The organism is Thauera sp. (assembly GCF_047601425.1).
Classification (GTDB): Bacteria; Pseudomonadota; Gammaproteobacteria; order Burkholderiales; family Rhodocyclaceae; genus Thauera.
The window spans coordinates 1-54,293 of sequence record NZ_JASGJL010000001.1; the positions used below are offsets into that span (position 1 = coordinate 1).

Annotated in this window: 58 protein-coding genes (1 of these 58 running past the window's edge); 25 read left to right on the forward strand and 33 right to left on the reverse strand. The window is 65.9% G+C overall.

Going from position 1 to position 54,293, the window contains the following annotated elements:
- The 23 genes from QM748_RS00005 to QM748_RS00115 all read right to left on the reverse strand — a co-directional run.
- On the reverse strand, positions 1–302 hold a 302-nt coding region (locus QM748_RS00005), incomplete at its 3' end, for an XF1762 family protein (protein ID WP_415245057.1).
- Positions 292–1,050, reverse strand: a complete 759-nt coding sequence (locus QM748_RS00010; RefSeq protein WP_415245058.1) for a Nin-like protein — start codon at positions 1,048–1,050, stop codon at positions 292–294. The genes QM748_RS00010 and QM748_RS00005, both read right to left, overlap by 11 nt.
- 233 nt (positions 1,051–1,283) lie before the next feature.
- Complete coding sequence (locus QM748_RS00015) at positions 1,284–1,637, reverse strand: DUF3085 domain-containing protein (protein WP_415245059.1); 354 nt, start codon at positions 1,635–1,637, stop codon at positions 1,284–1,286.
- A gap of 81 nt (positions 1,638–1,718) precedes the next feature.
- Positions 1,719–1,937: a hypothetical protein gene (locus QM748_RS00020; RefSeq protein WP_415245060.1), complete on the reverse strand. Its 219-nt coding sequence runs from the start codon at positions 1,935–1,937 to the stop codon at positions 1,719–1,721.
- Entirely contained in the window at positions 1,934–2,746 is an 813-nt protein-coding gene (locus tag QM748_RS00025) for a GTPase (protein ID WP_415245061.1), read from the reverse strand. The genes QM748_RS00020 and QM748_RS00025 overlap by 4 nt, the downstream gene beginning before the upstream one ends.
- Before the next feature lie 282 nt (positions 2,747–3,028).
- The gene (locus tag QM748_RS00030; protein WP_415245062.1) at positions 3,029–3,307 is read right to left on the reverse strand and encodes a uridylate kinase; all 279 of its coding nucleotides are present in this window, start codon (positions 3,305–3,307) and stop codon (positions 3,029–3,031) included.
- A gap of 95 nt (positions 3,308–3,402) precedes the next feature.
- Positions 3,403–4,140, reverse strand: coding sequence for an ABC transporter substrate-binding protein (locus QM748_RS00035; RefSeq protein ID WP_415245063.1), 738 nt, complete (start codon positions 4,138–4,140; stop codon positions 3,403–3,405).
- Between the two features lie 79 nt (positions 4,141–4,219).
- Positions 4,220–4,906: a hypothetical protein gene (locus tag QM748_RS00040; RefSeq protein ID WP_415245064.1), complete on the reverse strand. Its 687-nt coding sequence runs from the start codon at positions 4,904–4,906 to the stop codon at positions 4,220–4,222.
- A 144-nt stretch (positions 4,907–5,050) separates the two neighbouring features.
- Positions 5,051–5,443: a hypothetical protein gene (locus QM748_RS00045; RefSeq protein WP_003290188.1), complete on the reverse strand. Its 393-nt coding sequence runs from the start codon at positions 5,441–5,443 to the stop codon at positions 5,051–5,053.
- Between the two features lie 21 nt (positions 5,444–5,464).
- Positions 5,465–5,689, reverse strand: a complete 225-nt coding sequence (locus tag QM748_RS00050; protein ID WP_058489327.1) for a hypothetical protein — start codon at positions 5,687–5,689, stop codon at positions 5,465–5,467.
- Between the two features lie 331 nt (positions 5,690–6,020).
- Positions 6,021–6,578: a hypothetical protein gene (locus QM748_RS00055; RefSeq protein WP_415245065.1), complete on the reverse strand. Its 558-nt coding sequence runs from the start codon at positions 6,576–6,578 to the stop codon at positions 6,021–6,023.
- A 245-nt stretch (positions 6,579–6,823) separates the two neighbouring features.
- A complete protein-coding gene (locus QM748_RS00060; RefSeq protein WP_415245066.1) occupies positions 6,824–8,440 on the reverse strand; it encodes a DNA cytosine methyltransferase in 1,617 nt (538 codons plus the stop codon).
- A 532-nt stretch (positions 8,441–8,972) separates the two neighbouring features.
- A complete protein-coding gene (locus QM748_RS00065) occupies positions 8,973–10,985 on the reverse strand; it encodes a DNA topoisomerase III (RefSeq protein WP_415245067.1) in 2,013 nt (670 codons plus the stop codon).
- Between the two features lie 273 nt (positions 10,986–11,258).
- Positions 11,259–11,711: a single-stranded DNA-binding protein gene (locus QM748_RS00070; RefSeq protein WP_415245068.1), complete on the reverse strand. Its 453-nt coding sequence runs from the start codon at positions 11,709–11,711 to the stop codon at positions 11,259–11,261.
- A 73-nt stretch (positions 11,712–11,784) separates the two neighbouring features.
- Entirely contained in the window at positions 11,785–12,312 is a 528-nt protein-coding gene (locus tag QM748_RS00075) for a DUF3158 family protein (RefSeq protein ID WP_415245069.1), read from the reverse strand.
- Entirely contained in the window at positions 12,309–13,091 is a 783-nt protein-coding gene (locus QM748_RS00080) for a PFL_4669 family integrating conjugative element protein (RefSeq protein WP_415245070.1), read from the reverse strand. The genes QM748_RS00075 and QM748_RS00080 overlap by 4 nt, the downstream gene beginning before the upstream one ends.
- A gap of 448 nt (positions 13,092–13,539) precedes the next feature.
- The gene (locus tag QM748_RS00085) at positions 13,540–14,808 is read right to left on the reverse strand and encodes an STY4528 family pathogenicity island replication protein (protein WP_415245071.1); all 1,269 of its coding nucleotides are present in this window, start codon (positions 14,806–14,808) and stop codon (positions 13,540–13,542) included.
- A gap of 3 nt (positions 14,809–14,811) precedes the next feature.
- On the reverse strand, positions 14,812–15,372 hold the full coding sequence (locus QM748_RS00090; RefSeq protein ID WP_021205172.1) for a DUF2857 domain-containing protein: 561 nt from the start codon (positions 15,370–15,372) through the stop codon (positions 14,812–14,814).
- 15 nt (positions 15,373–15,387) lie between these two features.
- Positions 15,388–17,022: a ParB family protein gene (locus QM748_RS00095; RefSeq protein WP_415245072.1), complete on the reverse strand. Its 1,635-nt coding sequence runs from the start codon at positions 17,020–17,022 to the stop codon at positions 15,388–15,390.
- Complete coding sequence (locus QM748_RS00100) at positions 17,015–17,263, reverse strand: type II toxin-antitoxin system HicA family toxin (RefSeq protein WP_392410636.1); 249 nt, start codon at positions 17,261–17,263, stop codon at positions 17,015–17,017. Before QM748_RS00100 ends, QM748_RS00095 begins: the two co-directional genes overlap by 8 nt.
- A complete protein-coding gene (locus QM748_RS00105; RefSeq protein ID WP_415245073.1) occupies positions 17,247–18,122 on the reverse strand; it encodes a ParA family protein in 876 nt (291 codons plus the stop codon). The genes QM748_RS00100 and QM748_RS00105 overlap by 17 nt, the downstream gene beginning before the upstream one ends.
- Positions 18,123–18,164: 42 nt before the next feature.
- Positions 18,165–18,377, reverse strand: coding sequence for an AlpA family transcriptional regulator (locus tag QM748_RS00110; protein ID WP_415245074.1), 213 nt, complete (start codon positions 18,375–18,377; stop codon positions 18,165–18,167).
- 118 nt (positions 18,378–18,495) lie between these two features.
- On the reverse strand, positions 18,496–19,242 hold the full coding sequence (locus tag QM748_RS00115; RefSeq protein ID WP_415245075.1) for a hypothetical protein: 747 nt from the start codon (positions 19,240–19,242) through the stop codon (positions 18,496–18,498).
- Between the two features lie 1,188 nt (positions 19,243–20,430).
- Between QM748_RS00115 and QM748_RS00120 the strand changes: the two genes are divergently transcribed.
- The 7 genes from QM748_RS00120 to QM748_RS00150 all read left to right on the forward strand — a co-directional run bounded on the left by QM748_RS00120 (position 20,431) and on the right by QM748_RS00150 (position 28,145).
- Positions 20,431–21,021 (forward strand): anthranilate synthase component II, encoded by a 591-nt coding sequence (locus QM748_RS00120; RefSeq protein WP_415245076.1) that lies wholly within the window; start codon positions 20,431–20,433, stop codon positions 21,019–21,021.
- Between the two features lie 14 nt (positions 21,022–21,035).
- Entirely contained in the window at positions 21,036–22,079 is a 1,044-nt protein-coding gene (gene trpD, locus QM748_RS00125; RefSeq protein WP_415245077.1) for an anthranilate phosphoribosyltransferase, read from the forward strand.
- On the forward strand, positions 22,079–22,876 hold the full coding sequence (gene trpC / locus QM748_RS00130) for an indole-3-glycerol phosphate synthase TrpC (protein ID WP_415245078.1): 798 nt from the start codon (positions 22,079–22,081) through the stop codon (positions 22,874–22,876). Before trpD ends, trpC begins: the two co-directional genes overlap by 1 nt.
- A gap of 82 nt (positions 22,877–22,958) precedes the next feature.
- Positions 22,959–24,767, forward strand: coding sequence for a hypothetical protein (locus QM748_RS00135; protein WP_415245079.1), 1,809 nt, complete (start codon positions 22,959–22,961; stop codon positions 24,765–24,767).
- 253 nt (positions 24,768–25,020) lie between these two features.
- Entirely contained in the window at positions 25,021–27,129 is a 2,109-nt protein-coding gene (locus QM748_RS00140) for a translocation/assembly module TamB domain-containing protein (RefSeq protein ID WP_415247982.1), read from the forward strand.
- Between the two features lie 37 nt (positions 27,130–27,166).
- Positions 27,167–27,730: a peptide-methionine (S)-S-oxide reductase MsrA gene (gene msrA / locus QM748_RS00145; protein ID WP_415245080.1), complete on the forward strand. Its 564-nt coding sequence runs from the start codon at positions 27,167–27,169 to the stop codon at positions 27,728–27,730.
- A 70-nt stretch (positions 27,731–27,800) separates the two neighbouring features.
- Entirely contained in the window at positions 27,801–28,145 is a 345-nt protein-coding gene (locus QM748_RS00150; RefSeq protein ID WP_004340455.1) for an FKBP-type peptidyl-prolyl cis-trans isomerase, read from the forward strand.
- An 89-nt stretch (positions 28,146–28,234) separates the two neighbouring features.
- Here QM748_RS00150 and recQ read toward each other — a convergent pair whose 3' ends face one another.
- Positions 28,235–30,091, reverse strand: coding sequence for a DNA helicase RecQ (gene recQ, locus QM748_RS00155; RefSeq protein WP_415245081.1), 1,857 nt, complete (start codon positions 30,089–30,091; stop codon positions 28,235–28,237).
- 47 nt (positions 30,092–30,138) lie between these two features.
- A complete protein-coding gene (locus tag QM748_RS00160; RefSeq protein ID WP_415247983.1) occupies positions 30,139–31,740 on the reverse strand; it encodes a Na/Pi cotransporter family protein in 1,602 nt (533 codons plus the stop codon).
- A 365-nt stretch (positions 31,741–32,105) separates the two neighbouring features.
- Here QM748_RS00160 and coxB point away from each other — a divergent pair, with 365 nt between their 5' ends.
- From coxB to QM748_RS00215, 11 genes are all read left to right on the forward strand, one after another.
- Positions 32,106–32,942 carry a cytochrome c oxidase subunit II gene (coxB, locus tag QM748_RS00165; RefSeq protein ID WP_415245082.1) on the forward strand — a complete coding sequence of 279 codons (837 nt, stop codon included), beginning with the start codon at positions 32,106–32,108 and terminating at the stop codon, positions 32,940–32,942.
- A gap of 43 nt (positions 32,943–32,985) precedes the next feature.
- Positions 32,986–34,566: a cytochrome c oxidase subunit I gene (gene ctaD / locus QM748_RS00170; RefSeq protein ID WP_415245083.1), complete on the forward strand. Its 1,581-nt coding sequence runs from the start codon at positions 32,986–32,988 to the stop codon at positions 34,564–34,566.
- Positions 34,567–34,605: 39 nt separating this feature from the next.
- Positions 34,606–34,722: a cytochrome oxidase small assembly protein gene (locus tag QM748_RS00175; RefSeq protein WP_415245084.1), complete on the forward strand. Its 117-nt coding sequence runs from the start codon at positions 34,606–34,608 to the stop codon at positions 34,720–34,722.
- Positions 34,719–35,342, forward strand: coding sequence for a cytochrome c oxidase assembly protein (locus tag QM748_RS00180; RefSeq protein ID WP_415245085.1), 624 nt, complete (start codon positions 34,719–34,721; stop codon positions 35,340–35,342). Before QM748_RS00175 ends, QM748_RS00180 begins: the two co-directional genes overlap by 4 nt.
- 3 nt (positions 35,343–35,345) lie before the next feature.
- Complete coding sequence (locus QM748_RS00185) at positions 35,346–35,570, forward strand: DUF2970 domain-containing protein (RefSeq protein ID WP_415245086.1); 225 nt, start codon at positions 35,346–35,348, stop codon at positions 35,568–35,570.
- A 36-nt stretch (positions 35,571–35,606) separates the two neighbouring features.
- Positions 35,607–36,482, forward strand: a complete 876-nt coding sequence (locus tag QM748_RS00190; RefSeq protein ID WP_415245087.1) for a cytochrome c oxidase subunit 3 — start codon at positions 35,607–35,609, stop codon at positions 36,480–36,482.
- Between the two features lie 19 nt (positions 36,483–36,501).
- Entirely contained in the window at positions 36,502–37,335 is an 834-nt protein-coding gene (locus QM748_RS00195) for an SURF1 family protein (RefSeq protein ID WP_415245088.1), read from the forward strand.
- The gene (locus tag QM748_RS00200; RefSeq protein ID WP_415245089.1) at positions 37,304–37,969 is read left to right on the forward strand and encodes a hypothetical protein; all 666 of its coding nucleotides are present in this window, start codon (positions 37,304–37,306) and stop codon (positions 37,967–37,969) included. Before QM748_RS00195 ends, QM748_RS00200 begins: the two co-directional genes overlap by 32 nt.
- Positions 37,966–39,030 carry a COX15/CtaA family protein gene (locus QM748_RS00205; RefSeq protein WP_415245090.1) on the forward strand — a complete coding sequence of 355 codons (1,065 nt, stop codon included), beginning with the start codon at positions 37,966–37,968 and terminating at the stop codon, positions 39,028–39,030. Before QM748_RS00200 ends, QM748_RS00205 begins: the two co-directional genes overlap by 4 nt.
- Positions 39,027–39,923, forward strand: a complete 897-nt coding sequence (gene cyoE / locus QM748_RS00210; RefSeq protein WP_415245091.1) for a heme o synthase — start codon at positions 39,027–39,029, stop codon at positions 39,921–39,923. The genes QM748_RS00205 and cyoE overlap by 4 nt, the downstream gene beginning before the upstream one ends.
- A gap of 97 nt (positions 39,924–40,020) precedes the next feature.
- Positions 40,021–40,623 (forward strand): SCO family protein, encoded by a 603-nt coding sequence (locus QM748_RS00215; RefSeq protein WP_415245092.1) that lies wholly within the window; start codon positions 40,021–40,023, stop codon positions 40,621–40,623.
- A gap of 92 nt (positions 40,624–40,715) precedes the next feature.
- Here QM748_RS00215 and rpoH read toward each other — a convergent pair whose 3' ends face one another.
- Together rpoH and QM748_RS00225 are read right to left on the reverse strand one after the other, a co-directional pair.
- Positions 40,716–41,567, reverse strand: coding sequence for an RNA polymerase sigma factor RpoH (gene rpoH, locus QM748_RS00220; RefSeq protein WP_415245093.1), 852 nt, complete (start codon positions 41,565–41,567; stop codon positions 40,716–40,718).
- Positions 41,568–41,702: 135 nt separating this feature from the next.
- Positions 41,703–42,971: an OprD family porin gene (locus tag QM748_RS00225; protein WP_415245094.1), complete on the reverse strand. Its 1,269-nt coding sequence runs from the start codon at positions 42,969–42,971 to the stop codon at positions 41,703–41,705.
- Positions 42,972–43,121: 150 nt separating this feature from the next.
- Here QM748_RS00225 and QM748_RS00230 point away from each other — a divergent pair, with 150 nt between their 5' ends.
- A complete protein-coding gene (locus QM748_RS00230) occupies positions 43,122–44,441 on the forward strand; it encodes a DUF4160 domain-containing protein (protein WP_415245095.1) in 1,320 nt (439 codons plus the stop codon).
- A gap of 88 nt (positions 44,442–44,529) precedes the next feature.
- On the opposite strand, the gene QM748_RS00235 is transcribed toward QM748_RS00230, so the two are convergent.
- The 3 genes from QM748_RS00235 to QM748_RS00245 all read right to left on the reverse strand — a co-directional run bounded on the left by QM748_RS00235 (position 44,530) and on the right by QM748_RS00245 (position 46,489).
- Positions 44,530–45,636 (reverse strand): porin, encoded by a 1,107-nt coding sequence (locus QM748_RS00235; protein ID WP_415245096.1) that lies wholly within the window; start codon positions 45,634–45,636, stop codon positions 44,530–44,532.
- Between the two features lie 173 nt (positions 45,637–45,809).
- On the reverse strand, positions 45,810–46,211 hold the full coding sequence (locus QM748_RS00240; protein WP_415245097.1) for a type II toxin-antitoxin system VapC family toxin: 402 nt from the start codon (positions 46,209–46,211) through the stop codon (positions 45,810–45,812).
- A complete protein-coding gene (locus tag QM748_RS00245; RefSeq protein WP_415245098.1) occupies positions 46,208–46,489 on the reverse strand; it encodes a type II toxin-antitoxin system Phd/YefM family antitoxin in 282 nt (93 codons plus the stop codon). Before QM748_RS00245 ends, QM748_RS00240 begins: the two co-directional genes overlap by 4 nt.
- A gap of 62 nt (positions 46,490–46,551) precedes the next feature.
- On the opposite strand from QM748_RS00245, the gene QM748_RS00250 reads away from it, so the two are divergent.
- From QM748_RS00250 to QM748_RS00265, 4 genes are all read left to right on the forward strand, one after another.
- Positions 46,552–47,715 carry a porin gene (locus tag QM748_RS00250; RefSeq protein WP_415245099.1) on the forward strand — a complete coding sequence of 388 codons (1,164 nt, stop codon included), beginning with the start codon at positions 46,552–46,554 and terminating at the stop codon, positions 47,713–47,715.
- 439 nt (positions 47,716–48,154) lie between these two features.
- Positions 48,155–48,547, forward strand: coding sequence for a type VII toxin-antitoxin system MntA family adenylyltransferase antitoxin (gene mntA, locus QM748_RS00255; RefSeq protein WP_415245100.1), 393 nt, complete (start codon positions 48,155–48,157; stop codon positions 48,545–48,547).
- Positions 48,535–48,957 (forward strand): type VII toxin-antitoxin system HepT family RNase toxin, encoded by a 423-nt coding sequence (gene hepT, locus QM748_RS00260; RefSeq protein WP_415245101.1) that lies wholly within the window; start codon positions 48,535–48,537, stop codon positions 48,955–48,957. Before mntA ends, hepT begins: the two co-directional genes overlap by 13 nt.
- Before the next feature lie 84 nt (positions 48,958–49,041).
- Positions 49,042–49,839 carry a symmetrical bis(5'-nucleosyl)-tetraphosphatase gene (locus QM748_RS00265; RefSeq protein ID WP_415245102.1) on the forward strand — a complete coding sequence of 266 codons (798 nt, stop codon included), beginning with the start codon at positions 49,042–49,044 and terminating at the stop codon, positions 49,837–49,839.
- Here QM748_RS00265 and QM748_RS00270 read toward each other — a convergent pair whose 3' ends face one another.
- Positions 49,840–50,580: a lysophospholipid acyltransferase family protein gene (locus QM748_RS00270; RefSeq protein ID WP_415247984.1), complete on the reverse strand. Its 741-nt coding sequence runs from the start codon at positions 50,578–50,580 to the stop codon at positions 49,840–49,842.
- 134 nt (positions 50,581–50,714) lie between these two features.
- A complete protein-coding gene (locus QM748_RS00275; protein WP_415245103.1) occupies positions 50,715–51,482 on the reverse strand; it encodes a GNAT family N-acetyltransferase in 768 nt (255 codons plus the stop codon).
- A 190-nt stretch (positions 51,483–51,672) separates the two neighbouring features.
- Here QM748_RS00275 and QM748_RS00280 point away from each other — a divergent pair, with 190 nt between their 5' ends.
- Positions 51,673–52,608, forward strand: a complete 936-nt coding sequence (locus QM748_RS00280; RefSeq protein ID WP_415245104.1) for a carbohydrate kinase family protein — start codon at positions 51,673–51,675, stop codon at positions 52,606–52,608.
- Positions 52,602–53,075: a glycine zipper 2TM domain-containing protein gene (locus tag QM748_RS00285; RefSeq protein WP_415245105.1), complete on the forward strand. Its 474-nt coding sequence runs from the start codon at positions 52,602–52,604 to the stop codon at positions 53,073–53,075. The genes QM748_RS00280 and QM748_RS00285 overlap by 7 nt, the downstream gene beginning before the upstream one ends.
- A 26-nt stretch (positions 53,076–53,101) precedes the next feature.
- Here the strand turns inward: QM748_RS00285 and QM748_RS00290 are convergent, their stop codons facing one another.
- Positions 53,102–54,293, reverse strand: partial view of a DUF3426 domain-containing protein gene (locus QM748_RS00290; protein WP_415245106.1) — the 3' portion only. 47 nt of this gene lie beyond the right edge of the window; only the last 1,192 of its 1,239 coding nucleotides appear in the window; its start codon lies off the right edge, out of view; the stop codon is at positions 53,102–53,104.

Consider the following 54,293-nt stretch of genomic DNA (forward strand, 5'->3'; position numbering starts at 1 on the left):
GCCTTCCAGGCCGCGCCGTAGAGCTTGCTGCCGCGTTCGGTGCGCCATCGGTGCAGAGCCGGGATGACTTCGAGGGTCCGGCCATCGTCCAGGTGGCGGGCGACCGGGCGACCGACGATGGCCACGCCGCAGATGCCGTCCCTGCCGGACAGCGTGACCGCCAAGGCGAACTTCGCGCTCTGACCTGGCGGGTGGCGGTGATGGTGCTCCTGTCCGCGAAGGCATTCGCACAGCGCAAGGACACCGGCAGCAGTTGCAGCGATGGCAAGGTCGATGGCCTGCAGATGTCCGTCAATTGCCACAGAGCAGGCGATCATTCCTCGGTGCGTTCAACAGGTCACCCTGGTCGGCGGCGAAGCGTGCCAGGTCGGCGTAGCTGGGGCCGTCGGAGCGGAACCGGGCGCCGCTGGGCTTGCTCGCCAAGTTCAGCGACTCCATGCGAATCCACCACACGGCGGCCTCGGGCCGGGCCTTGATGAGGGCCAGGCGCTGCCGGCGCCGGTTCAGGAAACACAGGTCGCAGTTGCCTTCGAGCGTGCGCCCATTCACCGTCAGCAGGTCGAGGTCGAACGGCTGCGCCTGCCAGAAGGCGCCCACGTCGCGCACGGTGACGCCGGCGTCCGCCAGCGGCATGCACATGGTCTCGTGGGTCGATTCGGTGGAATGGCCGCGCGCGCGAATCTTGGCGACGCGGCGCTGCTCGTCGGCGCGGATGCCGATCATCTGGTCCCAGTCCGTCCAGCCCAGATGCCGCAAGTAGCGGTGCATCGGGCGAATCTTCAGGCTGGTCGTGCAGCCGCGCGCGACGGGATAAGGGGTAGGTACTGGCGCTTGCGGATCGAGCACCTCGAACGGCTCGCCCTGGCGGCTGGCCCGGTCGAAGTCCAGCAGCGTGAAGCCCGGCTCGATGGACAGGTATTCCAGCCAGTGGATCGGCACCTGCCAGTGCTCGGCGCAGTCGCGCACGAAGCGCAAGGTCGCTTCCACTTCCTTGCCGGTGTTGGCGAAGCAGACCACGGTGTCGGCAGGCAGGCCGCCATTGGCCTGCAACACACGCGCCAGAGCATGTAAGCGCTGGTGCGCCCGCCCGAGAAGCTGATGCAGGTCGGTTGGGTGATCTTGAACGGGTCGTGCATGCGGTCGTCTCCGTGGGCATGTCGGCGGGCATGCCGACGAGGCGGGCCAAGGCGGCCGGAGACGAATGCGCACACGCAGCAACGGCCGCGGTGTGGAGAAAAGAAAGCCCCCATGAAGGGGGCCGTGAGGGGACGGGAGTAGCCACGCTACGCCGATGGCACCACCTCCAACGACAGGTGCGTCGTGGTGGCGGACAGCAGCAGATCGTCCGTGCCGTGCAGGATGCGCGCGAAGACGCCTTCCTTCGGATCGAAGAACTCGCCGAAGTCGTCGCCGCCCAGCTCGGCGCGCGCCAGCTTCCACCAGTCGTCAAACGGGTCGGTATCCGGGTTGCAGCCGACGGCATAGGCCAGCAGCTTCACGCGGCCATCGGGACGGCGCTCTCCCTGCTCGGCGAGGAAGTACACGCCCTGGTCCTTGGCGAGGACGACGCGGCATTGGTTGGCGACGGCCTCGGCCAGCACGGGGCGCAGGTCGCAGCCTTTGAATCGCAGTGACATGGTTGAAATCTCCTGAAGAAAAAGGCCCTCCACCCGAACGGATGGAAGGCCTGCGGGGCAAGTCGCCGGTAGGCTGCGGACTCAGCCGTAGTGCTGCCGGGCTTTCTGCCACGGGACGAAGCGCGCATCCCGACCGACTGCGACCGGAATCTCTGCGTCCAAGGCCTCTTCGAGCGAGAAGCGTGTCGCCTGGTCGAACTGGACCCAGCCGAACTCGTTGGACCAGAAACCGGCGCTGTCGCTGGTGGCCGACTCGTTGGGCGAATACACCACCCAGCAGTCATTTGCCTCGGACGTCATGCCGCAACCGCCTGGCGTCGCCGGGTGGCCTTGGCGTCGATCACGCTCACGTCGATCAGGCGCCAGCGCCCGTCGTCGATAAGCCGCTCCAACACTTCACCGAGCATGTCGAAATACACCTCGTCGTGCCGATCGACCAGTTCGCCGTCGCGATGCAGTTCCACCACGTAGGTGTCGCCTGCGCGGTCGTACAGGATCGTCACCCGGCCCTCGAACTTCGCGGTCGAGACCGTGAAGCTGATCGCCGGCGGCGTTTCGATGATCTTGGACGGCTTCGGATCGACCCAGGTGAAGTCGCGGGCACCCGCATCGACCAGCATGTGGGTGATGCGCCGGAACCCATCGGGTGCCGGCATTTCCTCCAGTTGCTGGATGAGCTGCCCCAGTTCCATGCACTGCGGCTCGGGGATGGGCAGCTTGGCAGGCGCGGAACCGAGGATGTGCCTCGTGACGGTGTAGGGAACGCCGTCCGAAGTTTTCTCGGTGATCACTTCCGGGGTGTCCGCGCGCAGGCCATCGAAACGACGGCGGGCATACGGTTGAACATGCACCTTGGCACCTTCGCTGGGAACGGTGGACACCAGGTGGGGATCGAGCACCGCGAATTCGCTGGGCTTGAGCTTGACGACGATGGCGTCGTCGTTGGCCGCGACCACCTTGCCGTCGAAAGGCTGGGGATCGAACGCGAATCCCAGTGACGAGGGTTGCGGCAGGCCGTCGTACACGCGGTAGCTGTAGGTGCGCACGTTGCGGGGCACATGGCCTGCGACAAGCGAAGGCATCAGAGTTTTGATGAGAGAGCGATCCATGGGAATCTCCTTGAAGAAGAACAAGGGATTCCCCGCCCGCAAGGGAGAGGTCCCTTGTGGGTGGATGGACGCGGCGCGTCCGTAGGAAGAAACGACCAGCGCGGTTTCCCGCGCGTGCAGCCTTGAAGGTCTCGGCTGCCTGGGCATGTGTCGGCAACGCCGACGAACATGTGGCAAGGATGGCCCTGGACCGGGCTACCCACCCGCATGAAACGGCACTGCGCCGCACCCGGTTTCCGGCGCTGCGGGCAAGAAAAAGCCCCTCGAAAGGGGCTGGTTGGGTCAGGCTTCGTACACGAAGTAGTGCTCGCGCTGACGCGGGAAGAAGACATGCTTCCACGCGTCGCCGCTGGTGTTACCACCGTCGAACACGACCATTTCGTAGTCGTCGATGTCGGTGTCTGCCAGGTCGGCGCTGGCGATATGGCGCATGTGCAGCGTGCCGTGCGTGCGCTCGAATACCAGGATCTGGCCGATGGCGTCGTCCTGGCCCATGGCGGTGACGCAGGCCCCGAGTTGGTGCTCGAAGTCGGGTGCGCGCGAAATGAGATCGGGGAACATGAGGTTGCTCCTATGAAAATGGACCAGCCCGACTCCTGGCGGGGAGACGGGCTGGCATGGGGGACAAAGAGGAAGGCTGGCGCGTCGCGCGGCTGCTAGGACTCGGCCAGTGGCAGGCCCAGCAGCGCAGGTGCGTCGGCGTCGAGGATCAGGATGCGCACATCGGCCTGGCCAGCCAGGTCAAGGATGTTTGCCAAGTCGTCCGGCATGCCCTTGTTCCGATGCTCCTGCCGAAGCTGCTCGGCGGTGATGTTCTCGGCGTGCTCCAGGTTCTGGTCCGTCCAGGGCGTGGAGATCAGCTTGACGCCGATCGCCGGGCTGTACGGCACCCGGAAGGCGATGAACAGCATGGCCTCCGGCGTGGCGATGTCCGCCAGGTCGGCGAGGTAGTGCCAGGTATCGACCGTGATGTGCTCACGGCTGATCTCCCAGCACCGGCTGTAGTAGCCGGTCTCGAAAGTCAGGCGCTGCACCACCTCCCGCGCGGCCTCGGCCGAATAGGCATCACCGACGTGGACTGGGCGGCCGTCGAAGTCCTCGCCATGGATGGCATAGACCACGGCTCCGATCACGCCTTCGCCGCTGACGCCTTCACCGGCATCGCATTCAGCCAGTACGTCGGCGCTCACGCCTTCGGGGCCATTGCAGACCACGGCGAAATCGCTGGCGACGATGCAGGACGATGAAACCAGTTCCTCGTCGGAGAGGTGCTCTTGGCTCGCGTGGATGCTTCGCCAGACATGCGGGCTTCCGTCCTCGTAGCTGATGGACAGCGTGCGGACGATTTTCAGATTCCAGTAGCCACGGAGAAAGGGATTGGGTTTCTGGGACATGGGAACTCTCCAGATTGAATAATGGAGCCAATTCCCGCCACCGGGAATTGGACCCGGTGGGTTGAAAATGGAAAATGCGTCAGGCGGCGCTGATCGTTGGCATCTGGGCCAGTTGGTCGGCGACGCGACGGCGCACGTTCAGGCGGAACTGCTCGTCGTTGATGCCTGCGAGCAGGTTGGCGGCCTCCAGAGCGATCAATGCCGAGGCCTCTTCGATGTCGGCGGCCAGGATCGTCTTGCGCAGTTGGTCGCCGAGTTGGAGCGCCTGCGAGGACGTTCTGAAGACCTGCACCTCGCGGCTCAGGTAGCAGCCGTCGCCGCCGAACTCGAACAGCCTCGGCTTGCTGCAATACCAGCAGCCCTCGAACTGGATGGCGCTCAGGTGATGGCCGTCATCGAAGCAGGAGGCGATCAGAAGCAAGGCTTCCAGGTCGGCGCTGTCCTCGAACTTGTGGTGTTCGATCAAGTTCTCCAGCTCCGCGTCCTGCTCGGCACCGAAGTGCGCGGCCAGCCGTTCGAGCAGAGGCGGAATCGCCAGTTCTTCGTCGTCGGGCATGGGGATGCCGAGTTGTGTGGCCAGGCCTTCCAGGCCGTCCAGCACATCCGTCCAGCGTGGATCATTGGTCTCGGCGATCTGAGCGATGTAGGCCTGCCCGTTGCCGGGATGGCCATCGTCCAGCGCGAAGGCGCCGAACAGCGCCTTGATGACGGGGGTAACACGCTCCAGCACGAGAACGCCCGTGCCTTCGTAGTAGTTGTTCGCCATGGTGGCTCCTTTCGAGAAAGCGGAGCCAGCCCATGCGGACGATGGCATCCGCAGGGTGATGAAGAAGAAATTGAGGGACATGGCCTTGTGGGCGCATGTCCCTCTCGGGGGGGAACGAAAAGCAGTGGTGCGCCGGCGACCGGCTCACCAGCCGTTGTAGTTCACCAGCAGGTCGGCGATGACCTTGCGGCGTTGCAGATCGAGACCGTCGAAGTCCGACAGTCCGTTGAAGTGGCAGCGCTTGAGCATGGCACCGCCCTCGCGCGCGTTGTAGAAGCTGACCATGGCGGACAGGAACATGCGTTCCCCGCTGCTCAGGACGCCGAGGGCATCGTTGAGCTGCAGCATGTTGGGACGCAGATCCCACTTGCTCTTGGCCTGGTTCAGACCTTCGCGGGTGCCGTCGCCGAACCATTCGGGGCCAGCGATCTCGACACCGCGCTTCCAGGCCTCGAAAAAGGCTTGGGGCGCGGCAGCGAAATGCTGCTCTTCCCGCATGATCTGATCGACGACTTCCCGCGGAAGAAGTTGGTTCATGACGTGATTCCTCCAGTTGGATCAGGGAATGGCGAGCTGGGACCAGCCGCCTCTTTCGAGGGCACGTTGAGCCGCGGCATAGCTGCGGAAGTACTCGCGGGATTCCCGCGAAACGGGGCCTTCGGTATCGCGCGTGCCGATGTAGTGGCCGGCGGCGCTTTGCAGGACTTCGAGCGGCAGGAACTTGCCGCAGTAGGTCGAGGCCAATTGCCCGAAGGTTTGGCCGAAAGAGGCTTGCTGGGACATGGACGGGCTCCTTGGAAAAGCGGGGCCTCGTCCCTCACGGGATGGCAGCTCCCGCACGCGGTTGATAAAAAGCATCAGCGTCACGAGGACGCGCGTCCGCGGAATTGATGCGATGCGGACTGGCGGGCAACGCGGGAGAGACCCGCGGCAGCCTGGAACCCTGGCTGCTGGCATGTGCTGACGAATCAGCGAACATGCGGGCAGCTTCGTGCGCGGGCCGTGCCGCGTCAGTTGGAAAACGGCATCCGGCCCAGCCCCGATTGATGGGCACGGGGAAAAGAAAAAGCCCCGCACGAGTGCAGGGCTGTCAGGAGGGTGCGATGGTGCTGGGTCAGTCGGCCTTGTCGCCCAGCACATGCTGCTTCCACAGGTCGAATGCCTGCTCGGGCGCAAGCTCGGCGAGGATGACGATGGGCCGGGCCTGCCGAGCGCGCAGCGAAGCGAAGTACGCCTTGCGGTCGGCGATGGCCTTGAGCTTGATGCCCTTGATGAACAGCAATTTGCCGTCCTTGATGAACAGCACCTTGTTGCCGATGTCGCGGTTGAACGCGGCTCGCACCTTGCGTTCCGCGTGCATGGCGTCAGCCAGCTCATCGACCAGGAAGTCGAGCGTCATGTCGATGTAGTGAGGGTCTTCGCCCTCCTGGCCGAGGTCGAGCGGCGCAGGCGGCAGGCCCTTGGCGAAGGCTTCGGCCTGCGCCAGCAGCGGCGCCTTGCCGTTGAGCGCGTGGAGGAAAGTCGAGCCGCCGTGGCCGTCGTTGCGGGCCTCGGCGATGGGAGCGCCGTCGAACACGACGGTGGCGCTGAAGCACATCGTTTCCTCGCTAGCGAAGTCGGCCACTTTGAGGTTCTTCAGCGTGATGCGGTCTTGCTTGGTGATGTTGTCCATGGGAAGTCCTGAAATCGACCGGGTGGCGACATGCCCCTGACGGGACGTGGCAGCCATCCCGTGGGTTGGAGGAAAAAGAGGCATCGATGCCCCGGTGGGCAGCGTTCGCCGGTGAGATGCCGAGGCGAACTGGCGGGTGGCGCGGGTGGAACCCGCGGCAGCCTTGACACCCTGGCTGCGGGCTGCTGCCGATACGTCGGCAATGCAGGGGGGAGAATGGCGCAGCCCGCAGGCTGCGTCGCCGATCAATCCGAAGCGGTCGAGCCCGCCTTGTGCAGGCACTGCACGAGCCGCTGCCCCAGCCATGCCATGCACGGGACTGCCATGGAGTTGCCGATGGCTTTGTAGCGCGGCGCATCCGCGGCGGGCTTGCCGCGGTACGGGATCAGCGTGTAGTCGTCGGGCATGCCTTGCAGCCGCTCGCACTCCACGGGCATCAACCGCCGCACCCGCCAATGCGACCAGTCGCCGGGGCCAGGGTCGTTCCAGTCGTAGCGGAAATGCGCCTCGAAGTCGGGGGCCAGCACATGGGGCTTGTCCGCGCCGCCGCCGCTGGTGCGCAGTGCGGCCGCTACGCTGCCGCCCAGCTCGGCGGCAAGACCCTGCTCACGGCCGCGCAGGGACACGCAGGCCACCATCGGCACCCCGTAGCCCGGCTTGCCGTTGGACAGGACGGTGCAAGCCACCTGTCCATGGCCCGACTCGAAGCGCACTTCACCGCGGTTGTTCTGCGCGAAGGCGATGGCGGGCACGACACCCGCGTTCGCATGGCTGCTGCGATGGCCGCCAGCGCGCAGCGTCGGCGTCAGGTCGAGCGTGGCATCCGCGCCGCTGCCCTGGGCGGTGAAGGCGATGATCGGAACGCCCTTGCCGGTGCCGTCCTCGCTGCTGCCCTTGCCGTTGTTGGCGGTGTCGAGGGTGTGGGCGATGCTGCCGGCGACCGACTGCACCATGAACGTCTCGGTGCGGATGTCGTGCTTGGGGCCTGCGGCCATCAGGCATGCGGCCACATCGACGGGGCCGGTGCCGCCGCTGAACCCGAACGTCGTGGTGACCTTGCCGTAGGGCTGCTTCAGTCCTGCGAATCCTGCAAGTCCTGCGCATGCGCCTGCTGCTTCAGCACCCGGTCCAGCATCGCGGGCAGCTTCTTGCCACGGCGCGCGGCCCGCACAAGAATCCCCGAGCAGGCCTGCGCGCTCAAAAAGTACTTCGGCGGGATCGAGGTCATCTCCACCACTTGCCACAAGAAACACGCGCTTGCGGCGTTGGGCGACACCGAAATATTGAGCGTCGAGCACGCGCCAGGCGATGCGGCGGCGGGGTCCAGACACACAACCAGCGTGCGCCCACCGATCCCCTGGCGGCTGGAGCGCACGGCTTTCTCCGGCCAGTGCCCCCAGGAAATGCCCGAAGGCATTGCTGCGGTCGTTGAGGACGCCGGGGACGTTTTCCCAGACGAGCGTGGCCGCCGGGCGGCGGTCTTGTTGGCGGGTTTGGTCGATGGCATTGGCAAGCTCCACATAGGCAAGGGAAAGGGCTCCGCGCGGGTCATCCAGCCCACGGCGCGCACCGGCCACGCTGAACGACTGGCACGGCGTGCCGCCGACCAGGATGTCGGGCGCCGGCACGGTGCCGGCGCGCACCTGGCCGGCGATCGCGGTCATGTCGCCCAGGTTGGGCACGCGGGGATAGCGGTGGGCGAGCACGGCGCTCGGGAACGGCTCGATTTCGGCGAACCACGCGGCTTCGAGGCCGAGGGGTTGCCAGGCGAGGCTCACGGCCTCGATGCCGCTGCACACGCTGCCGTACAGCAGTGGCGCGGCCTGGGGCGCACCGCGTGGGGTGCGAGGTTGCGGGTTCATGTCGGGTCTCCTGTTCGTGTGGCCCAGGGCGGGCCGGGACGTTGATCGGCAGGAGAAAGGCGCCGAAGGCCTTGCGGCCTTCGGCTCGGGAGGACGGAACCACCCGTGGGCTGATTGGCAGGCCCGGTCGTCGCTAGAACCGTCTGCTCATCAAGCAATCGCACCCGGCGCATGTCGTGGTTGGCGCCGGCATCTTCTGGCGCACATCCGCGCACAAAAGGAGCCCAGTTTTTCGCCGTTGGGCACGGCATCGAATACCGCTGACCACAAAGGGTCTCCGGGTGGCTCGCGCAGCCTGGCAAGCCATCGGGGGACCCTTCGCAGAGGCGGAAAAATGCAGATCAGCAGAACGCGCCGGGAAACCCCGGACATGGTTCGCGGAGAAGCTACCTTCAGGCCCCGCGGCCGGGGACGGCCGGGCGGGACGCGCACACGGACAGGAGAAGGCGTTGCGCGCTGGGCGTCCCGCAGGGCGTGCGGGACATGGGCCACGCCGCCGATGGCGGGCACGGCTCTCGGGGAACGGGGTCGGTCAAGAGCCTTTGCGGCCGCTACTGCGCGGGCGCGAGGCACCGCGCTTGGACGCGCCGGAATCGACCGGCAGCGTGCCTTTGCAGTCGGGGTAGCGACTGCACGACCAGAAGGGGCCGGTCTTGCCGGTGCGCTGGCGCGTCGGTGCGCCGCACTGCGGGCAAGCAGGCCCCTGGGGAACCTTGATGGACAGCGAGGTGCTGCCGTACTGCGCGATCAGTTGCGAAATCCATGCGGCCTGCTTGCCGATGAACACGTCCAGGGTGAGTTGTCCGGCCTCGATCATGTCGAGCGCCTGTTCCCACACGGCGGTGGTTCCGGGGTCGGCAATCGCCGCGGGCACAGCGTCGATCAGCGTGAATGCCGCATCCGATGCGCGAATGGAGCGTCCTTTCTTCACGAGATAGCCCCGCGTCAGCAGGCCGGTGATGATGTTGGCGCGCGTGGCTTCGGTGCCAATGCCCGTCGTGTCCTTCAACTTCTGCTTCAGGCGCGGGTCGGTCACGAAGCGCGCCACGCCTTTCATCGACTTGACCAGTTCGCCCTGGGTGTAGGGCTTCGGAGGCAGCGTCTTGAGCGCCTTGACTTCGGCCTCGGCCACTTGGCATGCCAGGCCCTCGCGCAGCGCGGGGAGTACCTGGCTGCGCGCGGTGGTTTCCCCGTCCTCGTCCGCTTGCGGCTCGGCCAGCACCAGGCGCCAGCCCTTGACGACCACCTGCTTTCCGGTGGCCACCAGCTTCTGCTGGCCGCAGGACAGCTCGGCGACAGTGCGGTCGAACTCGTGGTGAGGGAGGAACTGCGCGAGGTAATGCGCGCGAATCAGGCGGTACACCGCCAGCTCCTTCTCGCTCATCGCAGAGAGATTCGCGGGTTCGAGCGTCGGGATGATGCCGTGGTGGGCCGTCACCTTGCCGTCGTTCCAGGCGCGCGAGCGCTGCGAGCGGTCGAGCTGGCCCATGATCGGGCGCAGCGAGGGGTCGGTCTTGAGCAGGCTGTCCAGAACAGTCGGCACCTCGGCGAACATGCTTTCGGGCAGGTAGCCCGAATCGGAACGCGGGTACGTGGTGGCTTTATGGGTCTCATACAGGGCCTGGGCGATCTCCAGCGTCTCCTGCACATCCAGTCCAAGCTGCTTGGAACAAACCTCCTGAAGCGTTCCCAGGTCGAACAGCAGCGGCGGACCTTCGCGCACGCGCTCGGTCTCGACCAATACGACCTGGGCGCTGCCCGCAGCGCGGATCTGCTGCGCGGCCTGCTGGGCGATAGGCTGCTGCAGGCAGCGGCCGGCGTCGTCGGTGCAGCCATCTGGCGGAACCCACTGCGCGCTGAAAGCCTGACCGCCCGCGGACAGGGACACGTCGATGGCCCAGAACGGCACCGACTTGAAGGCCGCGATCTCGCGGTCGCGGTCCACGACGAGCTTCAAGGTCGGCGTCTGGACGCGACCGACGGACAGCACGCCATCGTAGCCGGCCTGACGCCCGAGCACCGTGAACAACCGGCTGAGGTTCATGCCCACGAGCCAGTCGGCGCGTGAGCGCGCAAGCGCCGAGTAGTACATCGGCAGCGTGTCGGATGAGGGCCGCAACTTGCCGAGCGCGGTGCGGATCGACGCATCGTTGAGCGCCGACAGCCATAGCCGCTCGATGGGGCCGCGGTAGCCGCACAGGTCGATGATCTCGCGGGCGATCAGCTCGCCCTCACGGTCGGCATCGGTGGCGATGACCAGATGGGTCGCCTTCGCCAGAAGCGCCTTGACGATCTTGAATTGCGTGGCGGTCTTGGGTTTGACCTCGACCCGCCACTGCTGCGGAACAATGGGCAACTGCTCCAGCGACCAGCGCTTGAGCGCCGCGTCATAGACCTCGGGAGCTGCCGCTTCTACGAGATGGCCGATGCACCAGGTAACGGTGACGCCGGAGCCGCTGAGACAGCCTTCACCGCGCTGCGTCGCGCCGAGAATCCGGCCAATGTCTTTGCCCTGGGAGGGCTTCTCGCACAAAAACAGCCGCATGTCCGTCCATCCGAATTCCGTGGTTCATTGAGTTGCTGGAATCGAGGATGCCGAGCACCACCTGGGGCAGCAGCAAACAAGCCGCATGCGGTGGCGACCACTTTCACGGGATGGAATGGCGGGGACGGGAGCGGCGTGCGGCCGAGAGGGTGCGGTTCGGGAGCCGCGGTTTTCGGGAGCGCGTGGAAGCCGGTGGACGTTGATGGAGCTATCCCCTGGGGATAGCTCGCGAGGACATGGGGCGACGAACGTCGGCCGTCGCCCCATGCCGGGTCACTTCCTGCGCTTCGGCTCCTTCGGTGCGGTCGGTTCCTGGGCGGCCTGGGGCTTCGGCTGCGTGTCCTGCACGGTCTCCTGCTGCCTGGGGCTGAGGGCCACGGACTCGATGCGGAACGGCAGGATGCCGACGCTGCGCGCGTTGATCTGCCAGGTCTCGCGCGGCTGATCCTCGTTGTCCGTCCAGGGTTCGCGCTCCATGCGGCCGACGACCAGCACGCGCATGCCCTTCTGGTAGAGGTCCTTCCAGTGCGCGGCGTCGCGGTGCCAGATTTCCACCGGCGCCCAGAAGCCGCCGCGATCCTCGAAGGTGCCATCCTTCTTGGGAATGGGGTTGTCGAAATAGACGTTCAGGCGCAGAAGGCGGCTGGGCTCATCGTTGCCGTTGGGGAACTCCCGGTACTCGGGGGGCGAACCGATGTTGCCCTCGCCAGAAAAATGCGTGCTCATGTTGCAATCTCCGTGGTGGTTGAAATACCCGCACCTGGTCGGCGGCGGGCGCGTGCTGGGATGCCTGGCGCGATCACCGATCACGCATGGCGGGTGGCGTGGACTTGAGCCGGCGCAGGTAGGCGTCTTCCGCCTCGGCGGCCTTGCTGGCGCACTCCTGGGCCTGCCTGCCCAAGGTGTGCAACAGGCTGATCTGCATGTTCAGCGTGATGCGCTGAAGCTCGATCGCGTGCAGGTCGGCCAGCAGGTTGACCGGCGTGCTGGTGCTCGCCATCAGCTCCTGCCACAGGGCGACGCCCATGGCTGACCTGTCGTGCTTGCGCCAGCGCAGAAACGTCGTGCCTGCGCCAGTGGTCTGCTGGGCCAGCTCGATGGGCAGCAGGTGGAAGGGATGCCCGACGGCCTGTGGCAGCACCTGTCGCTGCGCCAAGCCAATCAACTCGTCGCGCATGGCGAAGCACTGGCTGGCCCAGGCCTCCAAGTCCCCTTTACCCTTAAAAGGCCTTAAAAGGCCTTTTTGAGAGCCTGCGTGTTCCAGTCGCATGAAGGCGGTCTGTTGCAGCGGGTGGAAGTAGCGGGTTTCGCGATTCGGGTCGCTCATGCCTGCTCGTCCTCGCCGGCCGTCGTTTCGGGAGCCTCGGTGGCGGCGGCTTCGTCACTGGCGGATGGTGCTGCGGCAGGACCGTCACCGCGCTGCTGCAGGCTACGGCGCACGATGGGCGGCGCGAACTTCGAGCGGCGCGCGCCTTCCAGCACGTCCTGCGGCAGCTCGCCGAACTTCTCCAGTGCTGCCCGCGCTGCGGCATTCTTCGCGGCGAAGTCGTCGCGGGTGCAGCCCGAGTAGCGGTACTGCTGCGCCAGGCTGAAAAGACTGCGCAGCGCATGCGCACCTTCGTTGAGCCAGCGTTCGAGCGTCGAGCGGTCGATCAGCGCGGTGTGGTGCGCGAGGATCAGCTTGCGGGCGATGTCGTCGTAGTCGGCGAGCAGGTACACGGCGGCAAAGCCGAGCTGCGCATTGACGAACAGCGGCAGCTTGACGGGCTGCACGTTGAGGTTTTCGCCCAGGGTGAGTGCCGGCGGCACGCTCGCGAGAGCCTGGTCCACCTGTTCGCGCAGCGATTGCAGCGTGGCCTTGGTCTGGTCGAGCTTGTCCTCGATGCGCAGCATCCAGAAGTCGCTGTACGGGTCGTCCTGCTCCGAGCCGCGCCGCATCTTGTTCATCTGGGCGATGTAGCCGTTCAGGCCGACGATGCCCGGTCGCCCCTCGGCGGCGGCGCGGCCGTGCCAGATGCGCGAGGCGTGGTGCGTGTGCAGCGTCAGCGACATCGCGCTGCGCAGGGAGCCGAGATTCAGTTGCAGGGGTTCGTTGGTGGTTGCCATGGTGTCCGCTCGTTGTTGGAAAAGAGCGGACAGCTTCGGCAGGTGGCGGAAGGCAGTCAGTCAACAAACCGAAACCCGCCCGTCCCCGGTTCAGGGCGCGGCGGTCGAATGCGTCGCGAGCTATCCCCTGGGGATAGCGCCATGGAGCACCAAGGAACGCTGCACGCCTGGATCAGCGTGGACAGGGCCGATCCCGCGGCAGGCGATCGAGGCCTGGCGTGCAGCGGTTCGACGTCGTAGCTGTCAGTGGAACTATCCCCAGGGGATAGTTCCATGGAGCGCCAAGGAACGCTGCGCGCCCGGATCAAGCGCGGACAAGGCCGATCCCGCCGCAGGCGATCGGGGCTTGGTGTGCAGCGGTTCGACGTGTAGCCGTCAGTGGAACTATCCCCTGGGGATAGCTCTACTGGAAGCCACTGGCATCCACTTCACCGCCTTGCAGGCCCGCTCACTTGCTGGCGAGCAGGTTGCGCAGCCGCTCGATGTGCTGCCTGGCGACTTCTGGCGGCACCGGCTTGCCCTGCGGCTGGGATGGTGGCGGTGCTGGTGGTGGCTGCTCATTCGGCGGAGCGTGTGCCGATGGCGCGTCTTTCTTGGCCCAGGCGTTGAATTCGCCATGGATGGCCCGCTGGATGATGCCGAACAGATACCCCGCAGGATTGCGGATGCTGTGGCTGCTGCATCGTGCGGCCCATTCGTCCAGCACGGCCTGCCTCAGCGCGGCATCGACCTGCTGCAATGCCACCCGCGCACCTGTTTGCTGCTCTGCCTTCAGTTCCGCGAAGCGTTTGGGCCATTGCAGGTCGCCCAGCGCGCGCGCCTGCGCCTGTGCTTGCGCGGTAGTACGTACTTCATTAATACGACTACTACGTACTGTACGGGCCTGCTTCGGATTCCGAAGAGAGGCGTCTGGCGCGGGTTTCGACCCTGCTTCGGATTCCGAAGTGGGGTCATCGGGATTCCGAAGAAGGCTCGTCGTCCCTTCTTCGGATTCGTGTGTGGCATCCTCCTGTGGATAACCTTCGTGCGCCCCGACGCCCTGGCTGGCGAGGCGCTCGGCCAGGACTTGCAGCCTCGACGGCAGGGTGCGCCCGGCCAGCATCGGGTCTTCGCCAATTTCCTTGAGGGTGTGCAGGCCCACGATCTGCACGGCTTTGGCCGAATGGCCGAGCGCCTGGCTGACGAGTTGCAAGTAGTCTGGGTCGAGCTGCATCGCTTCAAAGGGGGTCAGCGGCTCGTCGTGCAGGACATAGAGGTTGCCGAGGATGCGGCCGGTCTTGGCGTCGCGCCGTCGCCGCACCAGGCTTAGCCATCGGGTCAGCCGCAGCAGCGTCAGGGCTCGCGCCACGGTTTCGTGCGAGGCCTGCCCGGCGCAGGGCATCGAGGCCAGCCAGGGCCGCAACTGCTCATAGGTGGGGAATGCGGTCACGCCGTCGTCGTTGAGCATCAGCCGGAACACCTGCCAGGCGTTGCGCTCCAGCGGCGTCAGGCGGCGGTCGTGGAACAGCCGCCGCGGTACGGTCTCATGCCGGTTGCCGCTGAAGAGGAACGCATCGCCGGACGCGGCCGGTGTCGCAGGTGACGGCGCAGGTATAGGCATGCGCGCGGGGGTGGGCGTGGGTGGGCTGGGCCTGGGCGCAAGGTCTTTCAGCGCCGCGTCGAACAGGTCAGCGAGTGCGACGGGGCCATGGCGTGGTGCGGTGTCGTCCACGGCCATGGCTCAACCCAATCCCTGATCGACCCACGACTTGATCGCGGCCCAGACCACCGACAGCGGTAAATCCATGCCTTCGGCGAGGTCCATGGCCGCGTCGAGAATCGAGGTCTCGTCCTCCAGGTCCACATTCCTGCTGCTGGTGATGGCTTTCCAGCGCCGCCACAGTTCGACGTCCTGCTTCTCGTCCAGGACAGGGTGACGCCCCTTGCGCTTGGGCAGGCCCAGCACCTCACGGCGCAGGGCGACTTCCTGATGGGTCAAGCCGTAGAAGCGACTGACCATCTCCGTGCTGGCCCCCAGGCGCAACATGCGATCGACGGTCGCTATTTCCTTCTCCACGTCCTGCGCCTGCGAGAGCAGACGCCGAAGCACCTCGCGGTTCACGGACACGGAACACCACGAGACATTGGCGTTGGCCAGCACGCTCACCATGGCGGGATGCTTGAGCGCATCCAGCTCGGCCTCGCTGAAGCCCATCGCCTTGCAGCGGCGCAGTTGGCCGTTGCGCAGGTCGTAGAGCGCCTGGGCGATGACAGCTTGATTGAGCGGGTGCGGGGCGGACATGCTGGTCTCCTTCCTTCATGCCCCAGGGCCTGCGGCACCGGATTCCAGGTCCAGCAGGCGGCGGGCCAGGCGCAGCAATCGGAACAGCTTGACCAGCGCGGTGTCGCTCAAGCGGCGTGTCGCATCGCCTTGGCCGTGCAGCAGCGCCGGCAGCTCGGCGGCAAGCTGCCCGCCGTCCAGATCGGCATCGGTGAAGCTCTGGCCTGCCAGGCTCGCCAGCAATGCCAGCACGGCGCGGCCCTGCGGTGATGGGGGCTGCGCGCTGGGATGGCATGCGAAGCCAACACCGTCCGCGCGTTCCTCGATGCACTTATCGAGTCCTGCCTCGCCCGCGATCTCGCGTGCGAACTGCGCGATGTGGATGCGCAGGCGATCGGGCGTGTCCAGGCCCGCGTCGATGTGCCAGACGTCGGAAATCGGGTAGAGGCCGCCCGCCTGGACGGGAATGGACTGCAAGACATTGGCCGAGAAATCGGGCAGCGCATCCCCCAGCTCGTCGGCGACCATCCGCTGAATGGATTGCAGCCGCTCCGTCGTCGGTGCAGGCGAAACGATGTGCCCCTGCAGCAGATCACCAGGAGCAGCCGCGGGGCCTCGTGCGGGTAAGTCGTCCGTTCCCGAGCCGCCTTCGCGGTCGCGCGACCCAGGCGTGGCCGCCGGCGTCGGGGTCGATGGTGCTGGTGCGGCGGGCGGGCGTGCCATGGTGCCCGGCGCAGGCAGCGCGGGCGGTGCCGATGGCGGGGTCGGATCGCTGACCAGGGCGCGATGGCGGCTTTCGGATTCGGTGAGGTCGAGCGCCAGCACGTCGTAGTCGATGCCGAGCAGTTCGGACATCTGGCCGATCAGCTCGTCCTGCACGCGCTGGGGGACGAACTCGTCGGCCTGCGTGTCGAACTGCGACAGCACCTCCTGAAAGAAGTCGTCGAAGTCCTGTACCAGCGTGCGGCCCTTGGCGTAGCGCTCCCACGCGAGCATGCAGGCCTTGCGCATGACCGACAGGCGTTCGACCTGGTGGCGGCCGAGGCCGCCATAGAGCACGGCGGGGATCGCCGGCAGGAGGTAACGCACCGCGTCGTTCATCCGGCTGATGTGCGACTGCTGGACCGGAAAGCCATCGGCGGCGAGGCGGCGGGCCAGCTCGGACTGGCTCAGCGCGGCGCCGCTTTCCTGCTCGTAGAACTCGCGCGCCTTCTCGACGCCGAGGGCGCGCTCGATGAACGTGAGCCCCCCGCGCAATTCGTTCTCGGCCAGGTGGCCGGTCAGCATGACGACTTCGCCGCGGCTGGGCCACGGCCGGAACAGGCACGATATGCGGAAGAACCGCTCGTCCTTGGTCTCCGACCACAGTTCGCGCAGGATCGCCAGGCGCGTGTTGCCGCCGTTGCGGATGATGTAGTGGTCCTCGCCCGGGCGCCGGGTGATCGCCGGCGCCGCGTCCAGGCCGCGCTCACGGATGGACGCCTTGATGTCCTCGTAGGCCGGGTTGCGTTTCTTCCTGGGATCGTGGTCGTAGGGGCGCAACTGGTCCAGGGTCACGACCATGGGCGTGTCGGCGATCGGGTCGCTCAAGGACGAGGTGGACGGGCCGCTGCGCTCGAACCCGGCCGCGAGCAGCTTGCCGGCCATCTGCTGAGAGGTCATTTCAGCCATGGCGGCCTCCCTGCGCTTGGGATCGGGCCTCGCGCTCGGCGCGGCGGATCTGCGCGCGGGCGTTGAGCGCCGCCCGGTGGTCGCTGGCCGTCGAACTGGTGTAGATCGCGGCGCAGCCTGCCTTGGTGAATTTGAGGTGGCCGCCTGGCGTGCGCTTGACGTGCCAGCCCTCACCGACGGCGAACTCGATCAGGGCGCGCAGCCGCTTGTGGCCTCGGGCCAGTTCATGTGCGTTCGCCATGGGGCCTCCCGGTCTCAAGAGGGAATGGCGGGCGGCCGGACACCGCGGCAAATCGGTGCTGCCATTGCGGGAACAGTTCGCCAGCGAGGCCGCGCATGGTGTCGAGCGCGGCGGGAGCGACTCTGCCCGGAGGCTGGCGGGACTCGACGCGATGCACGGGCAGGCCGCGCGTCGCGGCGCGCGGATAGGCTTCGATGGCCGGCACGTCGGTGGTCAGCACGCGGATGCCGGCGTGGTCCTGGAACAGGTCGCGCAAGGCTTGCTGGATCAGCCGGGCGTTCGCCGACACCGGGTGGACGCGGTTGATGAGGAGGTGCAGCGGCGGTGGTTCGATGCCGAGGTGCCGGTACGGCGCGATGTCCTCCAGCAACTGCATGGTGCCGCGCCGCAGTTCTCGTGCCGCGAGGATTTCCGGGGTCACGGGCGATAGCGCAACGTCGGAGGCGAGCACCGCCATCTCCAACAGCACTGATCGCGCGCCCTGGGTGTCGATCAGCACCAGGTCATAGAGGGGAGCCAGGACCGGCAGCAGGTGCCGCAGCCGCAGTCGCCCATCCGGCGCGTGCAGCAGCAAGGTGTTCAACTCGCCCCGGTGGTCGTTGGACAGCACCAGGTTCAGGCCCGTGATGATCGTGCGGGACACGAGCTGGCCGAGGTCGCGTTCGTTGAAGGCCAGCAGCTCGTAGATGCCGCCGGGCGCACGATGTTCCAGTTCGTAGTAGGACGACAAGGTGGGCTGCACGTCGAGATCGAGCAGCAGCACGCGTAGCCCCGCGTCGGCGGCGAGCCCGCCCAGGTTCGCGGCCGTGGTGGTCTTGCCGACGCCACCTTTCGTTGAAATGATGGATACAACCTGCATGGCGTTCTCCGTGTGAGGATGGAAGGTCCGTGGGAGAACGGGTCAGGCCCGGCTGTTGACGCGCTCGGCGATCCACTGGTCGATTTCGATGGAATCCCAGCCGACGGCGCGCACACCCAGGCGCAGCGCCTGCGGGAACTGGCGCTTCTTCATCAGGTTGTAGATGTGGGCACGCTTGAAGCCGGACTTCGCTTCGACTTCTTCCAGGCGCAGGATGCGGCGCTCGTTGGGTGGCAGTACAGGTGTTTGCGACATGGCGGTCACTCCTGAACGCTCAGTGGCGTTTGTTGGCGTGACCTCTATTCAATAGACATGGGTGCGGAAAGACATTGCAAATGCAATCTCCGCGATTGCACATACAAGCTGGAATCCCTCACGTGATTGCGCTACGGACGCACTTCCTAGCGTTGGCGAACTTGCCGTTCAGGGTGCGCTCCGTGATGCCCATGGTGCCGCCGTAGTGGGCGACCAATGCCGAAACAAGGGCTTCTTGCGTTTTGAAGCTGGAATAGGGCACGCCCGAGGGGGACTGACCGAGCATCAGCGTCAACATCCCGCCGATGATGTTCAGGTACGTGGTCTCCGCCCGCTCACTGATGGCGCATGGCTTGGAAGCCAGCAGTACGGCGGACTGCTTCAACAGAGCTTGATGCTGCCCTTGCAACTCCTGCATCTGATGCCGGGTGTGCTCCAGCGCAGCCTGTAGAGCCAGTCGCTCCAGCAAGATCGCCTGTCCTGTTTCCATGGTGATGAAAGGATGCGCCATGCGTTCGCCGCGGCTGAACAGGAAGCCCGGTCGATGCTCGGGATAGTGACTGCGCATCCACCGCTTCAGATCGACATGGCGAACGGTCAAATCCGGCGAACTGAGCAGCTCTGGATCATTGAGTGTGATCCCGCTCTTGCCATAGGGTAGTTCTCCGTTGAGGATGCCGTCATAGATGCGGTCCGAGTACAGTCGGCATTCGTTCCATCGAGGACAGTTCAGCGACGGAGGCAGGCAACGCGGTGACGCGATCGCGGCCAGGATCATCGGCAGGTGCCTCAGCAATCCGGCCCACCGTATGGCCGCTTCGATTGGACGATAGAACACCTTCGATCTTGAGAGGTCCTTGTGCATGCCTTCGTCTCCTTTCGGATGCGCTACATCACCGGCTCCTTCCTTGCCCTGCCAAAGGCTGCTGTGTCGTTATGGCCTGCGGTGGATGCCTTTGCCCACGAACATGGGCGGTGCAATCACTAGCTCCACCTCAGGTGGCCTTGTCTTGCTCGATGTGCAAGAATTGAGGATGCCGGCCCATCGAGCAATGACGAGATGCAAGCTCGATATTGGCGCTCACGGTGCCAGCGTCATAGGTGGCGGCAAGCCGATCAAGACTGATTCGATATCGTCTGATATCCCAGCGGTGTTACGGGACGCATTGAGCCTGCAGCCGGCGTCCAAACTCCAAATGGACACGGAAAATTCCGAGCTTGTCATGCTGGCTCGGAATCCTGATATACCGACATAGCATCTATGCCGAAGCGACGCGGCTCGTTTCAGCGCGTCATTTCACATGCCCGCATGTGTGTGAGAGCGGAATCGTCGCATCTCAAGATGCAGTTCAGTTCGATTGCGCAGACAGAGGGCGTCTTTCGACGCCTTGGCCCCGGGAGGGGGCAGACGCGAGCGACTCGTAGAGCGTTCCTTCCGCTCTTTGGCTTGGCAAGAGCCAAGGTGACCTGGTCGTTATCTCAGAAGTGGACTTTGCCTAGCATGCCCGTGGTAAAATGCCGAAGGTAATATTGGAATTCCGTTCCGGCGCACCCGGGCAGGATTCTGCTTTTTAATTCATAATTTGGTCTGTCCATGACCCGTACCGCTTCGACCAACATCGCTTTGTGGTGGCGCTTCCAATAGGAAGCGGCATGTCGTCGCGGTCTTGACCGCACCTTGCCGCCGTACCGGCAGGCAAGGTTTCAAGAAGGCTTCCCCGGCACGGCGGCTCCAAGATTTGAGGAGATTGCCCGATGCTCGTAGCCCCCCAGCCCCATCGTCGAATAGATGCACCGCGCGCCGCTTCGCCGGGCGGTGTAAAGCTGCCCGTGTTGTCTCTGCACACGGTGGCCCAGCCATGCGGGCGCAGGCGCATCCTTAGCACACCACGTTGGCGCACTCTGCGCCCTCTCTCAAGACGACCCGTTGCCACTGGATTCCGGTGCCTGCTTGCGCTTCTTCCACGGCAATCAATTGCCGATGTGTGTAATGAAGTGTGTAATTGCGGGTGTGTGTAATGAAAAATCTAAATAAAATCAAGGACTTATAGTCATGAGACTCCTGATGATCGACAACTACGACAGCTTCACCTACAACCTGGTGCAGTACTTCGGCGAGCTCGGTGTCCGGGTCGAGGTCTACCGCAACGACGAGATCACTCTCGACCAGATCGTGGCGATGAAGCCCGACCAGCTCGTGATCTCGCCCGGGCCGTGCTCGCCGGCCGAGGCCGGCATCTCGGTGCCGGCGATCAAGGCCTTTGCCGGCAAGCTGCCCATCCTCGGCGTCTGCCTCGGCCACCAGAGCATCGGCGCGGCCTTCGGCGGCCGCGTCGTGCATGCCCGGCAGCTCATGCACGGCAAGACTTCGCCGGTGCGCCACCAGGGTGCCGGCGTGTTCCGCGGCCTGCCTGATCCGCTGGTGTGTACTCGCTATCACTCGCTCGCGATTGAACGCGACAGCCTGCCCGATTGTCTGGAAGTGACCGCCTGGACCGAAGACGGTGAAATCATGGGCGTGCGCCACCGGACGCTGGACGTAGAGGGCGTGCAGTTCCACCCCGAATCGATCCTGACCGAGTGCGGGCACGAGTTGCTGCGCAATTTCCTCGACCGCAGCGCGCCCGTGGCCGCTGCCGCCTGATGACGAACGAGACGATGCCCGACATGATCACGCCCCAGCAAGCCCTGCAACGCACGATCGAACACCGCGAAATCTTCTTCGACGAAATGCTGTCGCTGATGCGCCAGATCATGGCCGGCGAGGTGTCGCCGGTCATGACCGCGGCGATCCTCACCGGCCTGCGGGTCAAGAAGGAGACCATCGGCGAGATCGCTGCCGCCGCCATCGTCATGCGCGAGATGTCGACCAAGGTCGAGGTCAAGCCGCCGCACGAGCACTTCCTCGACGTCGTCGGCACCGGCGGTGACGGTGCCAACACCTTCAACATCTCCACCACCACCATCTTCGTCGCCGCGGCGGCGGGTGCACGCGTCGCCAAGCACGGCGGGCGCGGCGTGTCGTCGAAGTCGGGCGCTGCCGACGTCATCGAAGCGCTCGGCGTCAATCTGGACCTCACCCCGGCCCAGGTCGCCGACTGCATCGAGGCCACCGGCATCGGCTTCATGTATGCGCCGGCCCACCACAGCGCGATGAAGAACGTCGCCCCGGTGCGGCGCGAGATGGGCGTGCGCACGCTGTTCAACATCCTCGGCCCGTTGACCAACCCTGCGAGCGCGCCCAACACCCTGATGGGCGTGTTCCACCCCGACCTGGTCGGCATCCAGGCGCGCGTCATGGAGCGCCTCGGCGCCAGGCACGTGCTGGTCGTGCATGGCATGGACGGCATGGACGAAGTCAGCCTCGGCGGCGCGACCCTGGTCGGCGAGCTCAAGGACGGCAAGGTCAGCGAATACGAGATCCACCCCGAGGACTTCGACATCCCGATGGCCAGTAGCCGCAACCTGCGCGTCGCCGACGCCGACGAGTCGCGCCAGGTGCTGCTCGGCGTGCTCGACAACCGGCCCGGCCCGGCCCGCGACATCGTTGTCTTCAATGCCGGCGTGGCGCTGTACACCGCCAACATCGCCGATTCGATCGGTGCCGGCATCGTCCTCGCGCGCGAAACCATCGCCAGCGGCGCGGCGCGCGCCAGGCTGGACGACTTCGTGCGTTTCACCCAGCAATGCCGGAGCGCCTGATGAGCGATATCCTCAACAAGATCTGCGCCGTCAAGGTCAAAGAAGTCGCCGCTGCCCGCGCGCTCAAGCCGCTCGAAACCATCCGCGCCGAAGCCGCAGCCCAGCCCGCCGCGCGCGATTTCGTCGGTGCCATCCGCGCCCGCCATGCCGCCGGCCGGCCGGCGGTGATCGCCGAGATCAAGAAGGCCAGCCCGTCCAAGGGCGTGATCCGCGCCGATTTCCGTCCCGCCGACATCGCCCGCTCGTACGAGCAGGCCGGCGCTGCCTGCCTGTCGGTGCTGACCGACCGCGAATTCTTCCAGGGCGCGCCCGAGTACCTGCAGGCCGCCCGCGCCGCCTGCGCGCTGCCGGCGCTGCGCAAGGATTTCCTCGTCGATGCCTGGCAGGTGTACGAAGCCCGCGCGATGGGCGCCGACGCCATCCTGCTGATCGCTGCCTGCCTCGATCTGGCGCAGATGCGCGACATGGAAACGATCGCGCATGAACTCGGCATGGCGGTGCTGGTCGAGGTACATGATGCGGAGGAGCTTGAAAGCGCCCTGCAGTTGCGGACCCCGCTGATCGGCGTCAACAACCGCAACCTGCGTACCTTCGAGGTTTCGCTGCAGGCCACGCTGGACCTGCTGCCGCGCATCGCCAGCGCGGGTGCCGACCGTATCGTCGTCACCGAATCCGGCATCCTGAAGCCCGAGGATGTCTCGCTGATGCGCGGCAAGGCAGTGGAGACCTTCCTGGTCGGCGAAGCCTTCATGCGTGTTGACGAGCCGGGCGAGGGGCTGCGCGCCCTGTTCGGCTGAGCCGTGCCGCCGCTGCCGGCGATTCATCGCCAGCCGGGGCCGTGATGCCTCCGGCCCCGTGAACCCATCAGCCTGAAAACGCATGGACAAACCGGAACAGCCTTCGACGAGCGAGCAAGCGAATCTTTCCCCGGCGCCCAGGCGCCGGCGCGGTCTGCGCGCCTGGCTGAAAGGCGGTCTGATCGCCGTGCTCGTCGCCGTTGCGCTGGTGCTGGGCGCGGTCGCCTGGCTGCTCGGCACGCGCTCGGGGCTGGACGCCGCGATCGCCCTCGGCCAGCGGGCGACGGACGGCGCGCTGCGGATCGAAGGTGCGCAGGGTCGGCTGCTGGGGCCGCTGAAGATCGACGCGCTGCATTACCACACCGAGGACCTGCGCCTGGACCTGCAGACGCTGGAGCTGGCCTGGCAGCCCGCGGCCCTGCTCGGGCGCAAGCTGGCCGTCGATCGCCTTGCCGTCGAACGCATCGATTTCGCTCAGCGCGGTGAGGAGAAGGACGAGACCGAGCGCGAGCCGCTGGCAGCGCCCGAGGACTTGCAGATTCCGCTCGAAATCGAACTGAGCCGGCTGGAGCTGGGGCGTTTCGAGCTGCACGAATGGGCGCCGGAGCCGGGTGATGCGCCGCCTGCGGCAGGCTTCTGGGTCGCCGGCCTGAGCGCTGCGCTCGGCAGCGACGGCAGGCACCACCAGGTGCGTGAACTGGCGCTCGAATTGCCGCAGGGCCGGGTCATGCTCGAAGCCGCGCTCGACGGCCTCAAGCCTTTCGCGCTGACGGGTGACATCCGTTTCGATGGCCTCATCGAAGAGCGCCCGCTCGAGGCCAGGCTTGCCGCTTCCGGCACGCTGCTCGCACCGCATGCCGAGCTCACGGCCGCTGCCGAAGGCCTGAACGCCCATGTGGTGGCGGACGCCGCGCCTTTCGAACCGATGCCGCTGCGCGCGCTGAAGCTGGAGGCGGGCGAAATCGATCCTTCGGCTTTTGTCGAAGGCTTGCCGCACGCCGCGCTTCGGCTCGAAGCCGAACTCGCGGCTGTCGCCGAGGGCGGCAGTCTGCCGGCCGAGCCGCAATCGGCCGGACCGAACCTCGCCGGGCCGAACCTGGTTGGACCGTTCCGCCTGCTGAATCGCCAGCCGGCAGCCGTGGATGCGGGCGGCATTCCCGTCACTTCCGTTTCCGGCCGGCTGGACCTGAAACCCAGCGCGATCGGTGTCGACGAGCTCGACATCCGCCTGCCGGGCGATGGCCGCATCGGCGGCCGGCTTGCCTGGCAGCCGCCGGCCGCCGGTGATGCGGGCGCGGAGACGGATCGAGCAGGGCAATCCAAGGTGGTGGACATCGGGCAGCTCGTTGCCGTGCTCGAGCTTGCCGGCATCGATACCCGTGCCCTCGATACCCGCCTGCCCAGGCAGCGCCTGGCGGGCCGCATCGACGCCGAGGCGGATGCGCAGCGCCAGCAGGCGGAGCTGGCGCTGACGCTCGGCGCAGCCAGAATCGATGCGCGAGCCGAACTGCTCGCGCAGGCGGCAGGAGAAGCTGCGGCCGGCGATCCGGCGGCCGGCGCTCCGGCGGCTGGCGGCGACGCTCCGGCCGCAGGTGAAACCGTGGCCGCTGCGCCCCCACGGCGTTTTTTGGTCAACGCCCGCCTGCGCGACGTTCGACCCGCGCGCGCTGCTCCCGGAAGCGCCGAAGGCACGCCTCAATCTCGATCTCGACGCCTCCGGCGAACTGCCGGAAGCCGGCCTGCCGCAGGCGGTACAAGTCGTCTTCCAGATTCCCGACAGCCGCCTCGAAGATCTCGCGCTCGGCGGCAAGGGCCGCTTGAGGCTGGAGGGCGAGCGTCTGCCCGAAGTGGCGCTCGATCTGAACATCGCCGGCAACTCGCTGGTGGCTGAAGGCGCCTGGGGCGCCCCCGGCGATGTGCTCAAGTTCGCCCTCGACGCCTTGAAGCTCGACGCGCTCGGCCACGGCCTGGCCGGCAAGGCCAGTGCCAGCGGACGACTGAGCGGCACGCTGGAGCTGCCGTCGGGCGAACTGCAGTTCTTCGGCGAGGCGCTGCGGCTGCCGGGCGGCGTGCGCCTGCTCGGCGTCAACGGCGTCGGCCGGCTCGATGCCGGCGCCGATGGCCCGTTCCAGCTGTCGATGGGGATGTCCGGGCTGGGGCCGACCGCAAGGGACGCCGAGGGCAGGGTACAGCCCGACTGGCTGGCCAATGCCCGCCTGTCCGCCTCGGGCACCCGGGCGCGCCACGACATCGAGCTCGATCTCGCCACGCCGGAACTGGACGGTGCCGGCGACACGCTGAAGCTGAGCCTGAAGGGCGGCTTGCAGGCGCCGACTGCGCAGCGGCCCGGCCCGCGCTGGCTGGGCGAACTGAGTGCCCTGGAGAGCGCCGGCCGCTTTGCCGCCCGGCTATTGGCGCCGGCCCGGCTCGATCTGTCGCCGGAAGCCGCCAGCATCGGCGAGGCACGGCTCGATCTGGGCGAAAAGGGCCGCCTGCACCTGCAGGAAACCGCCTGGTCGCCGCAGCGGAGCGTGGCGCGCGGGACCTTGACCGGCCTCGCCTTCGGCCCCTTGACCCGCGCCGATGGCCAGCCGAGGCGGGGGCCCGGCCCGCTGGTGCTCGGCGCCGACTGGAACCTGAGCGTCGGCACGACACTGGACGGCCAGGCGCGTCTGTTCCGTGAATCGGGTGACATCACCATCGAAGGCGAAACCCGCACCCGGCTCGGCCTGGAGACGCTGGAGGCGGTGCTGAAGGCCAGCGGCAACCGCCTGAGCCTGACGGCCCAGGCGCGTGGCAGCGAGATCGGCAGCCTGCAGGCCAATGCCGGACTGCAGGCGCAGCGCGGCGCGGACGGCTTGTGGTCGGTGCCGCCGGATGCTGCGCTGGCGGGCTCGGCCGAGCTCGACGTACCGTCGATCGGCTGGCTGGGCCGCCTGGTGCCCGAGAGCATCGAAGCCGGCGGCAGCCTGAAGGGCAAGGTCGAGCTGGGCGGCACGCTGGCCGCGCCACGCGCTTCCGGCCGCGTCAGCGGCCGCACGCTGGAGATCGCGCTGGTCGATCAGGGGCTGCACCTGTCCGGTGGCGAGTTCGATGCCAGCTTCGACAACGATCGCGTGCGTCTCGACCGGCTGTCCTTCGTGTCGCCGAATCGCGTGCGCCCGCGCGAGAACCGCATTCCCTTCGATCGCCTGACCGCGACACCGGGCACGTTCACCGCCAGCGGCGAAGTGAAGCTCGACAGCGGCGACGGCGATTTCAGCTTCCGCGCCGACCGCCTGCCGCTGCTGCAGCGCGACGACCGCTGGATGCTGCTGTCGGGCGAAGGCACGGCGCGCAGCACCTGGACCTCGCTGGTGCTGAATGCGGATTTCCGTAGCGATGCCGGCTACATCGAGTTTGCCGAAACGCCGCCGCCCAGCCTGTCGGACGACGTCGTCGTGCTCGGCCGCGACGAAGAGCCGGCCAAGGGCGGTTTCGCGCTCACCGCCGATATCGGCGTCAGCCTGGGCAATGCGCTCTACCTGTCGGCGATGGGGCTGGAGACCCGGCTGGCGGGCGAACTGAAGCTGCGCATGCGCCCCGGCTTGCCGATGTCGGCGATCGGCAGCATCGCCACCGTCGGCGGCTCCTACCGCGGCTACGGCCAGAGCCTCGTCATCGACCGCGGCGTGGTCAACTTCCAGGGGCCGCTCGACGCGCCGGGGCTGGACATCGTCGCGCTGCGCAAGGGCCTGGCGGTCGAGGCGGGCGTGGCGGTCACCGGCAGTGCCAAGCGGCCGCAGATCCGGCTGGTGTCCGAGCCGAACGTGCCCGACCCCGACAAACTGTCGTGGATCGTGCTCGGGCGCGCGCCCGATTCCGGCTCCGGTGCCGACCTCGGCCTGCTGCTGCCGGCTGCGCAGGCCCTGCTCGGCGGCCCGGGCGGCGGCATGACCGAGGAGCTGTCGCGCAGCCTGGGCTTCGACAGCTTCTCGATCGGCCAGGGCGAACTCAACAGCACTTCGCGCGCAGCCAGCAGCCGCGTGCTCGGCAGCGGCTCGACCGTCGCCAGCGACCCGTCGGTGGCCGGCCAGGTGCTGAGCGTGGGCAAGCGCCTGAGTCCCGATCTGTTCCTGTCCTTCGAGCAGAGCCTGGGCGGCGCCGAAACCCTGGTCAAGCTCAGCTACCAGCTGTCGCGGCGGCTGTCGATGGTGGCGCGCGGCGGCACCGATACTTCGCTGGACCTCCACTACGGTTTTTCCTTCCGCTGAGCGTGCCGGCGGATCTGCCAAGCAAGGGAGCATGATCATGACGACTGAAACGAAAACGAGCCCGGAACTCGAAGCCGCCATTTTCGGTGGCGGCTGCTTCTGGTGCCTGGAGGCGGTCTTCCTCGAAGTCGAAGGCGTCCATGCGGTGATGTCCGGCTACTGCGGCGGCCATGTTGACTCGCCGAGCTACCGTCAGGTCTGCACCGGTACCACCGGGCATGCCGAGGTGGTGAAGATCGACTTCGACCCCGCAGTGATCAGCTACCGCGAACTGCTCGAGATCTTTTTCGCCATCCATGACCCGACCACGCCGGACCGCCAGGGCAATGACCGTGGCCCGCAGTACCGTTCGGCGATCTTCGCCACCAGCGAAGCGCAGCGCCAAGCCGCGCTGGCGATGATCGCCGAACTGGAAGCGGAGCAGGTCTTCGCCGGGCCGATCGTCACCACGGTGGAAGCCGCGCCTGCATTCTGGCCGGCCGAAGTCGAGCACCACGACTACTTCGCCCGCAACGGCGAGCAGCCGTACTGCCAGATGGTGGTGGCGCCCAAGCTGGCCAAGTTCCGCGCCCGGTTCGCCGGCCGCCGCCGCGACCGATGACGGGCGGCGGCAGGAAGGCCGCAGCGGCAGGTAGAATCCCAGCCTTTATCCCCCGGAGCAGGAGAAGCGCATGACCCAGACCACCACCGCCAGCGGCCTCGTCATCGACGACATCGAAACCGGCAGCGGCGAAACCGCCGTCAAGGGCAAGATGGTGTCGGTGCATTACACCGGCTGGCTGACCGACGGCCGCAAGTTCGATTCGTCGAAGGATCGCAACGATCCGTTCAACTTCCCGCTCGGCGCAGGCCACGTCATCCGCGGCTGGGACGAAGGCGTGCAGGGCATGCAGGAAGGCGGCAAGCGCAAGCTGACGATTCCGCCGGAACTGGGCTATGGCGCCCGCGGCGCCGGCGGCGTGATCCCGCCCAACGCCACGCTGGTGTTCGAGGTCGAATTGCTGAAGGTGCTGTAAGCAGCCTGCTGCCGGCAGTTCTTGCAGTTCGGGAAACGGGGTGGGATCCACGATGGGTTTCACCCCGTTTTCAGTTGCAGCGAGCCGTCTCAGCTCGTCTCGGCGACGATGCCGAGGATGGCCTCGCCGTAGGCTTCCAGCTTGCGGTCGCCGACGCCGCTGATGCCGGCCAGTTCGGCCAGCGATTGCGGCCGGGTGATGGCGATCTCGCGCAGCGTGGCGTCCTGGAAGACGACGTAGGCCGGCACGTTGCGTTCCTTGGCAGTCGCCGCCCGCCAGGCGCGCAGGCGGTCGAACAGCGTGGTCGGGATGCCGCCCGGAATGTCGAGCGGGGCGGCGCCGCGGCGCTTGCCGCGGCTGCGGCTCTTTTCGCGTTCCAGGCGCAGGTGGAACTCGGCTTCGCCGCGCAGCAGCGGGCGCGCGGCATCGGTCAGGCGCAGCGCGTTGTAGCGTTCGTGGTCCACGGCGACGAATTCGCGCGCGACCAACTGGCGGAAGATCGTGCGCCAGCGCTTTTCGTCCAGGTCGCTGCCGATGCCGAAAGTGGTGAGGTCCTGGTGGCTGCGTTCGACGACCTTGTCGGTCAGTTCGCCGCGCAGTACGTCGATCAGGTGGCCGGCGCCGTAGCGCTGGCCGGTGCGGTAGACGCAGCTCAGCGCCTTGCGCGCGGCTTCGGTCGCATCCCAGGTCTGCGGCGGATTCAGGCAGTTGTCGCAGTTGCCGCAGGGGCCGGAATCCTCGCCGAAGTAGGTCAGCAGGTGCTGGCGGCGGCAGGTGGTGGCCTCGACCAGGCCGACCAGCACGTCGAGCCGGTTGCGCGCCAGGCGCTTGAATTCCTCGCTGGCTTCGGATTCGTCGATCATGCGGCGCTGCTGCACCACGTCCTGGGCGCCCCAGGCCATCCAGGCCTGCGCCGGCAGGCCGTCGCGGCCGGCGCGGCCGGTTTCCTGGTAATAGCCTTCGATCGAGCGCGGCAGATCGAGGTGGGCGACGAAGCGCACGTCCGGCTTGTCGATGCCCATGCCGAAGGCGATCGTCGCCACCATGATCAGGCCGTCCTCGCGCAGGAAGCGGGTCTGGTGCTCGGCGCGCACGTCCTGCGTCATGCCGGCATGGTAGGGCAGGGCTTTCAGCCCCTGCTCCTGCAGCCAGACGGCGGTCTCTTCCACTTTGCGCCGCGACAGGCAGTACACGATGCCGGCCTCGGCCGCGCATTCCTCGCGGATGAAGTGCAGCAACTGGCGGCGCGGATCGTCCTTGTCGACGATGGTATAGCGGATGTTGGGCCGGTCGAAGCTGGAGACGAAGCGGCGCGCGTGCTGCAGGTTCAGCCGCTGGGCAATCTCCTCGCGGGTCTGGCGGTCGGCGGTGGCGGTCAGCGCGATGCGCGGGATGGAGGGGTAGCGCTCCGGCAGGATCGACAGCTGCAGGTACTCGGGGCGGAAGTCGTGCCCCCATTGCGAGACGCAGTGCGCTTCGTCGATGGCGAACAGCGCCAGCCGGCCGGTGTCGCGCAGATGGTCGAGCAGGTCGAGGAAGCGCGGCGTCATCAGGCGCTCGGGCGCGACGTAGAGCAGTTCGAGTTCGCCGGCGTACAGCGCGCGTTCGACCGCACGGGCGGCCTCCATGTCCTGGCTGGAGTTCAGGAAGGCGGCGCCGACACCGGCTTCGACCAGGGCGCTGACCTGGTCCTGCATCAGCGCGATCAGCGGCGACACCACGATCGCCGTGCCCTCGCGCAGCAAGGCAGGAATCTGGAAGCACAGCGACTTGCCGCCGCCGGTAGGCATCAGCACCAGCGCGTCGCCGCCGGCCGCCACGTGCTCGACGATGGCCTGCTGCTCGCCGCGGAAGGCGGCGTAGCCGAAGACGTGTTCGAGGATGTGCAGGGCGCCGCCCGGCTGGCCGGAAGAAGGCGTGGTGGAAGGGGCGAACGCGGTGTCCATGGCGCGTATTGTACCGGCTTAGTCTCTGCAGTCCGGCGCGGGGCGTCTCAGTCGCCGTTTTCGGCGCTTTCCTCTTCCCGCGCCGCCTCGGTGGCCGAGGTGCCTTCCTCGAGGGCGGCGATCATGCGCGCGGCTTTCGCCACCTGCTTGGCGGCGCGGCGGGTGACGCTCGCCAGCCGCAGCCAGTCCTGCATCGCCGGGATGCCGAGGCGGGCGTGGGCGCCAGCGAGGAACAATGCCTCCTTCAAGGTCTGGTAGCGTATTTCGACCTCGTCGAGCAGTACAGAAACCGCGCTGGCGTTGAATGCTTCCTGGCGGGGATCCGATGCGATCGCCAGATGTGCGACGGCTTCGCGGAAAGCTTCGAGCTCGCTGCAGAAATCCTGTGAGTCCGGGGCCGGGAGGTTCCTCGCCAGACCGGCTGCTTCCTGCATTTGTACGGCCGCGGTTTCCTGGTAGCGCAGCGTACGCAGGCTGTGGGCGAGCCGGGCGGCGAGGGTGGGCGGCAGTGACACGGTGCTCAGCTCATGGGCGTAGTTGCCGATCGCCGGTGCCAGTGCCTGCAGCGCCTTCGTCTCCCGTGTCATCGTGGCTTCATCCGGCGGCTGCATTGCGCTGGCGGCCAGTGCGGCCACGGCAAAACCCTGCGTGCGGCTCAGTTCCAGGCGCAGGGCGTGCATTGCCAGGTCGGGGATCGCCAGCGAGTTGGTGTCGAGGTGTTGCGGACGGGCTGCTTCTTCCTCGCGGGTGCGGAACATTCGGTTCAGCTGGCGCAGCATTCCGGGTGCCAGCGGCACCATCAGCAGCACGCCGATGACATTCGAGATGGTGTGGAACAGCGCGATCATCAGCGACGGCGTCGCCGGCTGCCCGAGCAGGCCGGGCAGCCAGTCGATCAAGCGGACCAGCAGCGGTAGCAGCAGCAAGGCTGCGGTGGCGGTGACGACGTTGAACAGCACATGGGCCGCCGCCAGCCGGCGGGCGTTCGAGGTCGCGCCGATGGCGGCAAGGACGGCGGTGGAAGTGGTGCCGATGTTGGTGCCGATCACGATCGCGCAGGCTGCTTCCACCGACAGCAGGCCCCCTTGGGCGGCGGTGATGACGATGGCGATCACCGCGCCTGAAGTCTGCATGATGACGGTGAGCAGCGTGCCGACACCGATCAGGATCAACCAGCCGGTGAGGCCTGGGGAGATGAAGTCCCGCAGGTCGACAATGTCGCCGACGACCGAGAAGCTGTCCTTGAGCACGCCGATGCCTAGGAACAGCACGCCGAAGCCTGCCAGTGCCTGCCCCAGTGAACGGGAGCGAAGTGTGCGGCCGGCCAGCATCAGCACGGAGCCGATGCCGACGAAGGCCAGGGCAAAGGTATCGATCTTGAAGCCGAAGCCGAGCACGGCCACCAGCCAGGCATTCATCGTCGAGCCCAGATTCGAGCCGAAGATCACCCACAAGGCATTCTTCAGCGACAGCAGGCCGGTGTTGACGAAGCCGATGCTGGCGATGGTGACGGCGGTGGACGATTGCACCAGCGAGGTGATCAGGTAACCGGCGGCCAGCCCGCGCGGGGCGGTGGAGGTGCCGCGTTCGAGCAGGCTTTCCAGCGCGCGGCCGGCGGCGAGCTTCAGGCCGTCGGTCATCATGCCCATGCCGATCAGGAACAGGCCGATGCCGCCGATGAGTGCGCTGAACAGGGCAAACGGGGTCGGGGTGGCGGCTTCCAGAGCACTCTCCTGGCTGGCATGACTGACGGGAAGCGTAATACCGATTGCGATCCGGGCAAAGGGGCGCGCGTGTCGCCCGTGGCTTGGCAGGCTGCGGGTTTGTTGCGCTGCCAGAAAGCCGCCCATGGGAAAACCCCGAAGCCGTGGTCAAAGAGCAGGCACATCGCGGCACTTAGCAAATATTGCAATGCGGCAGCTTGATTTTTATCAAAAACCCATGTTGCGAATATGATTTTTGCTATGGCACCATCGTTCGCACAGACCAAAACTACATCGCGTAGGGGGTGGTCATGGAACGTGCCAGTCGCATCACGGGCATTCTGCTAGCCGTCGGCGTTGCGTGTCCTGTATTCGCGCAGGACTCGCCTGCGCGCTATAACCTCCAGGCTCCGGTCACCAGCGTCGCCGAGCAGATCCACGACATGCATACGCTGATGCTGTTGATCTGTCTGGTCATCTTCATCGGCGTGTTCGGCGTGATGTTCTGGGCGGTGCTCCATCACCGCAAGTCCAGGGGCGCGGTCGCCGCCAATTTCCACGAGAACACCGCGGTCGAGATCGCGTGGACCGTCATTCCCATCCTGATCCTGCTCGGCATGGCCTGGCCTGCGACCCGGACCGTGATCGAGATGAAGGACACCTCCAACCCCGACATCACCGTCAAGGCCACCGGTTATCAGTGGAAATGGGGCTACGACTACCTGCAGGGTGAAGGCGAGGGCATTCGTTTCCTGTCCAGTCTGTCCACGCCGCGCGAGCAGATCGAAGGCGGTGTGCCCAAGGGCGAAGCCTACTTGCTGGAAGTCGACAAGCCGCTGGTGGTGCCGGTGGGCAAGAAGGTACGGGTGCTGCTGACGGCCAACGACGTCATCCATTCATGGTGGGTGCCGGCCTTCGGCGTCAAGCAGGATGCCATTCCCGGCTTCATCCGCGACACCTGGTTCCGTGCCGACAAGGAAGGCATCTACCGGGGCAACTGTGCCGAGCTGTGCGGCCGCGATCATGGTTTCATGCCGATCGAGGTCCACGTGCTGTCGGCCGAGAAGTACACCGAGTGGGTACAGCAGCAGACGGCGGCGACGGGCGCCGAGCAGGTATCGCTGGCTCCGCAGTCGCCGGCCCTGTAGCCGCACAGCTTGCCCCGCCGTCGTTTGACAGGAGGACCTTCGCATGGCCGCCGTCACACATGATCAGATCCAGACCCATCATCATGGCCCGAGCGGCCTGATGCGCTGGCTCACGACGACCAACCACAAGGACATCGGCACGTTGTACATGATCTTCAGCTTCATCATGTTCCTGTCCGGGGGCGTGATGGCGCTGACGATCCGTGCCGAACTGTTCCAGCCCGGCCTGCAGGTGGTGCAGCCGGAGTTCTTCAACCAGCTCACGACCATGCACGGACTGGTGATGATCTTCGGCGCCATCATGCCAGCCTTCGTCGGCCTCGCGAACTGGATGATCCCGCTGATGATCGGCGCCAGCGACATGGCCTTCGCGCGGATGAACAACTGGAGCTTCTGGCTGCTGCCGCCGGCCGCGATCCTGCTGCTGGGTTCCTTCTTCGTCCCCGGCGGCGCCTCGGCTGCGGGATGGACGCTATATGCGCCGCTGTCTGTGCAGATGGGCATGGGGGTGGACATGGCGATCTTCGCCATCCACATCATGGGCCTCAGCTCGATCATGGGCGCGATCAACATCGTCGTCACCGTGCTCAACATGCGCGCGCCAGGCATGACCCTGATGAAGATGCCGATGTTCTGCTGGACCTGGTTGATCACGGCCTACCTGCTCATCGCGGTGATGCCGGTGCTGGCCGGCGCGGTGACGATGATCCTGACCGACCGCCACTTCGGCACCAGCTTCTTCAACGCCGCGGGCGGCGGCGATCCGGTCATGTACCAGCACATCTTCTGGTTCTTCGGCCATCCGGAGGTTTACATCATGATCCTCCCGGCCTTCGGCATCGTCAGCCACATCATCCCCGCCTTCGCGCGCAAGCCGCTGTTCGGTTATGCCTCGATGGTCTATGCCACGGCCTCCATCGCCATCCTGTCCTTCGTCGTCTGGGCGCACCACATGTTCGCCACCGGCATGCCGGCGGCAGGCCAGCTCTTCTTCATGTACGCGACGATGCTGATCGCGGTGCCCACCGGCGTGAAGGTGTTCAACTGGGTGGCGACGATGTGGCGCGGCTCGATGACCTTCGAGACACCGATGCTGTGGGCCACCGGCTTCATCTTCGTGTTCACGATCGGCGGCTTCACCGGCCTCATCTGTGCCATCGCGCCGATCGACATCCAGGTGCAGGACACCTATTACGTCGTCGCCCACTTCCACTACGTGCTGGTGGCCGGCTCGCTGTTCGCGCTGTTCGCCGGCGCCTACTACTGGCTGCCGAAATGGACCGGCCGCATGCCCAGCGAGATTCTCGGCAAGCTGCACTTCTGGTGCTCGATGGTGTTCTTCAACATCACCTTCTTTCCGATGCACTTTCTCGGCCTCGCCGGCATGCCGCGCCGCATTCCCGACTATGCATTGCAGTTCGCCGATTTCAATGCCATGGCTTCGGTGGGCGCCTTCGGCTTCGGCCTGTCGCAACTGATCTTCATAGCCGTGGTGGTCAAGTGCGCACGAGGCAGCGGCGAGCGTGCGGCGCCATGTTCCTGGGAAGGATCGGAGGGGCTGGAATGGACGGTGCCTTCGCCTGCTCCGCATCACACGTTCGAGGAAGCGCCGACGATACGGTGAGGGCGCCGCCGCTGGCACGATCTGCAGAGGGAGTGGGACATGACACGAACCGAGGAGCGCAGGGCAGCCAACCGCCGCACTGGCCTGATGCTGGCGGCTGTCGCCTTCACCTTTTTCCTGATCGTGATCATCGAGTACGAGGTTCTCGGGCCATGAGTGCGCAGGCGGGCCGCCATCTCGCTGAGGACAACCGCCGCCTGTTGCTCCGCCTGGCTGTGGCGGCGGCGGTGATGTTCGGTTTCGGTTTTTTGCTCGTGCCCTTTTACGAAAAGATCTGCGAGGTCACTGGCATCAACAATTTCCTGCGCCCGGAAGCCGAACAGGGCGCACGAGCGGTGGGGAATACGCAAGTCGATGCCAGCCGCAGCATCCTCGTCCAGTTCGACGCCAACCTGCACGATCTGCCGTGGCGCTTCCAGCCGCTGCAGCGCTCGATCGAAGTGCATCCGGGCGAGCTCGTCCAGGTCGAATACGAAGTGTCCAACACGCGCGACGTGCCGGTCACCGGCCAGGCGGTGCCGAGCTACGGCCCGCAGGTTGCGGGACGCCATTTCAACAAGCTGGACTGCTTCTGCTTTGCCCAGCAGACCCTGGCGCCGGGGGAGCGTCGCGTCATGCCGGTGGTGTTCGTGATCGATCCTGCGCTGCCTGAGGATGTCACGGTCATCACGCTGTCGTACACCTTCTTCGAGTTGCAGGGGCGCAACGTGGCGGCTGTGGCGCCCTCTGGAAAAGTGGCTGCCGGTGCAGCTGCAGTACCGGCAGCAGGAGGTTGAGCGATGGAGGCGGGGCAAGACGAGTTCGCGCGTAGTGCCCCACGCCAGGCCGGCTTCTGGGCGACGATGCGTGCCGTGCTGTGGTCCTTCTTCGGCGTGCGCAAGCGGCAGGCCTACCTGGACGACGCCGGGTCGCTGAATCCGCTTGCAGTGGTCGTGGCCGGTGTGCTGGCCGGGGCCATTTTCATCATCACCATCGTCGTCGTGGTACAGCTGGTGCTCGCCTAGCGGCACCGACCAGAGTCCGAAGAGAGGGAGAAAGCCATGAGTCAGACAACTGCCGCTCGGGGATTCGACCACTATTTCGTGCCCGAGCCGTCAACATACCCGATCTTCGGCTCGGTCGCGTTGCTGCTGTTCGGTGCCGGGGCAGCACTGTGGCTCAACCATGTGCCGGCCGGGCCGTGGGTTTTCTTCGCCGGCGTGGCAATCCTGATCTACATGCTGTTTGGCTGGTTCGGCCAGGTGGTGCGTGAATCCGAGTCCGGCAGCTACGGCAGGCGGGTGGGGCTGTCCTTCCGCTGGTCGATGGGCTGGTTCATCTTCTCGGAGGTGATGTTCTTCGCTGCCTTCTTCGGCGCGCTGTTCTATGCTCGTGTGCTGTCCGTGCCATGGCTGGCCTCGGGCGACAACGAGGCAGTACTGTGGCAGGGCTTCAGCAGCGCCTGGCCGACCGCCGGACCTTATACGCCGAGCGGTGCCGAAGCGTTCACGCCGATGGGCGCCTGGGGGATCCCGGCGATCAACACGCTGATCCTCCTGACTTCCGGCGCGACGCTGACTTGGGCGCACCACGGCCTGCGCAGCGAGCGGCGAGGGCAGCTCAAGCTGGGGCTGCTGGCCACCATCGTGCTCGGCCTGATCTTCCTCGGCTTGCAGGTCTATGAATATGGGCACGCTTATGCCGAGCTCAATCTGAGGCTCGACAGCGGCATCTATGGCACGACCTTTTATCTGCTCACTGGCTTCCACGGGCTGCACGTCACCATCGGCGTGATCATGCTGTCGGTGATGCTGGGCCGCGCGCTGGCCGGGCATTTCACGCCACAACGCCACTTCGGCTTCGAGGCCGCAGCCTGGTACTGGCACTTCGTCGATGTCGTGTGGCTGATCCTGTTCGTCGTCGTTTATCTGCTGTAGCTGCCAGGGAGCTGATGCGATGCCAGCCGCTGCGCGCCTCCGCCTGTTGCTGCCGCTGCTGGCAGGCGCGCTGGTGGCTGCCGTTGCGCTGGCGCTGGGGAACTGGCAACTGCGCCGTGCCGAAGAGAAGCAGTCGCTGCAGGCGGAACTCGACGCTGCCACCGGGCGCCCGGCAATGCCGCTCGCGTCCCTTGCGGAAGGCGTTGATTTGGTACCCGGCCAGCGTGTGCGGCTGGAAGGTGAATGGATGCCGGAGGCGGGCATCTTTCTCGACAACCGCACTCATGCTGGCCGAGCCGGTTATCAGGTGCTGACACCCCTGCGCCTGCCCGACGCTTCAGGAGTGGTGCTGGTCAATCGGGGCTGGGTGCAGGCGGGCGCCGATCGCTCGGTCTTGCCCTCGGTGCCGGCCGAGTCCGGCCAGGCGACGCTGGAAGGGCGGATGCAGATACCGGAGAACGGGGCGTTCACGCTGGCGCGCGACGGCGAGCTCGCGCAAGGCCGCCGGTGGCAGGTGCTGGACATCGCCCGGCTGGCCGCGCAGACGGACTTCAACGAAGGTGCCGGAGCAATGGGGAGTCAAGGCTTGCCGCTCTGCGCTGCGCGTGCAGGAGAAAGGGAGCGGGCCGAAGCCTGTTTTGCCTCCTGGCTGGTGCTGCAGACCTCTGCGGCGGACGACGGTCTGGTACGCGACTGGCCGCTGCCGTCGGCCGGCATCGAACGCCATCATGGCTACGCCTTTCAGTGGTATGCGCTGGCAGCGCTTGCCGCGTTGCTGAGTTGCGCCTACGTCTGGCGCCTTTTCCTGCGGAGACCCGACGATGAACGGAACCCTCGCCTCGCCGGGCGCTGAACATGGCCGTTCCACCATCGCAGCCGGGGAACGGCGCAAGGCGCGCCGCACCCTGCTACTGCTTGGGCTGGTCTGTGTGCTGCCGGTGCTTGTGTCCTACCTGATGTTCTACGTCTGGCAGCCGGAGGGGCGGGTCAACAACGGCACCTTGCTCGATCCTGTGTCGTTGCCTGACTCCCGCCTGCAGGGCATCGGCGGCCAGCCGGAGTTGAGCCGCGCAGGGCTGCAGGGGCACTGGACCTTGCTGCTTGCAGCGCCTTCTATCTGCGACAGCGCCTGTGCCCGCGCACTTTACGTGTCGCGGCAGGCGCGTCTGGCGCAGGCCCGCGAGATGGATCGCGTCGCCCGCGTATGGCTGCTCACGGACGGAGGCAAACCCGCCGAGGGACAGGTGTCAGGCTCCTCGCCGGCCGATGCGCTGCACCTCGTCCGTGCCGATGCCAGCTGGCTGGCTGTGCTGCCGCCGCCGGCGAGCGGCAGCCTGGCGGGGACGATCTATCTCGTTGATCCGCTGGGCAACGTGATGATGCGTTTCGACGACCGGCTCGACGTTACCGAAGCGGCGCGGGCGTTGACCAAGGATTTGCAGCGCCTGCTGAAATATTCGGCGCTGGGACGAGGGGAGCAGCCATGATGGCGATGCTTGCCTGGTATCGCCGGCTCGCGTTTGGAGCACTGCTGCTGACTTTCGTCGTCGTCGTCTTCGGCGCCTACGTCCGTCTGGCCGATGCGGGCCTCGGCTGTCCGGACTGGCCGGGCTGCTATGGCAAGCTTTCGCCGGCGCATGCGGCCGATGTCATCCGCGATGTGCATGCTGCCGAGCCTTACGGGCCGGTGAGCCTGCCCAAGGCGTGGAAGGAGATGATCCACCGTTATCTGGCTGCCAGCCTGGGGCTGTTCATCCTCGCCATCGCCGTGCTGGCATGGCGTTTGCGCGGTCATTCCCGTGCGGCACCCGGGGTTGCGCTGGCGCTGGTCGGCGTGGTGGTGTTCCAGGGGCTGCTCGGTAAGTGGACCGTGACGCTACTGTTGAAACCGGCCATCGTCACTGCGCACCTGCTCGGCGGGCTGACGACGCTGGCGCTGCTGGCCTGGCTGGCGCTGCGAGCCTGTGGCGCGCGGCAGGGCGCTGCTGCGAGCCAGCCATCATGGCTGCCAGCCGGAGCGCTGCTGGCCTTCGTGCTGCTCGTTGCCCAGATCGCCCTGGGTGGCTGGACCAGCACAAATTATGCCGCACTCGCCTGTACCGATTTCCCGGCCTGCCATGGCAGCTTCGCGCCCGAGGCCGACTATGCCAATTCCTTCCACGTCGTGCGTGAGCTGGGCATGACGGCCGATGGGGAGTTGCTGTCGAACGCCGCACTGACTGCCATCCACTGGTCGCACCGCATCGGCGCGCTGGTGGCCGGCGGTGCCCTGCTGATGCTGGGCTGTGCGCTCTGCCGGCGGCATGCCACTTTCGATACCGGTGCGGCCCTGCTGGTGGCGCTGATGCTGCAGATCGGACTGGGCATCGCCAACGTGCTGCTGTCCTTGCCTCTGCCGCTGGCAGCAGCACACAACGCCGGTGCCGCACTGCTGGTCGGCATCATGGTGTGGGTTAATTTCCGGCTGGCTGTGCCGCGTGCCGCGGCCCGGCCAGCACGGCATCGCTGCCGTGCGCTGCCGATCATGTTCGAGGAGGGGAGGCCATGAAGACATTTGCCCTGGGAACGGCTCGTACTGGTCGCCTGCATGCTTTCTATGTGCTGACCAAACCGAGAGTGAACACGCTGATCGTGTTCTGTGCGGTCATCGGCATGTTCCTCGCGGTACCTGCGGGGCTGCCGGACGCGCTGACGGTGTTTGCCGCCACGCTCGGCATCGCCTGTGTGGCCGGTGCCGCGGCGGCGATGAACTGTCTGATCGAGCGCCAGATCGATGCCCGCATGGCGCGGACCCGGGGCCGCCCCCTGCCGCGTGGCGAGCTGGCGCCTGCCGAAGTGCTGCTGTTCGCCGGCATGCTGGGCGGCTTCGGCCTGATGGTGCTGCACCGGGCGGTCAATCCACTGACGATGTGGCTCACGCTCGCCACCTTCATCGGCTATGCGGTGGTGTATACGGTGCTGCTCAAGCCGTATACGCCGCAGAACATCGTCATCGGCGGCGCGTCGGGCGCGATGCCGCCGGTGCTGGGCTGGGCGGCGGTGTCGGGCGAGATCAGCGCAGATGCGCTGCTGCTGTTCCTGATCATCTTCGCCTGGACTCCACCGCATTTCTGGGCGTTGGCGCTGTATCGCACCGCCGACTATGCGCGCGCCGGCCTGCCGATGCTGCCGGTGACCCACGGCGCCGAATTCACCCGGCTGTCGGTGCTGCTGTACACCCTGATCCTGTTCGGCGTCACGCTGCTGCCCTTCGCCACGCGCATGAGCGGCGCGCTCTATCTCGGGGTCGCCGTGGGTCTCGGTCTGCGCTTCATCCAGTATGCGTGGCGCCTGTATCGCGACTACAGCGATGCGCTCGCGCGGCGCACCTTCCGCTTCTCCATCGTCTATCTGTTCGGTTTGTTCGCGGCGCTGCTGGTCGATCATTACCTGCCGTGGTGAGAATCCAGGTGCGGCGCCTTGACGCATGGGCCGTGCCCGTTGTGCTGCGAACGACTATCATCGGGCGCTGATCGAACAAGCTGCATCAAGGTGCCCGATGTCTCTTTCCCTTGCCCGTTTCCTGCGTCCGCTGGCTGCGCCCCTGCTCGCGCTCGGCCTGCTGGCTGGCTGCGCGCCGCCTGAGCCCGTCTTCCACAGCACCGACATCACCGGTGCGGAATACGGCCAGAAGCTGCGGCTCACCGACCATCATGGCCAGGAGCGTACGCTGGCGGACTTTACTGGCAAGGTCGTGACGGTTTTCTTCGGCTATACCCAGTGTCCCGATGTCTGCCCGACCGCGCTGTCCGACATGAGCATGGTGATGCAGCAGCTTGGCGCCGATGGCGACAAGGTTCAGGTTCTATTCGTCACGGTGGATCCTGAACGTGACACTCCGGCGCTGCTGGCGGAATACGTGCCGGTATTCGACCAGCGCTTCCTCGGGCTGCACGGCACGCCGGAGCAGATTGCCGAGGTTGCCAAGGATTTCCGCGTGTTCTACCGCAAGAGCGGCGATCTCGACGGCCATTACACCATCGACCATACCGCCGGTACCTACGTGTTCGACCCCCAGGGCCGGCTGCGCCTGTATTTGAAGCACGGCGAAGAGCCGGACAAGGTCGCGGCCGATATTGCTGCGCTGCTGGCGGGGAAATGAGCCCGCGAATGTCGGGCCGGCGGATGCGCTGACGGTAAACGAGAACGGCAACCCTGCGGTTGCCGTTCTCATCGAGGCACCAAGAGCGGAGTTCAGACCGCTTCGGCCAGCATCCCGCGCATCTTCTGCATCGCCTTGGCTTCGATCTGGCGGATGCGTTCAGCGGAGACGCCATATTCCGCCGCCAATTCGTGCAGCGTGGCGCTGTCGCCTTCGCTCAGCCAGCGGCGCTGGACGATGTTGCGGCTGCGGTCGTCGAGGCTGGCCAGGGCATTGCGCAGGCCGACGTCCTGCATGTGGGCGAGCTGCGTGCGGGCCAGCACCTCGGACGGTTCGGCGTGCGGGTCGGGCAGGTAGGCGATCGGCGCGAAGCGCTCGTCGTCATCGTCGCCGCTGCCTTCCAGCGGAATGTCGCGGCCGCCGAGACGGGTCTCCATCTCGACCACTTCCTCGGGCTTGACGCCGAGCTGGGTGGCGATGGCATCGACCTCGACCGGGTTCAGCGTGCCGGAATCCTGCTTCATGCCGCGCAGGTTGAAGAACAGCTTGCGCTGGGCCTTGGTCGTGGCGATCTTCACCAGGCGCCAGTTCTTCAGCACGTATTCGTGGATTTCGGCCTTGATCCAGTGCATCGCGAACGACACCAAGCGCACGCCGCGCGTGGGGTCGAAGCGCTTCACCGCCTTCATCAGGCCGATGTTGCCTTCCTGGATCAGGTCGGCGTGCGGCAGGCCGTAGCCCAGATAGCCGCGTGCGATCGCGACCACCAGCCGCAGGTGCGACATCACCAGCTGGCGAGCCGCATCGACGTCCCCCTGCTCGTGCAGGCGCGTTGCCAATTCCACTTCCTGCTGCTCGCTGAGCATGGGCATGCGATTGACGCTCTGGATGTACTGATCCAGGCTGCCAGCGGCGGGAATGGGAAACGACAGGGCTTGAGACATAGGCTTGTGTCCTCCTTGTGTGCCTGATTTTAGCACTCGCGGTTTGAGAGTGCTAAAGACGGGAAGGAGTTCCACGAGAGTTTCTCTGCATGGAGGGCAGGGCGCTGGTCATCCGGCACCCTGCCGCCGCATGGATCAGAACAGGTTCATCGGATAGTCGACGAAGATGCGGATCTCGTTGCCTTCGCTGTTGTAGGCGCGGGCGTTCTCCGACACGCGCAGGAAGGAGCCGCGCAGGCGGATGCTCAGATCCTTGGCCGCGCCGCTCTGCACCTTGTAGCTCAACTGGTTGAACCACTCGCGTTCCTTGCCGCGGCTCGGCGCACCGGCATCAATGTTGTCGCCGCGGACGTAGGCGATGACGTAGCTCAGGCCGGGATAGCCGTACGTGGCGAAGTCCACCGCGTAGCTCAGCTGCCAGGAGCGCTCGTCCTTGGCGTTGAAGTCGGACCAGAAGGAGTTGGCGAGGAAGATCGTGCTGCCGCCGTCGCCCACCCAGCCCTCGTCTTGGTAGAAGCCGTAGTTGTAGCCGACGTCGCCGCTGCTGCGCTGGTGCGCCACGGTGAAGGCGTGCGGGCCGGTGGCGTAGGTCGCGGCCAGGCTCCAGATGCGGTTCTTGCCTTCGTCAGGATCGAACTTCTTGTCCTGCCTGGTGTTGTAGCCGTTGAAGTCGAGCGTGAGCGAATCGCCCTGCGCCAGTGGGCGCACGTAGTTCAGGTTGATGTACTGACGCTTCAGCACGTCCTCGATGTCCGATGCGTACAGCGCGCCGCTGAACACTTCGTTGAACTGGTAGCGGCCGCCGAGCACGTCGATCGCCTTCAGGCCGCCGCCGTCGCGGTTCTCGTCGCTCTTGCGCGCTTCGGCGTGGAAGCGGCCGGCGTGCAGCGTCAGGCCTTCGATTTCGTTCGAGGTGATCATCGTGCCGGTGAAGCTTTCCGGCAGCAGGCGCGAGGCGTCGTGGTTCAGCACCGGCAGCGTCGGGCGCAGGTCGCCATGGGCGAGCACGGTGTTGGAGAAGCGCAGCTTGATCGAGGCGCCGGCGCGGGCGACGTCGCGCTCGACATCGCCATTGTTGTCCACGCGGAAGAAGTCGATGCCTGCCGCGCCGGCACGGCCGCGGCCGCTGTCGAGACGGACGCCATACACGCCGAAGGCATCGACGCCGACGCCGACCGTACCCTGCGTGAAGCCCGAGCTGAAGTTCAGCACGGCGCCCTGGCCCCATTCGGCCTTGTCCTGGCGGCCCTGCTTGTAATCACGGCTGATGTAGGCATTGCGCAGGAACAGGTCCAGCGAACTGTCCTCGACGAAGCCGCGTGCTTCGGATTGGCCTGCGCCCATTGCCGGGGCGGTGGCCGCCAGGCTGAGGGCGATCGAACACGCCCATTTTCTCGACGTCATACTCTTGTCCTTGATTTTGTTTGGTTTACGGCGGATGCGCTGCATGGAAACTGCGGCGCGATCTCCCCGGCGGCGATTTTCGCATGCTTCACCCTTGGGTGATCGGATGTTTAGCCTCCTGGCCTTTTTTCAACCCGCCAGGAGTCTGTAATGAAGAACATGGATACGGGAGCATGTGCCGTTATCGACACGATGTCGGCCGCTGTGCCCGATACCGACGCCTACGCTTCGCTGTTCGAACTGTGGCAGCGTTCGGCGACCGACCGCCGGGCCGCAACAGTGGCCAAATACCGCAAGGTTCTCGATGCCTTCGCCGCCTTCACCTGCTGGATGCCGCTCGCGGAGGTGCGCCGCAGGAACCTGCTTGCGTTCCGCGACCATCTGCTTGCTGCGAAGCAGAGTCCGGTCACGGTCAGGCACAAGCTGGGCATCCTCAGGACATTGTTCGGAACGGCGGTCGATCACGAACTGGCGGCGTCGAATCCGGCCGCCGAGCTCAGGATGCACGAAACGGTGTGCCGCAAGGCACGTGTCGCGTTCAGCGCGGACGATCTGAACCGCCTGTTCCGTGCCGAGATCCACGCGGCGGGAAAACGTCCGAAGGGCGGTGGCAGGGAGGCCGCATTCTGGCTGCCGCTGCTGGCGCTGTTTACCGGCGCACGGGTCGAGGAACTGGCCCAACTGCTGGTCAGCGACCTCCGCCATGCGGAAGGCCTGGGGTATTACCTGCACATCAGCGACGACGCCGGGCATGCGCAGCTCAAGAACCCCGCCTCGCGAAGGCGGATTCCGCTTCACGCGGTCCTGCTGGACTGCGGCTTTCTAGACTATGCCGCCGGACTGCAGCGGTCGGGGCTGCTGTTTCCCGAACTTCGGCCGAATCCGCGTGGCAAGCTCGGCGGCTACTTCAGTTCCTTCTTCTCGGGCTACCTGCGCAGGAAGGTCGGCATCGGCGACCGCCGCAAGGTCTTCCATTCCTTCCGCCACACCTTCAAGGATGCCTGCCGCGCCGTCGGCCTCGAGGAGGAAGTGCATGACGCGCTGACCGGCCATGCCGCGCCGCGGGCGAGCCGTCGTTATGGCAACGAGCAGTATCCGCTCGAACCGCTGTTTGAAGCCATCGCCCGTTTCGACATTCCCGGACTCGACATCGGGCACCTCTACACCAGGGTGCCCGCACAGCCACGCTACGGCGCCGTGCTGCGCCCGGTCTCGGCCTATTACGGCATCGTCATCGCCTTCGCACCGCCCAGGTCGAGGCAGGACACCGCCCCTTTCGTGCTTGCCATCTGGCAGGGGCTGGAGGCGGGTTTCGACATCGTGTCGAACGAGCTCCTGTTCGGCGAGCTGCCGCGACATAAACGGGTGCTCGTCGATGCCTGGATAGAGATCCACCGCGAAGAGCTGATGGCCAACTGGCATCTCGGCCAGCGGACAGGTGAGTACTTCAGGCTGGATCCGCTGCGATGAAGAGGCTGGAATGAATGAGGGGGCGTGGACGAAAAAAAACGGGCGCCGAAGCGCCCGTTTTTACTTTCAAACCTGTTGCAGGGACAGATTAGAAGGTGTGGCGGATACCAACGCCCAGCAGGTCGGCGTTCTTGCCACCGACGTCGCTGGTAGGCAGGAAGGCTTCGCTTTGCTTACGGCTGTAGGGAACCAGACCCGCAAACTCGCCCTTGTCGTTGTCGGTACGGTTGTACGCGACGTAAGCGGTGGTGCGCTTCGACAGCGCGTGGGTGTAGGCCAGGGTGTAGGACTTGATCTTGGTGTCGCTGTCACCAGGAATGTCGAACTTGACTTGGGCGTAGGACAGGTGGACGTTGCCAGCAGCACCGACCGGGACACCCAGACCGACGGTCCAGAGGTCTGCGTCTTCGTCCTTCCAGCCGCCCAGATTGTCAGCCGATTGGTAGGAGGCGTTCAGTGCCACGACACCGAAGTCGTAGCCAGCGCCAATGCCCCATTCCTTTTGCTTCTTGCCGTCGTTCGGCGTGATGGCGGTATCGACAAACTTGACGACTTGATACACACCGCTGACCTTCAGCGGGCCGTTGGCGTATTCCAGGCCCAGGCCGTAAGCGTCGTCACTGCTCGGGGCGGCGAACTTGTCGCCAACGGAGTCATAGCCATTGCCGTTTTCGATGTTGCCGGCCGAGTAGATGGCGCGGGCGGTCAGGCCGGAGAAGCTGCCGGTATAGGTCACCGAGTTGTTCCAGCGGGCACCGCTGTTCGGGGTGATGCTCATGCCGGCGTAAGCCGACAGGATGGACTGCGGACCCACCGCGGCGCCAGCCAGGCCGTCATGGTTGAAGAAGTAGCCCGGGGCGTATTGGCGGCCCAGGGCCACGGTGCCGAAGGCACCGTTGAGGCCGACGAGAGCCTGACGCTGATAGCCCGAACCCATTTCGACGCCGTTGTCGATGTTGAAGCCTTGCTCGAGCACGAACACTGCCTTCAGGCCGTTGCCCAGGTCTTCAGCGCCGCGGAAGCCGACACGGCTGCCCGACAGGCCACCGCCACCAACGCCACGGAAGTCGTTTTCACCATGCTTGCCGAAGCCGACGTAAGCATCCGCCACACCGTAGATGGTGACGTTGGACTGAGCGAAGGCCGGAGCCGAAACCAGGCCGGCGATGGCCAGCGCGATCAGTTTCTTCTGCATTTGTTTCTCCTCAAATTGAAGTTGAGACCTTGGCATCTGCCTCGGCCCTACTCACCTCTCTGGCGAGAAGTTGGTGCGATTCTGCAAATCTGCCGCTGCCCTTGCAAGCCTCGCAGCGCGAAAACACCACATTCCGGGCAAGTCTGTTGCGGACATGCAACATGGCTGGCCGATCAGCGCCGCGCATCCAGACGAGGCAGGGGTGATTGCCAGGCCAGCAGCTTTTCGTCGGCAGTCATCAGGGTAGCGTTGCGTGCCATCGCAGAGGCAGCAATGAAACGGTCGGCCGGGTCACGGTGCAACTCGAAAAAACCCGCAGCAAACAAGCCGACGCGCCCGTCGAGCGGGATCTCGACTAAGCCCGCTGCCAGCAATTCCGCTCGCCATACTTCGATTGCAACGGGTAGCACGATCCGTCCGTGCTGCTCCAGCAGCGCACATTCCCAGAAACTGATCGCGCTGACGGCGACGCGACCAGAGCGCCATTCCTCGGAGATGCGTTGTCGTGCCTGAGGGCCGAGAGCGGGGTCGTCCGCATCCATCCAGATCAGGGCGTGAGTGTCCAGAACGATCAAGCCAGCGCCTCCCAGTCATCTGTGGCAAGCGGTGACATGATGTCGCCTTGGATGCGTAGACCAGGGTGAAGGCCGAAAGGAGAACTTCTGTTCTCGCCCGCGTACGGGTGGAGTTCGGCAACAGGCTTGCCGTTCTTGGTTACGACGATGACCTCGCCCGACTCGGCGACCTGATCCATGATGGCAAGGCAGCGAGCCTTGAACTCGGAGGCCTGAATGGTCTGCATGGAAAGCTCTCCTGACGGAAAATGAATGACCATAATCATGACCATGGTCATGATTATGGTCAAGTCATGATGAAACCTTTGATTTGCCCAGAAATCGGGTTTCTGGACGTTTCATGCAGAAGAAACTGATCGCGCTGGCCATCGCCGGCCTGGTTTCGGCTCCGGCCTTCGCTCAGTCCAACGTCACCATCTACGGTGTGGCGGATGCTTACGTCGGCTTCGGCAAGCACGGCGAAAACGATCTGCGTGGCGTTCAGGGTGGTGCCCTGTCGGGCAGCCGTCTGGGTTTCCGCGGTACCGAAGATCTGGGCAACGGCCTGAAGGCAGTGTTCGTGCTCGAGCAAGGCTTCGACATCGATACCGGCAACGAAATGGGTTCCGGCTATCAGCGTCAGGCCCTCGTCGGCCTGAGCGGCGCATTCGGCACCGTGGCCCTGGGCCGTCAATACGCTCCCGGCTACTTCTTCAACTATGACGCCCTGGCCGCTGCCGCGGTGGGTCCGCAGTCGATCCTGTCGAGCCAGTCGGGCATGACCATCAGCCCGACCAGCACGGCACGCTGGAGCAACTCGGTTTCCTACACCGGCAGCTTCTCCGGCCTGACCGCTCGTGCGATTTACTCGACCGGTGCGGGATACTCAGTTGACGGCACGAATCTGTATAAGGGTGGCCACAAGATCTCCGCCGGCGCTAAGGAAGTGGGCAAGAAGCCCAGCAACGACGACGCCTATGGCCTGGGCCTGGAGTACGCCAACGGCCCGCTGAAGGTCGGCGCGGTGTATCAGGTCGTCAATTTCAAGGGTGCTGTCAACATTGGTAAGGAGATCGACCCAATCACCCAACTTCCTGTTGATATTCCCCTGACTGGTGACAAGAAGCAGAAGGAATGGGGCGTGGGCGCCAGCTATGACTTCGGTGTCGTGTCGCTGCATGCTTCCTATCAGTCGGCTGATAACTTGGTGGGCTGGAAGGGCGACGATGCCGATCTGTGGCAGGTTGGCCTGATCGTCCCGGTCGGTGCCGGCAACATCCATGCCGCCTACGGCCAAACCAAGTTCGACGTCCCCGGTGACAGCGACACCAAGGTCAAGTCCTACACCCTGGCCTACACCCACGCGCTGTCGAAGCGTACCACCGCTTACGTCGCCTACAACCGTACCGACAACGACGACGGTCTGGCCTTCGGTCTGACCAAGTATGATCCCAAGGCTAGTTCGACGGAGTGGGGCGGCAAGAATTCCGACCTGCTGGGCGTTGGTATCCGCCACACCTTCTAATCTGTCTGGCCCGACCGGGTTCCTCCGACAGGTTCGAAAGCAAAACGGGCGCTTCGGCGCCCGTTTTTTCGTCTACTCGTTTCGCTTAGCGCTGTCTCACGATGGGCTGCAAGCGCCTCACGACCGCAGTGCCGTCGGCACCGAGTGTCCAACTGGTGCGGTCGCCACGCGAAACCTGAAGCGCCTTGCGGATGCTCGTTGGAATCGTGATCCGGCCTTTCGCAGCAACTTTGGCGACGGTTTGCATGGCCCATCCTTCTTTGCCCGTTTGGGTTGGTTGCATGCACGGACCTATGCAGCAAACAGGCAGCGACTGCGCGGTCTTGCTGTTGCCATCCATCCCACTCCGGACTCTGGGCAGACGAGGACGTGGATGCGCTGGTCCGTCGTTTGCGGCATGATGGCCCTTCCGCTGGTGAGGGAGCCATGGAGTCGAACAATGAAGAACCAGTCTCTTGATACCCGTTTGTCGGGCATCCTCGAAACGCTGCCCAGCCTTCGGCTGGCGTTCATATTCGGCTCGTTTGCAAACGGTTCGCCTGGGCCCGACAGTGATGTGGATGTCGCCGTCCTGTATGAGCATCCGCTCGATGCGCAGCAGAAGATGGCACTGATTCAGGCCATTGCAGAAGCGACGGACCGGCCGGTGGATCTCGTAGATCTGCATCGTGCAGGAGAGCCCCTGCTGGGCCAGATCTTGAAGGGAAGAAGGATTTTCGGCAGCGACTCCGAACATGCAGAGCTGGGTCTGCGACACATCTACCAGAACGAGGATTTCATGCCCTATGTGGAACGGATGCTCAGGGAGCGGCGGCAGGCATGGATAGGGTGATCGTCGAGCGCAAGCTCGATTCGCTGCAGCGCTGCCTCGTGCGCGTGGCAGAAAAATGCCCGCAGTCGGCTGAAGCGCTCGTTGACGACGTCGATGCTCAAGACATCGTATCGCTCAACCTGACCCGTGCTGTGCAGTTGTGTGTGGATCTGGCGGCCCATGCGCTGACGCGTCGTGGCTTGCCGCCGCCGGAAACCATGGGTGCAGCATTTTCGCAATTGGCGGCCTGTGGGGTCATTTCGGAAGAGCTTTCCTTGCGCTTGCGCCGAGCCGTCGGTTTTCGCAATATTGCGGTCCATAACTATGATGAAATCGACTGGCGCATCGTGTATGCGATTGCAGCCCTGCATCTCGATGATTTTCGCCAGTTTGCCAAGAGCATTGTCGAGGCAATGGATCAAACGCCTTGAGCGATCGAAAGATTCGATCCTTTACAATCGCGCTCTTTGACTCTTCCGCCGCGCAGCCGATGCGGCGAGCATCGATCTTCCAGTATGTCGACTTATGCCATCGGCGACATCCAGGGCTGTTACGCGCAATTGGCGCGCATGCTCGAGCGGGTCGCCTTCGATTCTTCGTCCGACCGCCTGTGGCTGGTCGGTGATCTCGTCAATCGCGGCCCCGATTCGCTGCGGGTATTGCGCCTGCTGCGCGAGCTGGGGGACGCGGTGGACGTGGTGCTGGGCAACCACGATCTTTACCTGCTGATGGTGGCAGCCGGCTTCAAGCGGCGCGGCAGTGACGACACCCTGCGCCAGGTGCTGGACGCGCCCGACCGCGACGAACTGCTGCGCTGGCTCGCACGCCAGCCGCTGGTGAGAGTCGAAGGCGAGCATGTGCTGGTGCATGCGGGCCTGCTGCCGGGCTGGACAGTGGAGCAGGCGAAAGCCTTGTCCGACGAGGTGGCCGCGGTGCTGGCCGGGCCGCAGGCGCGCAAGTTCCTGCTCGAACTGGCGGGCAACCAGCCGGATCGCTGGAACGACAAGCTCAAGGGCTGGGACCGCCTGCGGGTGATCGTGAATGCCTGCTCGCGGATGCGCTTCTGCACCGCCGACGGCCGCATGGTGCTGCGTGCCAAGGGGCCGCCCACGCAGGCGCCGGCCGACACCATGCCGTGGTTCCGTGTGCCTGCCCGGCTCAGCAGGACGCATACCATTGTGTGCGGGCACTGGTCCGCGCTGGGCTTCCATCGCGAGCCGGGGCTGCTCGCGCTCGATTCGGGCTGTGTGTGGGGCGGCAAGCTGACCGCGGTGCGGATCGAGGATGGCGCGGTGTTTCAGGAGCAGGGCTGATCAGCCCTGTTCGTCATCCGCGCAGCCGATGCCGCGCATGATCGTGGCGCGTGCGGCATGCGCCAGGCTGCGGCGGTCGATGCCATCGCGGGTTTCGACCGGCGGCGCGGCGCTGACGCAGGCGACGGTTTCACGTTCGGCGACGATGTTGGCCAGGCACTGGCCTAGCGTCAGCTCGCCGTCGTAGGCGGGCGCGCGGCTGTAGCTGCCGTCCGGCCGGCGGTAGCTCAGCGCCAGCGGCTGCACGGCATGGCCGCAGGCGATGGCGGGCTGCAGCAGCGCGGCGTGGAAATGCAGCACGTGGCTGCCGTCGGTGGTGGTGCCTTCCGGGAAGATCGCGACGTTGTCGCCGGCATCGAGCAGGGCGGCGATCTCGGCATTGATGATGCGGGCGTGGCCGCGGCTGCCGCGGCGCAGGAAGATGGTGTCGCTCCTGGCCGAGAGCCAGCCGATCACCGGCCAGTTGCGTACTTCGGCCTTGCTGACGAAGGCGGACGGTGCGACGGCATTGATGACGAAGATGTCCACCCAGGAAATGTGGTTGGCGACCAGCATCGTGCCTGGCTCGATCGCTGCGCCCTGGAGCTGCAGGCGCAACCCGAGGATGTCGAGCAGGCGCCGCGACCAGCGCCGGCGCAGATCGAGCAGGGTGGGGCGAGTGCAGAAGGGGACGGCCAGCAGCAGCGTCAGCACGCCGACCAGCAGGTGCAGGGCCAGGCGCAGGTAGCGCCAGGCACGCAGCGCGGCAGGGGCAGGGTGCTGCGCCCTGCTTGCAACCGAGGAGGGAGTGAGCGCCGGAGCGAAAGGATCGGGGGCCGGCTCCGTGCAGGCAGCGGGATGACTGGCATGTTCCACGGCCTGCCCCGATCGATCCATCAGTCCTTGCGTTCCATGAAGTGCCGCGCGTAGCGGTCGTCGACCTTGCTCATCGGCATCAGGATGGGCAGGTCGGCGGTGTTGAAGTCGGGGTCCCACGCCGGGGCGCCGCAGATCCACGCGCCGGCGCGCAGGTAGCCCTTGATCAGCGGCGGCGCTTCGGCGGCGAGGTCGGCGCGCAGTGCCGCCAGCGGCAGCGGGCAGCGCGGGAAGACGTGATATTCCGCCGGCGCCAGGTGCCGGTCGCGCAGGCGATTATACAGACTGGCCGCGGCGTGCCCGCCGTCGGCCATGCTGACCGAGGCGCAGCCGACGAGGTAGTCGTAGCCGTTGTCCTTCATGTAGCGTGCCAGGCCGCCCCAGAGCAGGGCGATGACGGCGCCGCTGCGGTATTCCGCGTCGATGCACGAGCGGCCGATCTCCACCAGGCGGAGGCGCAGGTGCTGCAGGCGGGTGAGGTCGAATTCGTTCTCGGAGTAGTAGCCGCCGACCCTGCGCGCGGCGCTCGGCGACAGGATGCGGTAAGTGCCGACGATGCGGCCGGCGTCTTCGTCGCGGACGATGAGGTGTTCGCAGAAGGGGTCGTAGAGGTCGCGATCGACGCCGGGCGTGCGGGTGGCCAGGCGAGCGCCCATTTCGTCGGCGAAGACGCGGTAGCGCAGTTTCTGCGCTTCGAGGATCTCGGTCTCGCAGGTGGCGAGGCCGACGTGGAGCCGGCGGCTCCTGCGGACGGCGGCTTCCTGGCGTGGCTGGCGGTTTTCGAGCATGGCGTGGCTCCGTTCCGTGGGGACGGAAGCATTCTCGAAACTCCGTGTTGCGCAGCGGTGACGGGCGGATTACGGCGGTGTGACCGAGGGCCGCCAGGGCAGGGCCGGAAGACGGTCCGCAGCCTGACCGGCCCGTGCGTGGCGGCCTCGTATAATGGCGGCCTTTCCCTTCCTTGCTGGGTCATTCCCTATGTCCATTCTCGTCTGCGGGTCGATCGCCTACGACTCGATCATGGTGTTCCCGGATCGTTTCAAGAATCACATCCTGCCCGAGCAGATCCATATCCTGAACGTGTCCTTCCTGGTGCCCGACATGCGCCGGGAGTTCGGCGGCTGCGCAGGCAACATCGCCTATTCGCTGAAGCTGCTGGGCAGCGATCCGCTGATCATGGCGACGGTGGGCGAGGACGCAACGCCTTACCGCCACCAGCTGCAGCAGCTCGGCCTGCGGCAGGACCACGTGCGCGAGGTGCCGGGCACGTTCACCGCGCAGTGCTTCATCACCACCGATCTGGATGACAACCAGATCACCGCCTTCCATCCGGGGGCGATGTTGCATTCGCATCTCAATGACGTGGGCGATGCCGAAGGCGTGGAGCTGGGCATCGTCTCGCCCGACGGGCCCGAAGGCATGCTGCGCCATGCACGGGGATTTGCCCGGCTCGGCGTGCCCTTCGTGTTCGATCCCGGCCAGGCGCTGCCCGTGCTCGGTAGCGAAGCGTTACTGGAATGCCTGCAACTGGCGCGCTACTGCACGGTCAATGACTACGAGGCCCGCCTGATGTGCGAGAAGACCGGCCGGAGCGAGGCCGAACTGGCGGCGATGGTCGAAGGTTTCGTCGTTACCCTGGGTGCGGAGGGTTCGCGTATCTACAGTGGCGGCGAAGTGCAGAGCGTGCCGGCGGTGGAGCCGGAAGCGATCGTCGATCCCACCGGTTGCGGAGATGCCTATCGCGCCGGTTTGCTGTACGGACTGGCGAATGGCTGGGGCATCCTGAAGGCGGGCCGCCTTGCCACGGTGATGGGTGCGTTCAAGATCGCGCACCGTGGCGGACAGAATCATGCGCCGACGCGCGACGATGTCGCTGCGCGTTATCGGCAGGCATTCGGGGAGGAAGTATGGTGAATGGGAAGGCCATGAGTTTGCGTGCCGCCACTGCTGCGCTTGCCGCGCTGTTGCTGCTGGGCGGCTGCGCCCAGGGTCTGGGCGGTGGCACCTATTCGCGCACCGAGGCGCGGCGGGCGATGACCGTGCAGTTCGGCACCGTCGAATCGGTGCGCGCGGTGCAGCTCGAAGGCACGAAGACGCCCATCGGTTCGGTGGCGGGCGCGGCGGTCGGCGGCATTGCCGGCAGTTCGGTCGGCGGTGGACGTGGCGCTGCCGCCGCCGCGGTCATCGGCGCGGTGGCCGGCGGCGTGGCGGGTGCGGCGATCGAGGAAGGGGCGACCCGGACGCGCGGAGTGGAAGTGACGGTGCGGCTCGACGGCGGCCAGTTCCTGGCGGTGGTGCAGGCGGACGAAGGCGAGGCCTTCCGGGCGGGCGAGCGGGTGCGCGTATTGCGCGACGCCGGCACGGTGCGGGTGTCCCGCTAGATGCCGGATTGTACGAAGCCGGACGATCAGGGGTAGAACTTGTCGATCCGATAGCCCGTCGGGGCGAGATCCGGAGCAGCGAAAGCAAGGCGGACATTGACCGCGCTACGGCTGGCGAAAGTGTCGCCATGCTGCGCGGGAGGAATCCATTCGTGAGGGGCGAGCACGCGGCGCGCGACCGGTGTGTCGCGTGCGTCGGTCAGCGTCAGCTCCAGGTGGGGCCAGGCCTGTACATGCCCGGCGCGGTTGCTGATCGTGGCGTACAGGATGTACTGCCCTGGCTTGCCGGGCTCCGATTGAAGATCGGACAGGTCGACGCTGATCTGCTGTATGTCGCGCGGAAAGGGGACCGTGCAGCCGAACGTGGCGCATGCCGTCTCCAGCAGCGGGCGCAGCCCGGGCAGATCACGGGCGATTTCCATGCGGTAGAGATAGACGCATTGGGCGGCCAGCAGGCCTCCCAGCAGACCGACGGCGAGGCTGGCCAGGGCGCGTTGGCGCGGACTGGCGGGAGCCTTGGGGCGGCCGTATTTCGCATCGAGCTGCTCGATGTCGACGTGGGCCGCTCGGGGGGGCTCCTTGGGGGGCGAGTGTGGCGCCGGCCTGAGCAGCGCGGTATCGGCCTGTTCTGTTCCGGTTGCGCTTGCATCGCCGTCGGTTGTCGGATCGGCAGCGGGCCCCGCATCTTCGAGACCGGCGCCGTCATCCGGGCCATGCGGGCCGGCGATACTGCTTTCATGCCCGGGCTGCGCCCGGCCGGCCGGGGCATCGGGTGCTGTGTCCGTTCCAGCTGCCGTCCGCCGGCTGCTGCGAAGCACTTCGGGCAGCACGGGCGGCTTGTTTTCCTCTCTTGCCGTTGCCGCGGGGTCGAGTGTGCCCGAGCCGGGAGGCGTCGGCCGAGGGGAGGGGGGCGGGAGTTCGCCAGGGAGGGCGAAGCCTTGATCGTCGGCGGCTGGTGACGGTGCCGCAGATTTTTCTTCCAGCACGATGAAGCCGGGCTCTGGCGGAGGGGCGTCCTGCGGTGCTGCTTCCTGCGTGGCCACCGGGCCCTGAGAGATTGGGGCGAGCCCGGCCTCGCGCGGTTCGGCTTGGGGCGAAGCCCGGTATGCGCCCTGTGGCGCACTGGTGGGTGGAACGATCTCGTGTTCGAGTGCGTTGAAGGGATGGAAGCAATGGCCGCAGCGGACTTCGCCCTGGTGCGCGCGAAGCTGCTCCGGG

What these genes read in the sequence shown, in the direction of transcription:
- QM748_RS00015 (WP_415245059.1), bottom strand. Translation starts at nt 1,637, where the DNA reads ATGTCACTGCGATTCAAAGGCTGCGACCTGCGCCCCGTGCTGGCCGAG.
- QM748_RS00020 (WP_415245060.1), bottom strand. Translation starts at nt 1,937, where the DNA reads ATGACGTCCGAGGCAAATGACTGCTGGGTGGTGTATTCGCCCAACGAG.
- QM748_RS00025 (WP_415245061.1), bottom strand. Translation starts at nt 2,746, where the DNA reads ATGGATCGCTCTCTCATCAAAACTCTGATGCCTTCGCTTGTCGCAGGC.
- QM748_RS00030 (WP_415245062.1), bottom strand. Translation starts at nt 3,307, where the DNA reads ATGTTCCCCGATCTCATTTCGCGCGCACCCGACTTCGAGCACCAACTC.
- QM748_RS00035 (WP_415245063.1), bottom strand. Translation starts at nt 4,140, where the DNA reads ATGTCCCAGAAACCCAATCCCTTTCTCCGTGGCTACTGGAATCTGAAA.
- QM748_RS00040 (WP_415245064.1), bottom strand. Translation starts at nt 4,906, where the DNA reads ATGGCGAACAACTACTACGAAGGCACGGGCGTTCTCGTGCTGGAGCGT.
- QM748_RS00045 (WP_003290188.1), bottom strand. Translation starts at nt 5,443, where the DNA reads ATGAACCAACTTCTTCCGCGGGAAGTCGTCGATCAGATCATGCGGGAA.
- QM748_RS00050 (WP_058489327.1), bottom strand. Translation starts at nt 5,689, where the DNA reads ATGTCCCAGCAAGCCTCTTTCGGCCAAACCTTCGGGCAATTGGCCTCG.
- QM748_RS00055 (WP_415245065.1), bottom strand. Translation starts at nt 6,578, where the DNA reads ATGGACAACATCACCAAGCAAGACCGCATCACGCTGAAGAACCTCAAA.
- QM748_RS00060 (WP_415245066.1), bottom strand. Translation starts at nt 8,440, where the DNA reads ATGAACCCGCAACCTCGCACCCCACGCGGTGCGCCCCAGGCCGCGCCA.
- QM748_RS00065 (WP_415245067.1), bottom strand. Translation starts at nt 10,985, where the DNA reads ATGCGGCTGTTTTTGTGCGAGAAGCCCTCCCAGGGCAAAGACATTGGC.
- QM748_RS00070 (WP_415245068.1), bottom strand. Translation starts at nt 11,711, where the DNA reads ATGAGCACGCATTTTTCTGGCGAGGGCAACATCGGTTCGCCCCCCGAG.
- QM748_RS00075 (WP_415245069.1), bottom strand. Translation starts at nt 12,312, where the DNA reads ATGAGCGACCCGAATCGCGAAACCCGCTACTTCCACCCGCTGCAACAG.
- QM748_RS00080 (WP_415245070.1), bottom strand. Translation starts at nt 13,091, where the DNA reads ATGGCAACCACCAACGAACCCCTGCAACTGAATCTCGGCTCCCTGCGC.
- QM748_RS00085 (WP_415245071.1), bottom strand. Translation starts at nt 14,808, where the DNA reads ATGGCCGTGGACGACACCGCACCACGCCATGGCCCCGTCGCACTCGCT.
- QM748_RS00090 (WP_021205172.1), bottom strand. Translation starts at nt 15,372, where the DNA reads ATGTCCGCCCCGCACCCGCTCAATCAAGCTGTCATCGCCCAGGCGCTC.
- QM748_RS00095 (WP_415245072.1), bottom strand. Translation starts at nt 17,022, where the DNA reads ATGGCTGAAATGACCTCTCAGCAGATGGCCGGCAAGCTGCTCGCGGCC.
- QM748_RS00100 (WP_392410636.1), bottom strand. Translation starts at nt 17,263, where the DNA reads ATGGCGAACGCACATGAACTGGCCCGAGGCCACAAGCGGCTGCGCGCC.
- QM748_RS00105 (WP_415245073.1), bottom strand. Translation starts at nt 18,122, where the DNA reads ATGCAGGTTGTATCCATCATTTCAACGAAAGGTGGCGTCGGCAAGACC.
- QM748_RS00110 (WP_415245074.1), bottom strand. Translation starts at nt 18,377, where the DNA reads ATGTCGCAAACACCTGTACTGCCACCCAACGAGCGCCGCATCCTGCGC.
- QM748_RS00115 (WP_415245075.1), bottom strand. Translation starts at nt 19,242, where the DNA reads ATGCACAAGGACCTCTCAAGATCGAAGGTGTTCTATCGTCCAATCGAA.
- QM748_RS00120 (WP_415245076.1), top strand. Translation starts at nt 20,431, where the DNA reads ATGAGACTCCTGATGATCGACAACTACGACAGCTTCACCTACAACCTG.
- trpD (WP_415245077.1), top strand. Translation starts at nt 21,036, where the DNA reads ATGCCCGACATGATCACGCCCCAGCAAGCCCTGCAACGCACGATCGAA.
- trpC (WP_415245078.1), top strand. Translation starts at nt 22,079, where the DNA reads ATGAGCGATATCCTCAACAAGATCTGCGCCGTCAAGGTCAAAGAAGTC.
- QM748_RS00135 (WP_415245079.1), top strand. Translation starts at nt 22,959, where the DNA reads ATGGACAAACCGGAACAGCCTTCGACGAGCGAGCAAGCGAATCTTTCC.
- QM748_RS00140 (WP_415247982.1), top strand. Translation starts at nt 25,021, where the DNA reads ATGTCCGGGCTGGGGCCGACCGCAAGGGACGCCGAGGGCAGGGTACAG.
- msrA (WP_415245080.1), top strand. Translation starts at nt 27,167, where the DNA reads ATGACGACTGAAACGAAAACGAGCCCGGAACTCGAAGCCGCCATTTTC.
- QM748_RS00150 (WP_004340455.1), top strand. Translation starts at nt 27,801, where the DNA reads ATGACCCAGACCACCACCGCCAGCGGCCTCGTCATCGACGACATCGAA.
- recQ (WP_415245081.1), bottom strand. Translation starts at nt 30,091, where the DNA reads ATGGACACCGCGTTCGCCCCTTCCACCACGCCTTCTTCCGGCCAGCCG.
- QM748_RS00160 (WP_415247983.1), bottom strand. Translation starts at nt 31,740, where the DNA reads ATGGGCATGATGACCGACGGCCTGAAGCTCGCCGCCGGCCGCGCGCTG.
- coxB (WP_415245082.1), top strand. Translation starts at nt 32,106, where the DNA reads ATGGAACGTGCCAGTCGCATCACGGGCATTCTGCTAGCCGTCGGCGTT.
- ctaD (WP_415245083.1), top strand. Translation starts at nt 32,986, where the DNA reads ATGGCCGCCGTCACACATGATCAGATCCAGACCCATCATCATGGCCCG.
- QM748_RS00175 (WP_415245084.1), top strand. Translation starts at nt 34,606, where the DNA reads ATGACACGAACCGAGGAGCGCAGGGCAGCCAACCGCCGCACTGGCCTG.
- QM748_RS00180 (WP_415245085.1), top strand. Translation starts at nt 34,719, where the DNA reads ATGAGTGCGCAGGCGGGCCGCCATCTCGCTGAGGACAACCGCCGCCTG.
- QM748_RS00185 (WP_415245086.1), top strand. Translation starts at nt 35,346, where the DNA reads ATGGAGGCGGGGCAAGACGAGTTCGCGCGTAGTGCCCCACGCCAGGCC.
- QM748_RS00190 (WP_415245087.1), top strand. Translation starts at nt 35,607, where the DNA reads ATGAGTCAGACAACTGCCGCTCGGGGATTCGACCACTATTTCGTGCCC.
- QM748_RS00195 (WP_415245088.1), top strand. Translation starts at nt 36,502, where the DNA reads ATGCCAGCCGCTGCGCGCCTCCGCCTGTTGCTGCCGCTGCTGGCAGGC.
- QM748_RS00200 (WP_415245089.1), top strand. Translation starts at nt 37,304, where the DNA reads ATGAACGGAACCCTCGCCTCGCCGGGCGCTGAACATGGCCGTTCCACC.
- QM748_RS00205 (WP_415245090.1), top strand. Translation starts at nt 37,966, where the DNA reads ATGATGGCGATGCTTGCCTGGTATCGCCGGCTCGCGTTTGGAGCACTG.
- cyoE (WP_415245091.1), top strand. Translation starts at nt 39,027, where the DNA reads ATGAAGACATTTGCCCTGGGAACGGCTCGTACTGGTCGCCTGCATGCT.
- QM748_RS00215 (WP_415245092.1), top strand. Translation starts at nt 40,021, where the DNA reads ATGTCTCTTTCCCTTGCCCGTTTCCTGCGTCCGCTGGCTGCGCCCCTG.
- rpoH (WP_415245093.1), bottom strand. Translation starts at nt 41,567, where the DNA reads ATGTCTCAAGCCCTGTCGTTTCCCATTCCCGCCGCTGGCAGCCTGGAT.
- QM748_RS00225 (WP_415245094.1), bottom strand. Translation starts at nt 42,971, where the DNA reads ATGACGTCGAGAAAATGGGCGTGTTCGATCGCCCTCAGCCTGGCGGCC.
- QM748_RS00230 (WP_415245095.1), top strand. Translation starts at nt 43,122, where the DNA reads ATGAAGAACATGGATACGGGAGCATGTGCCGTTATCGACACGATGTCG.
- QM748_RS00235 (WP_415245096.1), bottom strand. Translation starts at nt 45,636, where the DNA reads ATGCAGAAGAAACTGATCGCGCTGGCCATCGCCGGCCTGGTTTCGGCT.
- QM748_RS00245 (WP_415245098.1), bottom strand. Translation starts at nt 46,489, where the DNA reads ATGACCATGGTCATGATTATGGTCATTCATTTTCCGTCAGGAGAGCTT.
- QM748_RS00250 (WP_415245099.1), top strand. Translation starts at nt 46,552, where the DNA reads ATGCAGAAGAAACTGATCGCGCTGGCCATCGCCGGCCTGGTTTCGGCT.
- mntA (WP_415245100.1), top strand. Translation starts at nt 48,155, where the DNA reads ATGAAGAACCAGTCTCTTGATACCCGTTTGTCGGGCATCCTCGAAACG.
- hepT (WP_415245101.1), top strand. Translation starts at nt 48,535, where the DNA reads ATGGATAGGGTGATCGTCGAGCGCAAGCTCGATTCGCTGCAGCGCTGC.
- QM748_RS00265 (WP_415245102.1), top strand. Translation starts at nt 49,042, where the DNA reads ATGTCGACTTATGCCATCGGCGACATCCAGGGCTGTTACGCGCAATTG.
- QM748_RS00275 (WP_415245103.1), bottom strand. Translation starts at nt 51,482, where the DNA reads ATGCTCGAAAACCGCCAGCCACGCCAGGAAGCCGCCGTCCGCAGGAGC.
- QM748_RS00280 (WP_415245104.1), top strand. Translation starts at nt 51,673, where the DNA reads ATGTCCATTCTCGTCTGCGGGTCGATCGCCTACGACTCGATCATGGTG.
- QM748_RS00285 (WP_415245105.1), top strand. Translation starts at nt 52,602, where the DNA reads ATGGTGAATGGGAAGGCCATGAGTTTGCGTGCCGCCACTGCTGCGCTT.